General features: G+C 67.3%; 50 protein-coding genes (2 of these 50 only partly in view). 21 read left to right on the forward strand and 29 right to left on the reverse strand.

From position 1 onward, the window contains the following. Positions 1-147: the final stretch of a CBS domain-containing protein gene (locus RTW82_RS03940; protein WP_043243071.1), read on the forward strand. The gene continues 294 nt to the left of window position 1, outside the view; 147 of the gene's 441 nt are visible here — the last part of the coding sequence; the start codon falls outside the window, past its left edge; the stop codon is at positions 145-147. 347 nt (positions 148-494) lie between these two features. Here the strand turns inward: RTW82_RS03940 and RTW82_RS03945 are convergent, their stop codons facing one another. After that, positions 495-1,484, reverse strand: coding sequence for an asparaginase (locus tag RTW82_RS03945; protein WP_316924305.1), 990 nt, complete (start codon positions 1,482-1,484; stop codon positions 495-497). 160 nt (positions 1,485-1,644) lie between these two features. Then, positions 1,645-3,090: an alanine/glycine:cation symporter family protein gene (locus RTW82_RS03950; RefSeq protein ID WP_316924306.1), complete on the reverse strand. Its 1,446-nt coding sequence runs from the start codon at positions 3,088-3,090 to the stop codon at positions 1,645-1,647. A 180-nt stretch (positions 3,091-3,270) separates the two neighbouring features. Here RTW82_RS03950 and RTW82_RS03955 point away from each other — a divergent pair, with 180 nt between their 5' ends. Both RTW82_RS03955 and RTW82_RS03960 read left to right on the forward strand, forming a co-directional pair. Further along, positions 3,271-4,089: a helix-turn-helix domain-containing protein gene (locus tag RTW82_RS03955; protein ID WP_111259165.1), complete on the forward strand. Its 819-nt coding sequence runs from the start codon at positions 3,271-3,273 to the stop codon at positions 4,087-4,089. A 58-nt stretch (positions 4,090-4,147) separates the two neighbouring features. Then, on the forward strand, positions 4,148-4,864 hold the full coding sequence (locus RTW82_RS03960) for a hypothetical protein (RefSeq protein ID WP_271659449.1): 717 nt from the start codon (positions 4,148-4,150) through the stop codon (positions 4,862-4,864). A 383-nt stretch (positions 4,865-5,247) separates the two neighbouring features. Here the strand turns inward: RTW82_RS03960 and RTW82_RS03965 are convergent, their stop codons facing one another. The 4 genes from RTW82_RS03965 to RTW82_RS03980 all read right to left on the reverse strand — a co-directional run bounded on the left by RTW82_RS03965 (position 5,248) and on the right by RTW82_RS03980 (position 10,178). Beyond that, positions 5,248-8,151, reverse strand: a complete 2,904-nt coding sequence (locus RTW82_RS03965) for an autotransporter domain-containing protein (RefSeq protein WP_316924307.1) — start codon at positions 8,149-8,151, stop codon at positions 5,248-5,250. A 232-nt stretch (positions 8,152-8,383) separates the two neighbouring features. After that, the gene (locus RTW82_RS03970; RefSeq protein WP_316924308.1) at positions 8,384-9,067 is read right to left on the reverse strand and encodes a GNAT family protein; all 684 of its coding nucleotides are present in this window, start codon (positions 9,065-9,067) and stop codon (positions 8,384-8,386) included. Positions 9,068-9,080: 13 nt separating this feature from the next. Further along, the gene (locus tag RTW82_RS03975) at positions 9,081-9,524 is read right to left on the reverse strand and encodes a GNAT family N-acetyltransferase (protein ID WP_316924309.1); all 444 of its coding nucleotides are present in this window, start codon (positions 9,522-9,524) and stop codon (positions 9,081-9,083) included. A 21-nt stretch (positions 9,525-9,545) separates the two neighbouring features. Next, positions 9,546-10,178, reverse strand: coding sequence for an FMN-binding negative transcriptional regulator (locus RTW82_RS03980; protein WP_316924310.1), 633 nt, complete (start codon positions 10,176-10,178; stop codon positions 9,546-9,548). Positions 10,179-10,267: 89 nt separating this feature from the next. Between RTW82_RS03980 and RTW82_RS03985 the strand changes: the two genes are divergently transcribed. After that, positions 10,268-11,734, forward strand: coding sequence for a PLP-dependent aminotransferase family protein (locus RTW82_RS03985; RefSeq protein WP_316924311.1), 1,467 nt, complete (start codon positions 10,268-10,270; stop codon positions 11,732-11,734). A gap of 580 nt (positions 11,735-12,314) precedes the next feature. Here the strand turns inward: RTW82_RS03985 and RTW82_RS03990 are convergent. Then, a complete protein-coding gene (locus RTW82_RS03990) occupies positions 12,315-13,739 on the reverse strand; it encodes an aspartate ammonia-lyase (RefSeq protein WP_043243088.1) in 1,425 nt (474 codons plus the stop codon). 175 nt (positions 13,740-13,914) lie between these two features. Here RTW82_RS03990 and RTW82_RS03995 point away from each other — a divergent pair, with 175 nt between their 5' ends. Then, positions 13,915-14,835: a LysR substrate-binding domain-containing protein gene (locus tag RTW82_RS03995; protein WP_316924312.1), complete on the forward strand. Its 921-nt coding sequence runs from the start codon at positions 13,915-13,917 to the stop codon at positions 14,833-14,835. Between the two features lie 20 nt (positions 14,836-14,855). Here RTW82_RS03995 and adhP read toward each other — a convergent pair whose 3' ends face one another. Continuing rightward, positions 14,856-15,878, reverse strand: coding sequence for an alcohol dehydrogenase AdhP (gene adhP / locus RTW82_RS04000; protein ID WP_316924313.1), 1,023 nt, complete (start codon positions 15,876-15,878; stop codon positions 14,856-14,858). Between the two features lie 233 nt (positions 15,879-16,111). On the opposite strand from adhP, the gene purE reads away from it, so the two are divergent. From purE to RTW82_RS04020, 4 genes are all read left to right on the forward strand, one after another. Further along, on the forward strand, positions 16,112-16,603 hold the full coding sequence (gene purE, locus RTW82_RS04005) for a 5-(carboxyamino)imidazole ribonucleotide mutase (RefSeq protein ID WP_021220952.1): 492 nt from the start codon (positions 16,112-16,114) through the stop codon (positions 16,601-16,603). A gap of 3 nt (positions 16,604-16,606) precedes the next feature. Further along, positions 16,607-17,689 (forward strand): 5-(carboxyamino)imidazole ribonucleotide synthase, encoded by a 1,083-nt coding sequence (locus RTW82_RS04010; protein ID WP_316924314.1) that lies wholly within the window; start codon positions 16,607-16,609, stop codon positions 17,687-17,689. Positions 17,690-17,764: 75 nt separating this feature from the next. Then, on the forward strand, positions 17,765-18,010 hold the full coding sequence (locus RTW82_RS04015; RefSeq protein WP_184491996.1) for a GlsB/YeaQ/YmgE family stress response membrane protein: 246 nt from the start codon (positions 17,765-17,767) through the stop codon (positions 18,008-18,010). Positions 18,011-18,077: 67 nt separating this feature from the next. Next, the gene (locus RTW82_RS04020) at positions 18,078-18,623 is read left to right on the forward strand and encodes a DUF3299 domain-containing protein (protein ID WP_263403880.1); all 546 of its coding nucleotides are present in this window, start codon (positions 18,078-18,080) and stop codon (positions 18,621-18,623) included. 137 nt (positions 18,624-18,760) lie between these two features. On the opposite strand, the gene RTW82_RS04025 is transcribed toward RTW82_RS04020, so the two are convergent. Further along, positions 18,761-19,678 carry a D-hexose-6-phosphate mutarotase gene (locus tag RTW82_RS04025; protein WP_316924315.1) on the reverse strand — a complete coding sequence of 306 codons (918 nt, stop codon included), beginning with the start codon at positions 19,676-19,678 and terminating at the stop codon, positions 18,761-18,763. A 144-nt stretch (positions 19,679-19,822) separates the two neighbouring features. Beyond that, a complete protein-coding gene (locus tag RTW82_RS04030; RefSeq protein WP_021222325.1) occupies positions 19,823-20,230 on the reverse strand; it encodes an acyl-CoA thioesterase in 408 nt (135 codons plus the stop codon). Positions 20,231-20,518: 288 nt separating this feature from the next. Here RTW82_RS04030 and RTW82_RS04035 point away from each other — a divergent pair, with 288 nt between their 5' ends. Further along, positions 20,519-21,805, forward strand: coding sequence for an MFS transporter (locus RTW82_RS04035; RefSeq protein ID WP_316924316.1), 1,287 nt, complete (start codon positions 20,519-20,521; stop codon positions 21,803-21,805). Positions 21,806-21,878: 73 nt separating this feature from the next. Here the strand turns inward: RTW82_RS04035 and RTW82_RS04040 are convergent, their stop codons facing one another. Then, a complete protein-coding gene (locus RTW82_RS04040; RefSeq protein ID WP_316924317.1) occupies positions 21,879-23,186 on the reverse strand; it encodes a sorbosone dehydrogenase family protein in 1,308 nt (435 codons plus the stop codon). Between the two features lie 156 nt (positions 23,187-23,342). On the opposite strand from RTW82_RS04040, the gene RTW82_RS04045 reads away from it, so the two are divergent. From RTW82_RS04045 to RTW82_RS04075, 7 genes are all read left to right on the forward strand, one after another. After that, a complete protein-coding gene (locus RTW82_RS04045; RefSeq protein ID WP_021222322.1) occupies positions 23,343-24,314 on the forward strand; it encodes a phosphate ABC transporter substrate-binding protein PstS in 972 nt (323 codons plus the stop codon). Between the two features lie 169 nt (positions 24,315-24,483). Continuing rightward, entirely contained in the window at positions 24,484-26,772 is a 2,289-nt protein-coding gene (locus RTW82_RS04050) for an ABC transporter permease subunit (RefSeq protein ID WP_031288860.1), read from the forward strand. Between the two features lie 67 nt (positions 26,773-26,839). Beyond that, a complete protein-coding gene (gene pstA, locus RTW82_RS04055; RefSeq protein WP_316924345.1) occupies positions 26,840-28,456 on the forward strand; it encodes a phosphate ABC transporter permease PstA in 1,617 nt (538 codons plus the stop codon). An 81-nt stretch (positions 28,457-28,537) separates the two neighbouring features. After that, positions 28,538-29,371, forward strand: coding sequence for a phosphate ABC transporter ATP-binding protein PstB (gene pstB / locus RTW82_RS04060; RefSeq protein ID WP_021222319.1), 834 nt, complete (start codon positions 28,538-28,540; stop codon positions 29,369-29,371). A gap of 113 nt (positions 29,372-29,484) precedes the next feature. Then, a complete protein-coding gene (phoU, locus tag RTW82_RS04065; RefSeq protein ID WP_316924318.1) occupies positions 29,485-30,234 on the forward strand; it encodes a phosphate signaling complex protein PhoU in 750 nt (249 codons plus the stop codon). 494 nt (positions 30,235-30,728) lie between these two features. Beyond that, entirely contained in the window at positions 30,729-31,631 is a 903-nt protein-coding gene (locus tag RTW82_RS04070) for a response regulator (protein ID WP_021222317.1), read from the forward strand. Positions 31,632-31,734: 103 nt separating this feature from the next. After that, complete coding sequence (locus RTW82_RS04075; protein WP_043243052.1) at positions 31,735-32,634, forward strand: peptidoglycan DD-metalloendopeptidase family protein; 900 nt, start codon at positions 31,735-31,737, stop codon at positions 32,632-32,634. Here the strand turns inward: RTW82_RS04075 and RTW82_RS04080 are convergent. After that, on the reverse strand, positions 32,631-33,404 hold the full coding sequence (locus tag RTW82_RS04080) for a helix-turn-helix transcriptional regulator (RefSeq protein ID WP_316924319.1): 774 nt from the start codon (positions 33,402-33,404) through the stop codon (positions 32,631-32,633). The genes RTW82_RS04075 and RTW82_RS04080 overlap by 4 nt on opposite strands. 92 nt (positions 33,405-33,496) lie before the next feature. On the opposite strand from RTW82_RS04080, the gene RTW82_RS04085 reads away from it, so the two are divergent. From RTW82_RS04085 to prfH, 3 genes are all read left to right on the forward strand, one after another. Next, positions 33,497-33,748, forward strand: coding sequence for a hypothetical protein (locus tag RTW82_RS04085; protein WP_316924320.1), 252 nt, complete (start codon positions 33,497-33,499; stop codon positions 33,746-33,748). 229 nt (positions 33,749-33,977) lie between these two features. Next, complete coding sequence (locus tag RTW82_RS04090) at positions 33,978-35,114, forward strand: RNA ligase RtcB family protein (protein WP_316924321.1); 1,137 nt, start codon at positions 33,978-33,980, stop codon at positions 35,112-35,114. Continuing rightward, entirely contained in the window at positions 35,114-35,728 is a 615-nt protein-coding gene (prfH, locus tag RTW82_RS04095; RefSeq protein ID WP_316924322.1) for a peptide chain release factor H, read from the forward strand. Before RTW82_RS04090 ends, prfH begins: the two co-directional genes overlap by 1 nt. Positions 35,729-35,805: 77 nt before the next feature. On the opposite strand, the gene RTW82_RS04100 is transcribed toward prfH, so the two are convergent. From RTW82_RS04100 to RTW82_RS04115, 4 genes are all read right to left on the reverse strand, one after another. Beyond that, the gene (locus tag RTW82_RS04100; protein ID WP_021222311.1) at positions 35,806-36,567 is read right to left on the reverse strand and encodes a TerC family protein; all 762 of its coding nucleotides are present in this window, start codon (positions 36,565-36,567) and stop codon (positions 35,806-35,808) included. 106 nt (positions 36,568-36,673) lie between these two features. After that, entirely contained in the window at positions 36,674-37,981 is a 1,308-nt protein-coding gene (locus RTW82_RS04105) for a CitMHS family transporter (protein ID WP_316924323.1), read from the reverse strand. Positions 37,982-38,250: 269 nt separating this feature from the next. Next, the gene (locus RTW82_RS04110) at positions 38,251-38,592 is read right to left on the reverse strand and encodes a DUF2388 domain-containing protein (RefSeq protein ID WP_265170113.1); all 342 of its coding nucleotides are present in this window, start codon (positions 38,590-38,592) and stop codon (positions 38,251-38,253) included. Continuing rightward, on the reverse strand, positions 38,589-39,539 hold the full coding sequence (locus tag RTW82_RS04115) for an AEC family transporter (RefSeq protein ID WP_316924324.1): 951 nt from the start codon (positions 39,537-39,539) through the stop codon (positions 38,589-38,591). Before RTW82_RS04115 ends, RTW82_RS04110 begins: the two co-directional genes overlap by 4 nt. A 91-nt stretch (positions 39,540-39,630) precedes the next feature. On the opposite strand from RTW82_RS04115, the gene RTW82_RS04120 reads away from it, so the two are divergent. Beyond that, complete coding sequence (locus RTW82_RS04120) at positions 39,631-40,032, forward strand: GFA family protein (RefSeq protein WP_316924325.1); 402 nt, start codon at positions 39,631-39,633, stop codon at positions 40,030-40,032. A 404-nt stretch (positions 40,033-40,436) separates the two neighbouring features. Here the strand turns inward: RTW82_RS04120 and RTW82_RS04125 are convergent, their stop codons facing one another. The 13 genes from RTW82_RS04125 to RTW82_RS04185 form a co-directional block, all read right to left on the reverse strand. After that, positions 40,437-42,395: a DUF4105 domain-containing protein gene (locus RTW82_RS04125; protein WP_316924346.1), complete on the reverse strand. Its 1,959-nt coding sequence runs from the start codon at positions 42,393-42,395 to the stop codon at positions 40,437-40,439. Positions 42,396-42,415: 20 nt separating this feature from the next. After that, positions 42,416-42,736, reverse strand: a complete 321-nt coding sequence (locus tag RTW82_RS04130) for a DUF2388 domain-containing protein (protein ID WP_021222305.1) — start codon at positions 42,734-42,736, stop codon at positions 42,416-42,418. Between the two features lie 182 nt (positions 42,737-42,918). Next, positions 42,919-43,236, reverse strand: coding sequence for a DUF2388 domain-containing protein (locus RTW82_RS04135; protein ID WP_316924326.1), 318 nt, complete (start codon positions 43,234-43,236; stop codon positions 42,919-42,921). Positions 43,237-43,361: 125 nt separating this feature from the next. Further along, entirely contained in the window at positions 43,362-43,571 is a 210-nt protein-coding gene (locus RTW82_RS04140; RefSeq protein ID WP_173178208.1) for a DUF1127 domain-containing protein, read from the reverse strand. A gap of 252 nt (positions 43,572-43,823) precedes the next feature. Beyond that, a complete protein-coding gene (locus RTW82_RS04145) occupies positions 43,824-44,036 on the reverse strand; it encodes a DUF1127 domain-containing protein (protein WP_021222302.1) in 213 nt (70 codons plus the stop codon). A 313-nt stretch (positions 44,037-44,349) separates the two neighbouring features. Further along, positions 44,350-45,843, reverse strand: a complete 1,494-nt coding sequence (locus RTW82_RS04150) for an acetyl-CoA hydrolase/transferase family protein (RefSeq protein ID WP_316924327.1) — start codon at positions 45,841-45,843, stop codon at positions 44,350-44,352. Positions 45,844-46,114: 271 nt separating this feature from the next. After that, positions 46,115-47,551, reverse strand: a complete 1,437-nt coding sequence (locus RTW82_RS04155; protein ID WP_043243046.1) for an NAD(P)(+) transhydrogenase (Re/Si-specific) subunit beta — start codon at positions 47,549-47,551, stop codon at positions 46,115-46,117. A 2-nt stretch (positions 47,552-47,553) separates the two neighbouring features. Then, entirely contained in the window at positions 47,554-47,868 is a 315-nt protein-coding gene (locus RTW82_RS04160) for an NAD(P) transhydrogenase subunit alpha (RefSeq protein WP_021217425.1), read from the reverse strand. A gap of 12 nt (positions 47,869-47,880) precedes the next feature. Next, positions 47,881-49,002, reverse strand: coding sequence for a Re/Si-specific NAD(P)(+) transhydrogenase subunit alpha (locus RTW82_RS04165; RefSeq protein ID WP_111263302.1), 1,122 nt, complete (start codon positions 49,000-49,002; stop codon positions 47,881-47,883). A 520-nt stretch (positions 49,003-49,522) separates the two neighbouring features. Beyond that, positions 49,523-52,078 carry a LuxR C-terminal-related transcriptional regulator gene (locus RTW82_RS04170; protein ID WP_316924328.1) on the reverse strand — a complete coding sequence of 852 codons (2,556 nt, stop codon included), beginning with the start codon at positions 52,076-52,078 and terminating at the stop codon, positions 49,523-49,525. A 177-nt stretch (positions 52,079-52,255) separates the two neighbouring features. Then, positions 52,256-53,626, reverse strand: a complete 1,371-nt coding sequence (locus RTW82_RS04175) for a DUF1329 domain-containing protein (protein ID WP_031287008.1) — start codon at positions 53,624-53,626, stop codon at positions 52,256-52,258. Between the two features lie 25 nt (positions 53,627-53,651). Beyond that, the gene (locus RTW82_RS04180) at positions 53,652-55,418 is read right to left on the reverse strand and encodes a DUF1302 domain-containing protein (RefSeq protein ID WP_316924329.1); all 1,767 of its coding nucleotides are present in this window, start codon (positions 55,416-55,418) and stop codon (positions 53,652-53,654) included. 214 nt (positions 55,419-55,632) lie between these two features. Beyond that, on the reverse strand, positions 55,633-56,007 hold the 3' portion of the coding sequence (locus RTW82_RS04185; RefSeq protein ID WP_021217420.1) for a LysR family transcriptional regulator. The gene runs 534 nt beyond the window's last position; 375 of the gene's 909 nt are visible here — the last part of the coding sequence; its start codon lies off the right edge, out of view; the stop codon is at positions 55,633-55,635.

Genomic DNA, 56,007 nt, shown 5'->3' on the forward strand with positions numbered 1-56,007 from the left:
GACCGCCACCTGCGCCACCTGCCGGTGGTGGAAGACGGCCGACTGGTCGGCTTGCTGTCCATCGGCGACCTGGTCAAGGAAGCCATCGCCGAACAGGACGCGCTGATCCAGCACCTGGAGCAGTACATCCGGGGTGAGGTGACCTGAGTCGGAGGTAGGGCGGACGTCGCTCTTCACGTCCACCGGCGGTGTCGTCTGGAGCTCCGCAATGGTGGACCGGTGAAGCGGGGTCCACCCTACGCACGCCGGTTAGGTCGTGCGGGTGGTGGTTGGGGCCGCTGTGCGGCCCTTGGCGACTGAAGTCGCCCCTACGCGGACTTGCTCGAGATGTAGGGTGGACGTCGCTCTTTACGTCCACCGGCGGTGTCGCCTGGAGCTCCGCCACGGTGGACCGGTGAAGCGGGGTCCACCCTACGCACGCCGGTTAGGTCGTGCGGGCGGTGGTTGGGGCCGCGGCGCGGCCCTTGGCGACTGAAGTCGCCCCTACAGGTCCATCAGGCTACCCGTTCGCCGCACAGGTCCAGGGCGAACCAGCGTTCGACATCGGCGGGGGCGAGGCCGGCGCCGATGAGGGCGAAGAGCTTGGCCAGGGCGGCTTCGCGGGTCATGCCGCCGGCCGAAACCAGGCCGCTGGCCGCCAGTTGGCTGCCGGCGGCGTAGACGCCGAATTCCACATGCCCGGCCGGGCACTGGCTGATGGCGGCCAGCACCACGCCGCGCTGGTGCGCGGCCTTGAGCACAGCCAGCAGCTCGGCGTTGTCGGACGGGCCGGTGCCGCTGCCGTAGCACTCCAGCAACAGACCTTGCACGCCGGAATCCAGCAGCGCCTGCACATGGTTCGCCTGCAGGCCGGGGAACAGCGGCAGCACTGCCAGATTCACCGGTGCGCGACGGGTGTTGAAGCCGAGCAGGGCGGGCAGAACGTCGGCACGTTCGCCGCTGCGCTGGCGTGGCAGCACGGTGAAGGCGTCGAAGGCGTCGCTGCGCAGCTTGCTCACCCGCGCGCCATGCATCAGCTCGCCGTTGAAATACAGGTGCACGCCCGGCTCCACGCCGGTTTGCAGGGCCGCGAGTGCGCCACACAGGTTGGGCCAGGCATCGCTGCCTTCGGCGCCCGCCGGGAGCATGGCGCCGGTGAGCACCACCGGCACGCCGAGGCCCAGCAGCAGGAAGCTCAGGGCGGCGGCGCTGTAGGCCAGGGTGTCGGTGCCGTGCAGCAGCAGCACGGCGTCGTGGCCGCTTTCGACCACTGCATCGACTATGCGGTCGCGCATGGCCAGCCACTGGGCCTGGGTCATGTTGGCGCTGTCCAGCAGCGGCAGCATTTCGTGGAAGGCGAATTGCGGCGCCGGCGCACCGCTGCTGGCCAGGTGCTCGCGCATGCGCGCCTCGAAGCCACCGGCCGGGGCCAGGCCTTGGGCCGTCTGCAGCATGCCGATGGTGCCGCCGGTATAGAGGACGAAGAGGTTGTTGACTGCGCTCATGCCTTGCCCTGCTCACTCGGGAATAAAACGGTGGGCCAGCATAACGCTGAATCAGGCTGCCATCGCGAGCCGATCCCACCAGAAAAACCTTTGCCTGATACGACGATGCCGCTTCCCCGCAGGGCGGAGAAGCGGCATCCGGTGCCGCGCGAAAGGGCGCTTAGCGGTGGCTTTCCGCCAGGTCGGCGGGGGCCTGCTGCGGCGCACTCTCGGACGCCTTGGCGACCGGCCAGGCGGCATGGTCCAGGTCCAGGTCGGCGAACTTGCTGGCGTCGAACACCGGGGTGTCGATGCCGGCCTTGACCTGGGCGTCGTAGTCACGCATCAGGCGCATGCCGACCTTGAACAGCAGGGTGATGGCCACCAGGTTGACCACGGCCAGCAGGCCCATGGTGACGTCGGCGAAACCGAACACGGTGGACAGGTCCTGCATGGAGCCCCACAGCACCAGCGCCATGACCAGTGCGCGGTAGACGATCAGCAAGGCGCGCTTGGAGCTGAAGAAGCTCAGGGCGTTCTCACCCAGGTAGTAGTTGTAGACCAGGGTGGTGAAGACGAAGAGCAGCAGCGCCATGCTCACGAAGATGCGGCCCCACTCGCCCACCTCGGCCGCCAGGGCCGCCTGGGTGAGGACCACGCCGGCCATTTCACTGCCCGGCTGGTAGACGCCGGAGAGCAGGATGATCAGCGCGGTGCTGGTGCAGATCAGCAGGGTGTCGATGAACACGCTGAGGGACTGCACGATGCCCTGGGCAGCGGGGTGCTTGACCTCGGCGACGGCAGCCACGTTGGGCGCGCTGCCCAAGCCGGCTTCGTTGGAGAACAGGCCGCGCTTGACGCCCATGATGATGGCCGCACCGACGCCACCGGCGAAGGCCGGCTCGAGGCCGAAGGCGCTCTTGACGATCAGGGCCAGGGTGGCGGGAACCTCGGACAGGTTCATGCCGATGATCACCAGGGCCATGAGGATGTAGCCGCCGGCCATCACCGGAACCATCACGTCGGCCATGCTGGCGATGCGCTTGATGCCGCCGAAGACGATCATCCCGATCACGCCGACCAGGGCGATGCCGCTGATCCAAGTGGGCAGGCCGAAGGTGTCGTGCAGCGAAGTGGCCACGGTGAAGGACTGCACGGCGTTGAAGCCGAAGCCGAAGGTCACCAGCAGCAGGAACGAGAAGATCACCGCCAGCCAGCGCTGGCCGAGGCCGTGCAGGATGTAGAAGGCCGGGCCGCCACGGTAGGTGCCGTCCGCTTCGCGGCGCTTGTACAGCTGCGCGAGGGAGCACTCGAAGTAGCTGGTTGCCATGCCCAGCAGGGCCACCACCCACATCCAGAACACCGCGCCGGGGCCGCCGAGCATGATGGCCACGGCTACGCCGGCGATGTTGCCGGCGCCGACACGGCCTGCTACGGAAAGCATCAGGGCCTGGAACGAACTGAGCTGGCCTTCCTTGCGCTGCAGCGCCTGGCCGAAGATGCGGAACATGTCGCCGAAGTAGCGCAGCTGGACGAAGCGGGAGGCAAGGGTGAAGAAGAGTCCGAGGCCCACGAGGACCACGATCAGCAGTTTGCCCCAGAGGAAGTCATTGAGCAGATCGAGCATGGCGTTTCACCTGATCCAGTTTGTTGTTGTTCGGAGCGGCAGTGGATACGAACGTCACTGCGCCTGGAGGGTGGGCATGTTTGAGGAAGCAGCCCGCCCGGGGCAATTTCGCAGCTTGTAACCACTTGTTGCGAGTTGACGCTATAATCGCGCCGCTCGCGTCAACTGGAGGGCCGGGACTTGTCGAACAATCTAGGTGCCAACCTGAAGTTGCTGTGCAGCCACTACCGCTCTATCTCCGAGGTTTGCCGCAAGCTTTCGATCAATCGGGCACAGTTCAACAAGTACCTCAACGGCCAGAGCGTACCCACGGCTTACAACCTCAAGCGTATAGGCGATTTCTTCGGCGTCGAGGACTACGAACTCGGTATGCCGCCCGAGCCGTTCGCTCGCCTGATCGGCGCTCGCCGTCCCCACGACAGCAGTGTGCCCAGCGACGACCCGTTGTTGCAGCTGCTGCGCCCGCTGCGCGAGGAGTCCGGCAACCTGTCGCGTTACTGCGGCTACTACTTCGAATACTCCAACTGCATGTCGGTGCCCGGCACCATCCTGCTGTCCCTGGTGCACCTGTGGGAGGAGCGCGGCACCTTCCTCTTCGAGCGCCAGGAACGCCAGGAGCGTTCCAGCAGCACCGACGTGCAGGCCGAGGACTGGGTGCGCTGCCGCTACCTGGGCGCCGCCTTCCAGTTGCAGGACCGGGTGTTCCTGATGGACTACGAGTCGCTCACCGTCAACGAGATGAGCCAGACCATCCTCATCCCCAGCTTCAAGAGCCGCATCACCCGCCTCAACGGTTTGAAGACCGGCGTCTCCAGCGGCGACCGCCGCAACCCCGCCTGCACCCGCGTGGTGTGGGAGTACCTGGGCCCGGAGATCAACCGTGTCAGCGCCTACCGCCAGGTGATGCTCTACCGCCCCGACGACCCGCGCATCGACGCCGACATCCGCCAGCGCCTGGATGTCGCGCCGTTGAAGAACGGGCTGTTCGAGATCGAGTGAGCGGCCTAGCCGCTACCTCGACCACGGACTGCAATCTTCTGATCAAGGAATGAACGCCATGCTTCCTGTTCCACCGGCCCGCACTCGACGCGCGCTGCCGACCTCCCTGCTCATGGGCCTGCTGGGCCTTTCCCTGGCCGGCTGCAGCGGCCTCAACAACCTCAGCAGCCAGGGCTACCTCTACACCCGCGACAGCCAGCCCCTGCAATTGAGCGACGAGGTGCAACTGCGCCAGGGCCATATGGGGCTGGAGTTCAACCCGAAGCCCATGTGGTCCGCCGACATGCGCCTGCACAACGAGCGCAGCGACTTCAGCGTGAGCGTGCCGTCGGAAGCCTATTCCGGCCGCTCCTTCTTCCTCGCCAGCCGGGAGAGCGGGCTGCGCTACGACATCCGCGCCTACTGGCGCGAGTCCAAGGAAGACCGGGCGGAGCGCGACAGCAGCGAGAGCTGTACGGCGCCGGGATTCTGCAGCAAGTCGGTGCGCCGCCTCAAATGCGCCGGCAAGACCTACCGCAGCGGCACCGACCGCTATGAAAAGCACCTGGACGATGAAAACTGCCAGGAAGTGCTGGTGACCGAGAGCGGCAACTTCCCCGACTGCCCCGGCACTCGCCCGGTGCGCAACCGCTACCAGACCTACAAGCTGATGGTCAGCCTCGCCTTCACCAACCCCGCCAGCCACCAACCCCCGATCGCCGAGTTCGACGGCGAAAGCCAGCGCAAGGAACGCCTGCTGGAAACCGTGGCCCTGGGGGCCTGCCGCGCCTATTGAAGGAAGCGCTTCGCGGGTTGTAGGGGCTCGAGCCGCATTCCGAGGCACGCCGCATCCGGCGACCGTAGGGTGGACCCCGCTTCACCGGTCCACCGTCGCGGTACTTCAGGATGCCTCCCTGCTCGGCCAGTGCGCAGTGCCCCCCTGTGGGAGCGGCTTCAGCCGCGAAGAATCTGCCACCCGAACAGCGTGGCAGGTGGCGATTGACTCCATCGCGAATGAATTTCCACGGGTTAGCAGTGGTGCTGGGATGGGCTCCGCTCGGTGGATAAAAGAGCGTTATCCACCCTACCCAGCGGGATGCTCCACAGTGCGGGCGACGCTCGGCGCCACCCGTGGGAGCGGCTTCAGCCGCGAAGGGCCGCGTAGCGGCCCCTTTGCGTTTAGAACCCCATCTGCCACTGGGCGACGATGGCGTGGTTCTGCGCATTGCCACCCAGCTCGCCGCTGTAGCCGAGGCCGATGCTCTGGGTGCTGCTCAGGCCGATGTCGAAGCCGGCGTCCAGCAGCAGGCTGTTGCGGTCCAGGGCGCTGCCTTCGACGCTGAAGGCGCTGCCGCCGCTGAGGAAGGACTGGCGGGTGCTGCTGTCGACGTTGCCGTAGACGTGGCGCCAGGCCACCGAGAGGCGCGGGGTGAAGGCCATGCCGTTGTCCAGGGTGTCGAGGCGGGCGATGCGCACGCCGAAGGTGCTGGTGAGGTTGCCCTGGTCCTGGTCGTCCACGTGCAGGGCGGCGGCGCCGCCTTTCTCGTCGTAGCTGTCGCGGGCGTAGTACTGGTAGCCGATGCCGGCGAAGGGTTCGGCCTGGATGTTGCCGCTGCCCATGGCGTAACCCACCTCGGTGAAGGCCTGGAAGCTTTCGGCGTCGTAGCTGCCGCGCAGGTGGTCGGTGAAGCCGCCGAAGGCCACGTCGCGCTTGCTGTCGCCGTCGTGGCGGCTGTAGGCGGCGCCCAGGCGCAGGGCCACCGGGCCGTCCTGGCGCAGGCCGTAGACGCCCAGGTGCAGGCTGTCGACATCGCCTTCGAAGCCGCTGCCGGCCTCCAGGTCGGTGCGCGAATAACCGCCGAGCACGCCCAGGCGCCAGTCGCTGCCCATGGCCCAGTCGGCGCCGACCACGGCGCCACGGGTGTCGCTGTCCAGGTCATGGCCGCCCTGGCTGCCGTCGAGGTTGCCGTGGCTGCCCAGGGCCTGGACCCAGAGACGGCCGCGGGCGGACGGGTCGTTGAGATTGCGGGCATCCGCCGGCACGCCGGTGGCGGCCAGCAGCGGGCCGTCTTCGACGTTCAGCGAACTCTGCAGGTTGCCGCCGAGGCCACCGCTGAAGGATTGCAGGGCGCCGAGCATGGCGCCGCTGACCTGGCTGGTGCTGCCCAGGGTGCTGCCGGCGAGGCTGGCGTTGTTCGGTGCAGCCAGCTGGTTGAGCGCGTCGCGGGCTTCGCTGGTGCTGCTGGTGACCAGGGCGTTGTACAGCTGAGGGCTGCCCTGGGCGCTGATGCTGTTGGCGACATTGGCGCCGTTGCCGTTGTTGGCCACGTCGGCGAAGGCAACGTCGTTGCGGGTCAGGTCCAGCTCCACGCTGTCGGCTTCGTAGCGCAGGGTCGGGGTGAGGAAGGCGAAGTTGCTGGTGACGCTGGCGAAGCGGCCGCTGACGCCGTCGGCGGCCTGGATCACCTGGTAGTGGCTGGTGTTCGGGTAGGTGCCGGCGCTGGCGCGGACGTCCAGGCGGGCGCCATCGAGGGCGACGTGCCCGTCGGCCAGCAGCGGGCTGTGGCTGCCATCGGCGGCTACGGCGAAGGCCAGAGTGGAGCCGGCGGCCAGGTTGAGGTTATCCACATGGCCGCCGCCGGCGTAGGTGGCGCCCGAGGCGACGCCCAGGGTGCCGCCGATGCGGCCGAGGTTGATCAGCTCGGCGCCGGCCAGCACTTCGCCGCCTTCGCTGAAGTCTTGCGTGTCCAGGGTCCAGCGGCCGGCGCTGACCTTCAGCCACTCGAAGTTGGCGCTGTTGCCGAAGCTGCCGCCGCCGACATCGTCCAGGGTCAGCACATCGCGGCCGGCGCCGCCGTCCACCAGGCCGACGAACTGGCTGCCGCTGCGCAGGGTCAGGCTGTCGGCGCCGCCGCCCAGGTCCAGGGCCACGCCGCCGGTGCTGCTGATCAGGCCACCGTTGATCACGGTGTCGTTCTTGTCGCCGATGATGCGCACGGCATCGCCGCCCAGGCCGAGGATCTGCCCGAAGTTCTCCAGGTAGGTGGCATAGGGGGCGCCGCCGGTGGCGCTGTCGTCGATGAGGATGGCGTTGGCCGCGCCGCTGATGCTGGCGCCGGCGCGGTTGTAGATGGTGCCGCCGCCCATGGCGATGCCTTCGCTGGTGTTGGCCGAGCCGTCCTTGAAGCCGCCGGCACCGGTGCCTTCGATGATGCCGTGGTTGTCGATCCAGCCTTCGCCGTCGATGTCCACGCCGTCACCGTCGCCGTCCGGCACCAGGCCGCTGTAGGCACCGGTGATGCGCCCGTAGTTGGTGACGCGGCCATTGCCGTCGGAGCCGAAGCCCGAGCCGTTGCGGCCGATGACCACGCCATCGGCGTAGTTGATCAGTTCGGCGCCGACATCGGTGGTGATGCCGTGGCGGCCGCCGGAGAGGGTGCCGTGGTTCTCCACCTTGCCGCCGGTGGAGGCGTCGAAGTCGATGCCGTCGAACTTGGCGTCGGCGTTGGTCATGTCGCCGCTGCTGATGGTGCCGTAGTTGGTGATGGTGGCGTTGTTGCCGACGCGCATGGCGTCTTCGCGCACACCGCGGATCAGGCCGGTGGCGCGGTTGGTGATGTCGATCTGCACATTGGTCTTGAGGTCCTTGAGCATGATCGCGCGGTCGGTCTGGGAAATGAGGGTGCCGGCGTTGTCGATGGTCACGTGGGTGCCGGCCAGGTCGCCGCTGATGCGGATGCCCTGCTTGGAGGCGTCGATGGTGGCGCCTTCGCGGTTGATGATCTGGTAGGTGCGCGAGGGGTTGCTGCCCGAGCTGTCGAGGCCGCGATCGCCGGTGGACTTGATCAGGCCGCTGTTGTCGACGATCACCCCGGCGCCGCTGGTGGCGTTTTTCAGTTCCACGCTCTTGCCGCTGGTGGTGATGCTGCCTGCACTGCCTACCTGCAGGGTGGTTTCCCCGGTGAGCACCTGGCCGGTGGTGGTGGCGGTGTTCACGGTGACGGTGGCGGCACCAGCGAAGGTGGAGAAACCGGTCAGGGCGAGGGCGACGCAGCGGGCGAGCGGAGACAGCGTGCGGTTCATGGCGGCAACCTTTGTCGTGATCTTGTTGGCTGGCCGCTGTTTATAAGGAAGAAGTCTTACGGTTTCGTAACAGAAGGGTTACCGGAATAAGGGAGCTTTTTCTTGATGGGCTCCCGTTTACGTGGGGGCTGGGGCGGTGTCCCCGGGCGAAGCGAAACCCATCATTGCGGAGTGACCCATGACCGCATGGGTTTCGCGCTGCTCTACCCATCCTACGAGGCGTGGCCCGCCTTTAGGCTTTCCTGAAATCCTCGAGGCGGCGCTTTTGCTGGCCGTTGGCGTCAAAGTTATCCACAGCCAGCCAGCCCTCGAAGGCGTCGCGCACCGCTGGCCATTCGCTGTCGATGATGGAGAACCAGGCGGTGTCGCGGTTACGGCCCTTGACCACCATGTGCTGGCGGAACAGCCCTTCATAGGTGAAGCCCAGGCGCTCGGCGGCGCGCATGGAGCGGGCGTTGAGGGCGTTGCACTTCCACTCCAGGCGGCGGTAGCCGAGCTCGCTCATGGCCAGGCGCGCCAGCAGGTAGACCGCCTCGGTGGAGGCGGGCGAGCGCTGCATGGGGGCGCCGAAGGCGATGTGGCCGATCTCGATGCAGCCGTCGTTGGGGGCGATGCGCAGGTAGCTGAGCAGGCCCACGGCGCGGCCGCTGGCGCGGTCGATCACGGTGAAGAACAGCGGGTCGATGCTGGCCTGGTTGCCCGCCAGCCAGGCGTCGAAGGCCGCGCGCTCGGCGAAGGGGCCATAGCCGAGGTAGTCCCACAGGCGGGGGTCGCCATCCGGGCTTTGCAGCGCAGGCCAGAGGTCGTCGCCATGGCGGCTGGCATCCACCGGTTCCAGGCGCACGAAGCGACCGTCGAGGGGCGCGTGGGCCGGGACGGGTACGGGTTGCCAGTCGAGTTGTGTTTCGTCGTTCATGGAAGATTCCTGGTCAGAGCAGCTTGCGGTACTGGAGGAAGCCGGAGCGATCGGCGATGCGGTCATAGAGTTGCATGGCGTCGGTGTTGGTTTCATGGGTCAGCCAGTGCACCCGCGAGGCGCCGGCGGCCCGGGCCTGGGCGTAGACGTGCTCGATCAGCGCGCGGCCTACGCCGGCACCGCGCAGGCCGTCCTGCACGTAGAGGTCCTGCAGGTAGCAGTAGTCGCCCACCGTCCAGCAGGAGCGGTGATAGATGAAGTGCACCAGGCCGACGGCGCGGTCGCCCTGCCAGGCGAGGGCGGCGTGCATGGGTTCGGTGCCATCGAGGAAGCGCTGCCAGGTCTGCTCGGTGGTGTCGGCGGCGATCTCGGTCTTGTAGAAACGCTGGTAGCCCTGCCACAGCGGCAGCCAAACGGCGTGGTCGGCGGCGCTGACCGGGCGGATTTCGAGGGACATGCTGCTTCCTTTCAGGGGGGTTCAGAGAGTGGGGGCCATGCGCTGGGCCAGTTCGCGGTCGCGCCCGTCGGCGCTGCCGGCCAGGCCTTCGCGTACGCCGGCCTGGTCGGCCTGGCTGCGGTTCTGGCCGAGCTTCCATTTGCCTTCCAGACGGCGAATGGGCAGGGCGAAGCCGACGATGGCGCGCAGCATGGCGTCGATGTAGTCGCGCGGCGCATCGCTCAGCGCCCAGGGTTGCGGGCGCCCGGCTTCGTGCTGGTCGCTGAGGCGGCCGACCAGCTGCAGCAGGCGCTCGGCGTCGTCGAACACCTCGGCCTGGCCGTAGGCGTGCACGGCGATGTAGTTCCAGGTCGGCACCACCTTGCCGTGCTCGGCCTTGGCCGCGTACCAGGCCGGGCTGACGTAGGCGTCGGGGCCGTTGAACACCACCAGCGCCTCGGCGCCGTCGGCCAGCGCGCGCCACTGCGGGTTGGCCTTGGCGAAGTGACCATAGAGGGTGCCGTACTCGCCTTCGCCGGCTTCCAGCAGCAATGGCAGGTGGCTGGCCACCAGGCCGTCGGCGCCCTGGCAGACCAGCGTGGCCAGGCGGCTCTGGCGCATCTGCAGGTGCAGTTCGGCGAGGTCTTCCTGGCGGAAGGAGGCGGGCAGGTACATGGCGAATCTCCTGGCGTGATGGAAACATCCTAGGCAGGATATTGGCCCGTTGTAAGAGCCATTTCCTTCGACTTCCATAGGGCCAATCCATGCCGATTGCCGTGCCGCTCCCCGTCGATCTTTCCGGCATCCGCCTCGATGCGCGCCAGGGTCTGGCCCGCCAGCTCTACGAGGGGCTGCGCGAACGCATTCTCGATGGCCGCCTGCAAAGCGGCACGCGGCTGCCGGCGAGCCGCGACCTGGCGGCGCTGCTGGGCATCTCGCGCAATACCGTGACCCGCGCCTTCGACCAGCTCTACGCCGAGGGTTACGTGGAGGGCCGCATCGGCGATGGCACCTATGTGGCGGAGTTATCCACAGCCTCGCGGCCGGCGCCCGCCGTGCAGGCCAAGGCCGCGACGAGCGAGGCGCTGCAGCGCCTGCAAGCCCATCACCTGAGCCGGCCGCTGATCGGGCCACCCCGTGCCTTCCGCGTTGGCGTGCCAGCCTTCGACCTGTTCCCCTTCGAGACCTGGGCGCGGCTCTCGGCGCGCTTCTGGCGCAAACCCTCGCCGGCGCGCCTGGGCTATGGCGACCCGGCCGGCGACTGGCAGCTGCGCGAGCTGATCGCCGCCTACCTGCGCAACGGCCGGGGGCTGCACTGCGACCCGGCGCAGGTGATCGTCACCTGTGGCGCCCAGCAGGCCATCAGCCTCTGTGCACAACTGCTGGTGGAGCCGGGGGACCGGGTGGCCATCGAGAACCCCGGCTACCGCGCCGCCGGCCATGCCTTCTCCGTGGCCGGTGCGCAGCTCGCCGGCATCCCGGTGGACGCGGATGGGCTGGATACCGCCGCCCTGGAGCGAGCCGGGGATTGCCGCCTCACCTATGTCACGCCGTCCCACCAGTACCCCACCGGGGTGACCCTGAGCCTGGCGCGGCGCCTGGAGCTGCTGGACTGGGCCGAGCGCCACGACGGCTGGATAGTCGAGGACGACTACGACGGCGAGTACCGCTACAGCGGCACGCCCCTGGCCCCTCTGGCGGCGCTGGACCGGCAGGGCCGGGTGCTCTACGTCGGCACCTTCTGCAAGATCGCCTTCCCGGCGCTGCGCCTGGGCTACCTGGTGCTGCCGCCGGCCCTGGTGGAGCCCTTCGCCCGGCGCCGTGCCCTGGACATGCGCCATTCGGAGATCGGTACCCAGGCGGTGATGGCCGAGTTCATCGCCGCCGGGCACTTCCAGCGGCACATCCGCCGCATGCGCGCCGCCGCCCGCAGCCGACGCGACGCGCTGCTGGCCGGTTGGCCTGTGGATATCCCCGGCTGCGCGCCGATGCCGGCGGTGGAGGCCGGGCTGCACCTGTGCGTGCGGGTCGACAGCCTCGCTCGCGAGCGCGAGTTGATCGCGGCGGCCGAACAAGCAGGCGTGGAGTTGAACGGCCTGAGCAGCTACTGGCTGCCGGGGGAGGAACCGCCTGTGGATAACCGCGCCGGGCTGGTGCTGGGCTTCGCCGCCGTGCCCGAGGCGGAGATCGCCAAGGCCCTGGCGGCGTTGCGCAAGGCGTGGAGGCTGTAACCGGCAGATGTTGGGGGCACTTGTAGGAGCGGCTTCAGCCGCGAAGAGGTCTGCAGCCAGCTGGATAGTCTCAGGTGGCTGCGGCCCGATCGCGAATGAATTCGCTCCCACGGGGTGAGCAGAGGTGCCGGGATCGGCTCCGCTTGGTGGATAAAAAGAGCGTTATCCACCCTACCCAGCGGGAGGGTCCGTGTGGGCACGGCGTGTCGGTCGATGTAGGGTGGACCCCGCTCCATCGGTCCACCGTTTCGGCGTTGAGGTTGGCTCCGATTCACCGGCGCTTGCGGTGCTTGTCGTGGGAGCGGCTTCAGCCGCGAAAAGGCTTGTCGCCCGCTGGATAGCCCCGGGTGGCTGCGGCTCCATCGCGAATGAATTCGCTCCTACCGGGCAGTGGGCATCGTTGCTGGGATCGGCTCTGCTCGGTGGATAAGAAGAGCGTTATCCACCCTACATCCCGGGAGGCTCCGTGCCGGTAAAGGGCTGTGGATAACCCCTTTTCCACAGGCGAAAAAAAAGGATGGCTGGCGCCATCCTTGAAGGATGAAGGGGCAGGGCCCCTCCTGGTGAGTCAGGTGTCGCGTCAGGCCTTCAGGGGCACCAGGCGCGGGGCGATCATGTTTTCCGGGCGGAGGATGTCGGCGAGCATGGACTCGTCCAGCAGCTTCTCCTCGCGCACCAGTTCCAGCACGCCGCGGCCGCTGATCAGCGCTTCCTTGGCGATGCGGGTGGAGTTCTCGTAGCCGATGTAGGGGTTCAGTGCGGTGATCAGGCCGATGGAGTTCTCCATCAGCGCGCGGCAGTGGGCTTCGTTGGCGGTGATGCCGACGATGCAGTGCTCGCGCAGCATGTCCATGGCGCGTTGCAGCAGGCGGATCGAGTCGAAGATCTTGTAGGCGATCAGCGGCTCCATCACGTTCAGCTGCAGCTGGCCGCCTTCGGCTGCCAGGGTCAGGGCGAGGTCGTTGCCGATCACTTCGAAGGCGACCTGGTTGACCGCTTCCGGGATTACCGGGTTGACCTTGCCGGGCATGATCGAGCTGCCCGGCTGGCGAGCCGGCAGGTTGATCTCGTTGATGCCGGTACGCGGGCCGCTGGAGAGCAGGCGCAGGTCGTTGCAGATCTTCGACAGCTTGACCGCGGTGCGCTTGAGCATCCCGGAGAAGAGCACGAAGGCGCCCATGTCCGAGGTGGCTTCGATCAGGTCGGCGGCGGGCTTGAGCGGCTGGCCGCTGATGGTGGCGAGGCGCTCGACGGCCAGGTGCTGGTAGCCCGGGTCGGCGTTGATGCCGGTGCCGATGGCGGTGCCGCCGAGGTTCACTTCGGTGAGCAGTTCCGGCGCCAGGCTGCGCAGGCGGCCGAGGTCTTCACCCAGGGTGGTGGCGAAGGCGTGGAACTCCTGGCCCAGGGTCATGGGCACGGCGTCCTGCAACTGGGTACGGCCCATCTTGAGGATGTGCGAGAACTCTTCGCCCTTGGCGGCGACGGCCTGGATCAGGCTGTCGAGGCTGGCCAGCAGAGCATCGTGGCCAAGCAGCAGGCCCAGGCGGATGGCGGTGGGGTAGGCGTCGTTGGTGGACTGCGCCATGTTCACGTCGTTGTTCGGGTGCAGGTAGGCGTACTCGCCCTTGTTGCGGCCCATGGCCTCGAGGGCGATGTTGGCGATCACCTCGTTGGCGTTCATGTTGGTAGAGGTGCCGGCGCCGCCCTGGATCATGTCGACCACGAACTGGTCGTGGAAATCACCGCGGATCAGGCGGGCACAGGCCTCGCTGATGGCGGCGTGCTTTTCCGCGTTGAGGTGCCCCAGCTGCTTGTTGGCATCGGCGGCGGCCTGCTTGACCATTGCCAGGGCGATCACCAGCTTCGGGTAGTGCGACAGGGGCACGCCCGACAGGCGGAAGTTCTGCACGGCGCGCAGGGTCTGGATGCCGTAGTAGGCATCAGCGGGGACTTCGAGGGTGCCGAGCAGGTCTTTTTCTACACGAAAGGATGCAGCGGAGGACATGATGTAATACATCTCAGGGAAGACACGGGCAGTGCCGCGATGCCCAATAGACTAAGCTTGCAGCCATTCGTCGACCAATGCTGTTATCCGCTGGGTCATGCACAAACGGCATAATGTGGCCGTGACCCGCTTCGTTCGGGAAGCGTGTGCACCAAAATCGGGCAAGGGGGCCGAGATGAACCTGGAAACCAAATGGCTGGAGGACTTCGTCGCCCTGGCCGCCACCCGCAGCTTTTCCCAGGCGGCGGAGAAACGCTTCGTCACCCAGCCGGCCTTCAGCCGGCGCATCCGCAGCCTGGAGGCCGCCCTGGGGCTGACCCTGGTGAACCGTTCGCGCACGCCGGTAGAACTCACCGAGTCGGGCCAGCTGTTCCTGGTCACCGCGCGCAGCATGGTCGAGCAGGTGGGCGAGGTGGTGCGCCACCTGCATCACCTGGAAGGGCAGCAGGGCGAGGTGCTGCAGTTCGCCGCCGCCCACTCCCTGGCGCTGGGCTTCTTCCCGCAATGGATCGCGCGGCTGCGCGGCGAGGGCTTGAACATCGCCAGCCGCCTGATCGCCACCAACGTCGGCGATGCCGTGCATTCCCTGCGCGAGGGCAGCTGCGACCTGATCCTGGCGTTCTATGATCCGGACGCCTCCCTGCAGATGGACCCGGAAATCTTCCCCTCCATGCACCTGGGCAGCACCGAGATGCTGCCGGTGTGCGCGGTGGACGCGAATGGCGAGCCGCTCTACAGCCTGGAGAACGGGCAGAGCGTGCCGCTGCTGGCCTACACCGCCGGGGCCTTCCTCGGGCGTTCGGTGAACCTGCTGCTGCGCCAGCGGGCGCTGCGCTCCACCACTGTCTATGAGACGGCCATGGCCGACAGCCTCAAGAGCATGGCGTTGCAGGGCATGGGCGTGGCCTGGGTGCCGCGCTTCAGTGCCCAGGCGGAGCTGGCGCGGGGTGAGCTGGCGGTGTGTGGCGGGTCGCAGTGGCATGTGCCGCTGGAAATCCGCCTGTACCGCTGCGCGCTGGTGCGCAAGGCGGCGATCCGCCTGCTGTGGCGCAAGCTGGAAGGCGGGGCGGGCAGCGAGGGGGCGACCCCGGCCTGAGCCGGGGCCGGTTGGCGGGGCTACATCTGCAGGACCACGCGGCCTTCGATCTGCCCGGCGCGCATGCGGTCGAGGATGGCGTTGATGTTGTCCAGGCTGTCGGTGCTGAAGGTGGAGTGCACCAGGCCTTCGCCGGCGAAATCCAGGGCTTCCTGCAGGTCCGCACGGGTGCCGACGATGGAGCCGGTGATGCTGATGGCCTTGAGCACCACGTCGAAGATCGGCGTGGGGAAGTCGCCCGGCGGCAGGCCGACCAGGGCCACGGTGCCGCCGCGACGGGCCATGCCGATGGCCTGGCCGAAGGCACTGTTGGACACCGCGGTGACCAACACGCCGTGGGCGCCGCCGATGTCGCGCTGGATCACCTCGGCCGGGTTCTCGTTGCGGGCGTTGACCGTGAGGCTGGCGCCGAGCTTGCGGGCCAGTTCCAGCTTGGCGTCGTCGACGTCGATGGCCGCCACATGCAGGCCCATGGCGCGGGCGTACTGCACGGCCACATGGCCCAGGCCGCCGATACCGGAGATGGCCACCCACTGGCCGGGGCGCGCGCCGGTGACCTTGAGGCCTTTATAGGCAGTGACACCCGCGCAGAGGATCGGCGCGATCTCGGCGAAGCCGACGTTCTTCGGCAGCACGCCCACGTAGTTGGGGTCGGCGAGCACGTACTCGGCATAGCCGCCGTTCACCGAGTAGCCGGTGTTCTGCTGGCCCTCGCAGAGGGTTTCCCAGCCGGTCAGGCAGTGTTCGCAGCAGCCGCAGGCGGTGTACAGCCAGGGCACGCCGACGCGGTCGCCTTCCTTGACCCGGGTGACCCCGGCGCCCACCGCCGCCACGTAGCCGACGCCTTCGTGGCCGGGGATGAAGGGCAGGGCGGGCTTCACCGGCCAGTCGCCCTCGGCGGCGTGCAGGTCGGTGTGGCAGACGCCCGAGGCTTCGATCTTCACCAGGATCTGGCCGGGGCCGGGCAGCGGCACCTTCACCTCTTCGATCCGCAGCGGTTCGCCGAAGGCATGGACGACGGCGGCTTTCATGGTCTGGTTCATGGCATGCACCTCCTGAAAAAGGAGCCTGGAGTGTGCACCCGTACGCCCGCCCGACCCTTGCTCCAGGGCAATTTCCGGGCGCCTTGGCAAGCCGCTGGACGGACGGTAGGCAAGGCCGGGCTTTGCGTTATACTGCGCGGCCTTCGGCCGGCAGCGCACGCCGGCCCACATCGCAGACAAGCCACGCCATATGCGTGGCTTGTTGGTTTTTCGACTCTTGATGAGGCACGACGATGAGCGCACTGGTAGGCGTGATCATGGGCTCCAAATCCGATTGGAGCACCCTCAGCCACACCGCCGAGATGCTGGAAAAGCTGGGCATCCCCTTCGAGGTGAAGGTGGTTTCCGCGCACCGCACTCCGGACCTGCTGTTCCAGTACGCCGATGAGGCCGAGGCCCGTGGCATCCAGGTGATCATCGCCGGTGCCGGCGGCGCCGCCCACCTGCCGGGCATGTGCGCGGCCAAGACCCACCTGCCGGTGCTCGGCGTGCCGGTGCAGTCGTCCATGCTCTCGGGCGTCGACTCGCTGCTCTCCATCGTGCAGATGCCGGCGGGCATCCCGGTCGCCACCCTGGCCATCGGCAAGGCCGGTGCGGTGAATGCCGCCCTGCTGGCCGCCAGCATCCTCGGCCACCAGCACCCGCAGTACCACGCGGCGCTGAAGGCCTTCCGCGACGAGCAGACCCGCTCGGTGCTCGACAACCCGGACCCGCGTGAGGCCTGACAGATGAAGATCGGCGTGATCGGCGGCGGCCAGCTCGGCCGCATGATGGCCCTGGCGGGCACCCCGCTGGGCATGGACTTCGCCTTCCTCGACCCGGCCCCGGACGCATGCGCCCAGGCCCTTGGTGAACACATCCGCGCCGACTACGGCGACCAGGACCACCTGCGCCAGCTGGCCGATGAAGTGGACCTGGTGACCTTCGAGTTCGAGAGCGTGCCGGCCGAGACCGTGGCCTTCCTCTCCCAGTTCGTGCCGGTCTATCCCTCGGCCGATGCCCTGCGCATCGCCCGTGACCGCTGGTTCGAGAAGTCGATGTTCAAGGAGCTGGGCATCCCCACCCCCGAGTTCGCCGACATCCAGTCCCAGGCCGACCTGGACGCCGCGGTGGCCGCCATCGGCCTGCCGGCGGTAATGAAGACCCGCACCCTGGGCTATGACGGCAAGGGCCAGAAGGTCCTGCGCAAGCCCGAGGACGTGACCGGCGCCTTCGCCGAGCTGGGCAGCGTGCCCTGCATCCTCGAAGGCTTCGTGCCCTTCACCGGCGAAGTGTCCCTGGTGGCGGTGCGCGCCCGTGACGGCGAGACGCGCTTCTACCCGCTGGTGCACAACACCCACGACAACGGCATCCTGCGCCTGTCCATCGCCAGCACCGACCACCCGCTGCAGGCCCTGGCCGAGGATTACGTCGGTCGCGTGCTGCAGAAGCTGGACTACGTCGGCGTGCTGGCCTTCGAGTTCTTCGAGGTGGACGGCGGCCTGAAGGCCAACGAAATCGCCCCGCGCGTGCACAACTCCGGGCACTGGACCATCGAAGGCGCCGAGTGCAGCCAGTTCGAGAACCACCTGCGTGCCGTCGCCGGCCTGCCCCTGGGCTCCACCGCCAAGCTGGGGGAGAGCGCCATGCTCAACTTCATCGGCGAGGTGCCGGCCGTGGACCAGGTGATCGCCGTCGCCGACTGCCACCTGCACCACTACGGCAAGGCCTTCAAGGCCGGGCGCAAGGTCGGCCATGCCACCCTGCGCTGCGCTGATCGCGCCACCCTCGATCGGCAGATCGCCGCGGTCGAGGCACTGATCGCCGGCTGAACCCCTGCCGCTGCGCTCAGTCTGAAAAAGGGCGTGTCCACGGACACGCCCTTTTTTCATTCAGGAGTAAATGCCATGGGGCTCATCGGAACCATCTTCATCGGCCTGATCGTCGGTCTGGTCGCGCGCTTCCTCAAACCCGGCGACGACAGCATGGGCTGGATCTGGACCATCCTGCTGGGCATCGGCGGCTCCGTCGCCGCGACCTATGGCGGTCAGGCCCTGGGCATCTACCAGGCTGGCGAAGGCGCGGGCTTCATCGGTGCGGTGGTGGGTGCCGTCATCCTTCTGGTGATCTACGGCGCCATCAAGAAGAACTGAGGGGCTGGGAACCGGGAACGGGCGCCGCTAGTCTTAGCGCCTGTTTCTATCCCTCGAGTTCTCCCTGATGCGTCGTGCCCTGCTTCTCTCCCTGCTGCTGTGCAGCACCCTGGCCCATGCCCGGCTGGACATGCCGGAAACCGATTGGCTGGAACTGATGCCCGCCGAGGACCGCAAGGCCCTGGAGGAGATGCCGGAAATCAGCCACGACACCCCGGAAGCGGACGGCACCTTCAACAACAAGGGCGGCCTCAAGCAGCAGGACAAGGACCTGCCGGCGGTGATGTATTCGGCGAAGACGGTGGCCAAGCTCAATGGCCAGAAGATCCGCATCGGCGGCTACCCGGTACCGCTGGAGACCGACGCCAAGGGGCGTGGCACGCTGTTCTTTCTGGTTCCCTACCCGGGCGCCTGCATCCACGTACCGCCGCCGCCGCCGAACCAGATCGTGCTGGTGCGCTACCCCAAGGGCATCGCCCTCGACGATATCTACACCCCGCTCTGGGTCACCGGCACCCTCAAGGTGGAGCAGGTCAGCAACGACCTGGCCGACGCCGCCTACGCGCTGGATGCGGGCGAGGTGCGGGTCGTGGAGGACGAGGACATCCAGTAAGGCGGCGTTCGGGCGGCGCGCCCCGCCAATGCCGAGTCGCGGCATCGCAATGTGCCGCGTTTGGCTCCGCCTGGTGGAGGTAGAAAGCGACCTCCACCCTACACAGCGGTCATGTCCGAGCCTCGGTAGGGGCGACTTTAGTCGCCAAGCGCTTCGCTCCACAGGCTGACGCCCATGCTGTGGCTGGCACCCGGTTGCAGCAGCAGGCTGTCGTCGAGCACTCGAGCGGTTTCGATGCAGAGCATGCGCTGCCAGGCGTCGTCGGCGAACTGGGAGAGGCGGGCGGCCTTGTCGATCCAGGGGTTCCACACCACCGCCGAGGCCGAGTCGCTGGCTTCGATCAGCACCCGGCGGCGCCAGGCGTCATCGCGGATGGCCAGGCGCGCCGGGGTGCCGAGGTAGATGCGGTCGGTCTCGCCGCCGAAGGTCACCTCGCCCACCTGCTGGCGGCGCTCCCAGCCTTCCAGGGTTTCGATGTAGTCGCAGCCGTCCAGGCCCTCCACCCGCACCTGGCGGATGTCGCTGACGGCGAAGTAGCTGTGCAGCGCCTGGCTCAGGGCCAGGGGCGCGTCGCCGCGATTGCGGGTTTCCAGGGTCAGTTGCAGGCGCTGGCCCAGGCGGATTTCCAGGCGCAGCTCGGCATCGCCCTTCCAGCCGGGCAGTGGCGTGCGGCGGCTGTCCCAGGACAGCACCAGGCGCGCTACGCCATCCAGGGCTTCCACCCCTTCCAGTTCCCAGTCGAGGCTGCGTACGCCGCCATGGGCCGGCGCTGCGCCATCGCCCTGGTAGTGGGCCTGGATCGCCTCGGGGTTGCGTTGCAGGTCACCGAACCAGGGCCAGCACACCGGTACACCGCCGCGCACCGATTGGCCGCGCTGGAAGGCCGCCTGCTCGCTGAGCCAGATCAGCGGCTCCTCGCCGTTGCGCTGGTAGCTGAGCACCTGGGCGCCCTGCTGTGCCACCAGCAGTTCCGCATCGGCGGTGCGCAGGCGCCAGCAGGGCAGTTGATCCATGTCGATCCGCTCGATCTGCGGAACCTTGCTTTCGCTGTTCATCCGGGTGCTCCTGGGCCTTTGGCTGCTTGCCGTCTGCATTGGGCAGGGGCGGGCCGGCGGGGTTCCCCCGAAACCGGCGAATGCATGAAGGGTATCAATGGGGGAGGGGGCGTTCGCGCGTGCGCTCGCCCCTCGGGACGGGGCTCAGCCGCGGCGCGGCGGAACCGGGCGGGTGCGACCGCTGCCGTCGATGGCGACGAAGACGAAGACCGCCTCGGTGACCTTGCGCCATTCGCTGGAGAGCGGGTCGTCGCTCCATACCTCGACCAGCATCTGGATCGAGCTGCGGCCGATTTCCAGTGCCTGGGTATAGAAGGAGAGCTGGGCGCCCACGGCGACCGGGACGAGGAACGCCATGCGGTCGATGGCGACGGTGGCGACGCGGCCCCCGGCGACCTTGTTGGCCATGGCGGTGCCGGCGAGGTCCATCTGCGAGACCAGCCAGCCGCCGTAGATGTCGCCGAAGCCGTTGGTTTCGCGGGGAAGTGCGGTGATCTGCAAGGCCAGGTCGCCTTGGGGAGTCAGGTTTTCTTCTTCTTCGATCTCGATCATGCCTGGGGTGCCTCTGCCCCTGTGCTGCTCTGGATGGCTTCAATGGACGGGGAAGGGCAAGGTGCCCTGCAAAATTCCCCTGCGCCCGCCGACCCACTGCATGTCGCCCGCGCGCAACAGCGCGCAGTATATAGCTCGCCGCGACGGGCGACGACCGCCGGGTTCCGCTTTTGACCACCCATACGTCAGAGATTGTGTGCGCCCGGCGGCTTTTTGCTATTTTGCGGACCGGCCCGCCGCCAACGCAGCGGCGGGGCATGCCCTGCCTGCACTGACAAGAGACCTTCCATGTCCACCGTTACCGCCTCCGAGGCCCCCGCGCGGCCGTTGACCCGCAGCGACTACAAGACCCTGTCCCTGTCCGCCCTGGGCGGTGCCCTCGAGTTCTACGACTTCATCATCTTCGTGTTCTTCGCGGCGGTGGTCGGCAAGCTGTTCTTCCCCGCCGAGATGCCCGAGTGGCTGCGCCAGTTGCAGACCTTCGGCATCTTCGCGGCCGGTTACCTGGCGCGGCCCCTGGGCGGCATCGTCATGGCGCACTTCGGCGACCTGCTGGGGCGCAAGCGCATGTTCACCCTGAGCATCTTCCTCATGGCGGTGCCGACGCTGATCATGGGCCTGCTGCCCACCTACGCGCAGATCGGCATCCTGGCGCCCCTGGCCCTGCTGCTGTTGCGGGTGATCCAGGGCGCGGCCATCGGTGGCGAGGTGCCCGGCGCCTGGGTGTTCGTCGCCGAGCACGTGCCGGAGCGGCACATTGGCTACGCCTGCGGCACCCTGACCTCGGGCCTGACCTTCGGCATCCTGCTGGGCTCGCTGATGGCGACCCTGATCAACAGCATCTATACCCCGGCCGAAGTGCAGGACTGGGCCTGGCGTATTCCCTTCCTGGTGGGCGGCGTGTTCGGCCTGTTCTCCGTCTACCTGCGCCGCTGGCTGCACGAGACGCCGGTGTTCGCCGAGCTGCAGCAGCGCAAGGCGCTGGCCGAGGAAGTGCCGCTCAAGGCGGTGCTGCGCGAGCACCGGGGTGCCATCGCCATCAGCATGCTGCTGACCTGGGTGCTGTCGGCCGGCATCGTGGTCGTCATCCTGATGACCCCCACCGTGCTGCAGACCGTTTACGGCTTCGCGGCGGCCACGGCGCTCAAGGCCAACAGCCTGGCCATCGTCTGCCTGACGGTCGGCTGCATCGCTTCGGGCGCCATCGCCGACCGCTTCGGCGCGGGCCGTACCTTCCTGGTCGGTGGGCTGCTGCTGGCAGCCAGCTCCTGGACCTTCTACACCAGCCTCCAGGCGCACCCGGACTGGCTGTTCCCGCTCTACGCGCTGACCGGTCTGTTCGTCGGCACCATCGGTGCCGTGCCCTATGTGATGGTCAAGGCCTTCCCGCCGGTGGTGCGTTTCTCCGGCCTGTCGTTCTCCTACAACCTGGCCTACGCCATCTTCGGCGGGCTGACGCCGATGATCGTGTCGCTGCTGATGAAGTGGGACCCGCTGGGCCCGGCTTACTACGTGGCGGCCCTGTGCGGGTTGGCGGTGTTCATTGGTCTGTACCTGATCGGCAAGAAGCGCTGATCGGCTCCATCCCAGTGGGGAGCTCCGCAGTGATGGGTTTCGCGGAGCTCTACCCATCCTACGGTGCTTTTGCTCACTTGATGGTCGAGGTCACGCGCCAGACCTTGTTGCCGACGTCGTCGGTCACCAGCAGGGCGCCGCGGGCGTCGAGCATCACGTCCACCGGGCGGCCCAGGGCGTTGCCGTCCTCGTCGAGGAAGCCGGTGAGCACGTCCACCGGTTCGCCATTGGGCTTGCCGCCCTTGAAGGGCACGAAGATCACCTTGTAGCCGCTGTGCGGTTTGCGGTTCCACGAGCCGTGCTGGCCGACGAACAGGCCGTTCTGGAAGTCCGGCAGGGCGCCGCCCTTGCCGAAGGCGATGCCGAGGGAGGCGGTGTGCGGGCCCAGGGCGTAGTCGGGCACCAGGGCCTTGGCGACCATGTCCGGGTTGGCCGGCTGCACGCGCTCGTCGACGTGCTGGCCGTAGTAGCTCCAGGGCCAGCCGTAGAAGCCGCCGTCCTTCACCGAGGTGATGTAGTCGGGCACCAGGTCGCTGCCGATCTCGTCGCGCTCGTTCACCGCCGTCCACAGCGTGCCGGTCTCGGGCTCCCAGGCCAGGCCGTTGGGGTTGCGCAGGCCGCTGGCGAACAGGCGCTTGCTGCCGCTGGCGCGGTCCACTTCCCAGATCGCCGCGCGGCCTTCTTCCATCTCCAGGCCGTTCTCGCCGACGTTGCTGTTGGAGCCGACGGTGACATACAGCTTGCTGCCGTCGCGGTTGGCGACGACGTTCTTGGTCCAGTGGTGGTTGATGCCCGCCGGCAGGTCGGTGACCTTCTGCGGCGTGGCCTCGATGCGCGTCTGGCCTTCCTCGTAGGGCACGCGCACCAGGGCGTCGGCGTTGGCGATATAGAAGTCGCCACCCACCAGGGCCATGCCGAAGGGCGAGTGGAGGTTCTCCAGGAAGGGCGTCTTCAGGTCGGCCACGCCGTCGCCGTCGGTGTCGCGCAGCAGGGTGATGCGGTCGGCGCTGGGGGTGCGGGCGCCGGCCTTCTCCATGACCTTGCCGGCGATCCAGCCCTTGAGGCTGAAGCCTTCACCGGACGCCGGGGCGTTGCTCTCGGCCACCAGCACATCGCCATTGGGCAGCAGGTAGAGCCAGCGCGGGTGGTCCAGACCAGCGGCGAAGGCCTTCACCTCGGTGCCGGCGGTGGCGGTGGGCTGGCCGCCTTCGGCCCAGCCCTTGGCCGGGGCCACGTTCACCGTGGGCAGCAGAGTCTTGTTCGGCGGCGGCAGCGTCGGGTTGGCGCCGGTGCCGTCGCTCACCTCCAGGCTGGCCTTGTCGCCGCAGGCCGAGCAGGCGGCGACGAGGACCGCCAGGGGCATCAGTCGTAGGGGGTGCATGGGCGTTCTCCTGAGGGGTGCGGGCTCATTCAAGCAGAGTTGGACAGCCATGATGGCCATTCATCCAATTGTCATATTCGGTTCATAGAGTGTTCATACGGCCTGCAGATACTGGCCCCCGATTCATCCAACCCGATCCTTTGCTAGGAGCAAGGCATGAAACTGAAGCGTTTGATGGCGGCCCTGACTTTCGTCGCCGCCGGCGTTGCGACCGCCAGCGCGGTTGCCGCTGTCGACCCGTCCATCCCGTCCTACACCAAGACCACTGGCGTATCCGGCAACCTCTCCAGCGTTGGTTCGGACACCCTGGCCAACCTGATGACTCTGTGGGCTGAAGCCTACAAGCGTGAATACCCGAACGTGAACATCCAGATCCAGGCCGCCGGTTCTTCCACCGCGCCGCCGGCTCTGACCGAAGGCACCGCCAACCTGGGCCCGATGAGCCGCAAGATGAAGGACGTCGAGCTGCAGGCCTTCGAACAGAAGTACGGCTACAAGCCGACCGCCGTTCCGGTTGCCGTCGACGCCCTGGCGATCTTCGTGCACAAGGACAACCCCATCAAAGGCCTGACCATGCAGCAGGTTGACGCCATCTTCTCCGCCAACCGCCTGTGCGGTGGCAAGAGCGACGTCAAGACCTGGGGCGACCTGGGCGTGACCGGTGACCTGGCTGCCAAGCCGGTTCAGCTGTTCGGCCGCAACTCGGTATCCGGCACCTACGGCTACTTCAAGGAAGAAGCCCTGTGCAAAGGCGACTTCAAGGCCAACGTCAACGAGCAGCCGGGTTCGGCTTCCGTCGTCCAGTCCATCAGCCAGTCCCTCAACGGCATCGGCTACTCGGGCATCGGCTACAAGACTTCCAGCGTGAAGACCGTAGCCCTGGCCAAGAAAGAAGGCGGCGAGTTCGTTGAAGACAACGAGCAGAACGCCCTGAACGGCACCTACCCGCTGTCCCGCTTCCTCTACGTTTACGTCAACAAGGCCCCGAACAAGCCTCTGGCCCCGCTGGAAGCCGAGTTCGTGAAGCTGGTCCTGTCGCAACAAGGCCAGCAGGTCGTGGTGAAGGATGGCTACATCCCGCTGCCGGCCAAGGTCGCTGAAAAAGCACTGAAGGATCTGGGCCTGTAATCCAGGACAGATGAAGGGGGCGGTCGCTTAGCAGACCGCCCCGCAAGGACGCGACGATGGCGGGAGACCCCCGCCATGGAGGCCCGCCCCCGGCACCATGCCCAGGGTGGGCCTCGTTGCGTCACCTCGCTGTAATCTTTCTGTCATACGAAGGCTTTAGGGTGTGCCCATGAATGATCTGGCCAGTTCCCCCATGACCTCGACGAATCCCCCCGCGCGCATCGATTTCAACACGCCGGCGCTGCAGCGCAAGCGCCGCATCCGTGCGTTGAAAGACAACCTGACCCGCTGGTACGTACTGGTGGGCGGCCTGGCCGTTCTCGCGGCCATTACCCTGATCTTCTTCTACCTCGCCTACGTGGTGCTGCCCCTGTTCCAGGGTGCCGAGCTGACCGCGAAGAAGGTGCAGAGCCCTGCCTGGCTCCAGCAGGACGCCGGCAAGCCGCTGCTGCTGACCATCGAGGAGCAGAACCAGGTCGGCATGCGTGTTTCCGACAAGGGTGAAGCGGTCTTCTTCTCCACCAAGGACGGCGCCGAACTCAAGCGCAGCCAACTGCCCCTGCCGGCTGGCGTCAGCGTCGCCTCCATCGGCCAGGACCAGCCCGGCAGCCCGCTGGTGGCCCTGGGCCTGAGCAACGGCCAGGCGCTGCTGTTCAAGCACAGCTACGTGGTGACCTACCCGGACAACAAACGGGTGATCACCCCGCAGATCGACTTCCCCTACGGCGACAAGCCCCTGGTGCTGAACCAGGCCGGCGGCGCCCTGGAGCATGTGGCGGTCAGCCACAACGACGAGACCCTTTTGCTGGCCGGTTCCACCGGTAACCAGCTGCACGTGCAGGAGCTGGTCAGCGAAGAGAACATGATGACCGGCGAGACCACCGTCGAGCAGAACGCCATCGACCTGCCGCAGATGACCGAGCCGATCAAGGCGATCTACGTCGACCCGCGCCTGCAATGGCTTTACGTGGTCAACGGCCGCGCCCAGGTAGACGTCTTCAGCCTGCACGAGAAGAGCCTCAACGGCCGTTACAAGCTGTTCGAGGAAGGCGATCGCGAAGTCTCCGCCAGCGGCCTGCTGCTGGGCGGCATCTCGCTGATGATCGGTGACTCCAAGGGCGACGTGAGCCAGTGGTTCATGGTCCGTGGCGCCGACGGCGAAGCCCGCCTGACCCACATCCGCAGCTTCCAGCTGGGCAAGGCACCGGTGGTGCAGATCGCCCCCGAAGAGCGCCGCAAGGGCTTCCTGGCTCTGGATGCCAGCGGCAAGCTCGGCGTCTTCCACAGCACCGCCGAGCGCACCCTGCTGATCGAACAGGTCACCGACGGCGCCGGCCTGATGGCCTTCTCGCCCCGCGCCAACCGCGTGATAGTCGAGGAGGGCGGCCAGCTGCTGCCCTTCAGCCTGCGCAACCCGCACCCGGAAGTCTCCTGGAGCGCGCTGTGGGGCAAGGTCTGGTACGAAAGCTACGACGCACCCAAGTACGTCTGGCAATCCACCGCCGCCAACACTGATTTCGAACCCAAGCTGAGCCTGGCACCGCTGACCTTCGGCACCCTCAAGGCCGCCTTCTACGCCATGCTGCTGGCCGCTCCGCTGGCCATCGCCGCCGCCATCTACACCGCGTACTTCATGGCCCCGACCATGCGCCGCAAGGTGAAGCCGGTGATCGAGCTGATGGAAGCGCTGCCGACGGTGATCCTCGGTTTCTTCGCCGGCCTGTTCCTGGCGCCCTACGTCGAAGGCCACCTGCCGGGCATCTTCAGCCTGCTGTTGCTGACGCCGATCGGCATCCTGCTCGCCGGCTTCCTCTGGAGCCGCCTGCCGGAGTCGATCCGCCTGCGCGTGCCGGACGGTTTCGAAGCGGCGATCCTGATCCCCGTGGTGCTGCTGGTGGGCTGGTTCGCCCTGGGTATGAGCCCGCTGCTGGAAGCCTGGTTCTTCGGTGGCGACATGCGCCTTTGGATCAGCAATGACCTGGGCATCACCTACGACCAGCGCAACGCCCTGATCGTCGGCCTGGCCATGGGCTTCGCGGTGATCCCGAACATCTTCTCCATCGCCGAAGACGCCATCTTCAGCGTGCCGCGCAGCCTCACCTACGGTTCCCTGGCCTTGGGCGCCACGCCCTGGCAGACCCTGACCCGCGTAGTGATCCTCACCGCCAGCCCGGGCATCTTCTCGGCGCTGATGATCGGCCTCGGCCGTGCAGTGGGCGAGACCATGATCGTGCTGATGGCCACCGGCAACACCCCGGTGATGGAAGTGAACATCTTCGAAGGCATGCGCACCCTGGCAGCCAACGTCGCGGTGGAAATGCCGGAGTCCGAAGTGGGTGGCTCGCACTACCGCGTGCTGTTCCTCGCGGCCCTGGTGCTGCTGATGTTCACCTTCGTGATGAACACCCTGGCAGAGCTGATCCGTCAGCGCCTGCGCAAGAAATACGCCTCGCTTTAAGGTGGAGAATTCCGTGAAACAGGTTTCCCTCAAATACTGGTTCAAGAGCGGCGCGCCAGGTGTGTGGATGAGCGGTGGCGCCGTGTCCATCGCCGTCATCATGACCATCGGCCTGCTGTCGGTGATCGCCGTACGCGGTCTCGGCCACTTCTGGCCGGCCGACCTGATCGAAGCCCAGTACAGCGTGCCGGGCCAGGCGCCCAAGGCGCTGATCGGCGAAGCGGTGCAGATCGAGGAAGTGTCCCGTGCGCGCCTCAAGGGTGCCGGCCTGCCGGTGCCCGAAGAAGGCCCCGAGTTCATGACCCGCGAGCTGCTCAAGGTGGGCAACCGCGAGGTCTACGGCAGCGACTTCACCTGGGTGGTGGGCGAATGGTTGCAAGACCAGAAGAAGCCCGCCGAGCTGATCGCCATGGAGCGCCGCGAGTGGGGCAACTTCTACGGCCGCCTGGTGAGCGTCAAGGAGAACGGCCAGGTCGTCGCCGAGGGCGAGGCCGCCATGGCCGAGCTGCAGAAGCGCCTGAAGCGTGTCGATGACCTCTACGCCCAGCTCTACAAGCTGGAGAAGAAGGACATCGGCGCCATCAACCATGGCCTCGAACGCCTGCGCCTGGATGGCCGCAAGCTGGAGCTGGACGGCAAGCTCGACGCCGCCGCCCAGGCCGACCTGGCTGCCGCGCGTGCCGAGCTGGACGCCCGCTACAAGGGCCTCGAAGCCCAGTTGGGCGGCTTGCACGAAGCCTTCAACCGCGACAGCGTGGTGGTTCGCGAAGCCGGTGGCCAGGAGCAGGAAATCACCCTGGGCAAGATCGTGCATGCCTACCAGCCCAACGCCATGGGTGTGTTCCAGAAGATCAACTTCTACTTCGCCAAGCTGTGGGAGTTCCTCGCCGACGACCCGCGTGAGGCCAACACCGAGGGCGGCATCTTCCCGGCCATCTTCGGCACCGTGATGATGACCCTGATCATGGCCGTGATCGTCACCCCCTTCGGCGTGGTGGCGGCCATCTACCTGCGCGAATACGCCAAGCAGGGCGTGCTCACCCGTATCATCCGCATCGCCGTGAACAACCTGGCCGGCGTCCCGGCCATCGTCTACGGTGTGTTCGGCCTGGGCTTCTTCGTCTACGTGCTGGGTGGTTCCATCGACCGCCTGTTCTTCCCCGAAGCCGCCCCGGCGCCGACCTTCGGCACCCCGGGCCTGCTCTGGGCCTCGCTGACCCTGGCCATCCTCGCGGTGCCGGTGGTGATCGTGGCCACCGAGGAAGGCCTGGCGCGGATTCCCCGTGCGGTGCGTGAGGGCTCCCTGGCCCTGGGCGCGACCAAGGCCGAGACCCTGTGGAAGATCGTCCTGCCTATGGCCAGCCCGGCCATGATGACCGGCCTGATCCTCGCCGTGGCCCGCGCCGCCGGTGAAGTGGCGCCGCTGATGCTGGTGGGCGTGGTCAAGCTGGCCCCGAGCCTGCCGGTGGATGGCAACTACCCCTACCTGCACCTCGACCAGAAGATCATGCACCTGGGCTTCCACATCTACGACGTCGGCTTCCAGAGCCCCAACGTAGAGGCCGCCCGCCCGCTGGTGTACGCCACCGCGCTGCTGCTGGTGCTGGTGATCGCGCTGCTGAACCTCTCGGCCGTCGCCATCCGCAACCACCTGCGCGAGAAGTACAAGGCGCTGGACAACTGAGTTAGCCCCGAGCGGCGTGCCACACGCCGCTCCGCTTGAAACTTGAAGCTTGTAGCCAGGCGCTACGAACGGAGTGAAATCATGCAACACGAAAGCCATAGCCACGGCGTCAACATTTCCGCCCTCGGCCGCAGCAAGCAGAGCCTGAGCCTGGCCGAGGAAACCGTTGCCCTCGAAGTGCCCGGCCTCAACCTGTACTACGGCGAGAAGCAGGCCCTGTACGACGTGCAGATGAACATCCCGAAACAGCGCGTGACCGCCTTCATCGGCCCGTCCGGCTGCGGCAAGTCCACGCTGCTGCGCTGCTTCAACCGCATGAACGACCTGGTGGATGGCTGCCGCGTCGATGGCGAGATCCGCCTCGACGGCAACAACATCTACCGCAAGGGCGAGGAAGTGGCCGAGCTGCGCCGCCGCGTCGGCATGGTGTTCCAGAAGCCGAACCCCTTCCCCAAGAGCATCTACGAGAACGTCGTCTACGGCCTGCGCATCCAGGGCATCAACAAGAAGCGCGTGCTCGACGAAGCCGTTGAATGGGCCCTCAAGGGCGCGGCGCTGTGGGAGGAGGTCAAGGACCGCCTGCACGAATCCGCCCTCGGCCTCTCCGGCGGCCAGCAGCAGCGTCTGGTCATCGCCCGCACCATCGCGGTCGAGCCCGAAGTGCTGCTGCTCGACGAACCCTGCTCGGCCCTGGACCCGATCTCCACCCTCAAGGTGGAAGAGCTGATCTACGAGCTGAAGAGCAAGTACACCATCGTCATCGTCACCCACAACATGCAGCAGGCCGCACGCGTCTCCGACTACACGGCGTTCATGTACATGGGCAAGCTGATCGAATTCGGCGATACCGATACCCTGTTCACCAACCCGGCCAAGAAGCAGACCGAGGACTACATCACCGGTCGCTATGGCTAGTCGCACAGGCGCCAGCTTGAAGCGGGAAGCTTGAAGCTGGAGGTTGTAAGACGGGCACCGATTAACAGGCTTCAAGCTTCTGGCTTCAAGCTTCCAGCTTTCGCGGAGCGAACATGATCGACAAAGACAGCCTCACCCATCACATCTCCCAGCAGTTCAACGCCGAACTGGAGGACGTGCGCAGCCACCTCCTGGCGATGGGCGGCCTGGTGGAGAAACAGGTCAACGACGCCGTCACCGCGCTGATCGACGCCGACTCGGGCCTGGCCCAGCAGGTGCGCGAGATCGACGACCAGATCAACCAGATGGAGCGCAACATCGACGAGGAGTGCGTACGCATCCTCGCCCGTCGCCAGCCGGCGGCCTCCGACCTGCGCCTGATCATCAGCATCTCCAAGTCGGTGATCGACCTGGAGCGCATCGGCGACGAGTCCTCGAAGATCGCCCGCCGCGCCATCCAGCTCTGCGAGGAAGGCGTGTCGCCGCGCGGCTACGTCGAAGTCCGCCACATCGGCGACCAGGTGCGCCGCATGGTGCAGGAGGCGCTGGATGCCTTCGCCCGCTTCGATGCCGACCTGGCCCTGTCCGTGGCCCAGTACGACAAGACCATCGACCGCGAGTACAAGACCGCCCTGCGCGAGCTGGTCACCTACATGATGGAAGACCCGCGCGCCATCAGCCGCGTGCTCAACATCATCTGGGCCCTGCGTTCCCTGGAGCGCATCGGCGACCACGCACGCAACATCGCCGAACTGGTGATCTACCTGGTGCGCGGTACCGACGTCCGCCACATGGGCCTGGCGCGCATGCAGGAAGAAGTGAAGGGCACCGCCAACAAGGCTGGCGACACCCCCGCCAGCTGATCCGCCCCGCTTCAGGAAAACGCCCGGCCATGCCGGGCGTTTTCGTGGGTGGCCCCACCACCTTCCCCGCCTGCTCCATCTCCACCGTAGGAGCGAGCTCTGCTCGCGAAGCGTCGCCCGCTCGGTGGCGCCCCATGCCTCACCTTTGTGGGCACGAATTCATTTGAACGTGGGAAGCCAAGTCCTTGGGACGGTGGTCATGAATCATCGACTCTGCCTGTGGCGATTCGAACTGAGCACTCGACAGGATGAATGCGTGTCGTAGGGTGCATCACCGACGGGGGCCCAACCACAGCTCATTGGCACGGCCTCGCGTAGGGTGGAGTGCGCGACGTCTTCGTGCTCCGCGAGCCTCACGAAACCCGTGCCTTTCAATGCCCCGGCACCATCCCGGAAAGCGCCTTTCACCCGAAAGGGTGCGCGATGTCGCATTCAGTTTGGCAAAGCGCTATCAGCCGAGGCTATGCTTACGCCCGTTCTCTGAGGAGTGGTCGATGAGCAAGGTGACAGTGCTGGTAGTGGACGATGCGTCCTTCATTCGCGATCTGGTGAAGAAGGGGCTGCGCGATCACTTCCCCGGCATCCAGATCGAAGAAGCGATCAACGGGCGCAAGGCCCAGCAGATGCTGGCGCGTTCGGCCGTCGACCTGATCCTCTGCGATTGGGAGATGCCGGAGATGTCCGGCCTCGAGCTGCTCACCTGGTGCCGCTCCCAGGACACGCTGAAGACCACGCCCTTCGTCATGGTCACCAGCCGTGGCGACAAGGAGAACGTGGTGCAGGCCATCCAGGCCGGCGTCTCCGACTACATCGGCAAACCCTTCTCCAACGACCAGCTGGTGACCAAGGTGAAGAAGCAGCTGGCCCGCGCCGGCAAGCTCGAAGCCCTGGCCGCCGGCGCGCCGCCGAAGATGCTCAGCAGCGGCGGCTTCGCCAATGATTCCCTGGCCGCCCTCACCGGCGGCAAGGCCGAGGTGGTCAAGCCCGCCGCGGCACCCAAGGCTGCTGCCAAGCCGGCTGCACCGACCCCGTCGGCCAAGGCCGCCGGCCAGGCGCCGGGTGGTCGTGGCCAGGCGCAGCTGCGCCTGCCCAGCGGCGTGCTCTCCTGCGTGATCAAGACCATCAGCCTCAAGGACGCCCACCTGGTGGTGAAGCGTGGCGAGCCGCTGCCCCAGGTGCTGGAAAGCGCCGTGCTCGACCTGGAGCAGGGCGAAGGCGGCGAGGTGGCGCGCCTCAACGGCTACCTGCACTCGGTGGCGGCCCTGGAGCCCAAGCCCGATAGCGAGTGGCTGCAGCTGACCTTCCGCTTCGTCGACCGCGACCCGCAGAAGCTCGACTACCTCTCGCGCCTGATCGCCCGTGGCTCGGCGCAGAAACATTTCGTACCCGGCGCCTGAGCCAACCCCGTCACAGCCCGACGGCCGGCGCCTCGCGTGGTGCCGGCGGCGCTGCTAGGCTTGCCAGCTCCGGGATACCCATAACCACTAGATCCATGCAGTCATGCTAGGGCGCATTCTTCTTCTCTGCGGTTCGCTGGCGGCAGCCCTGCCGGCGTGCGCGCTGACCATCTACAAGTACACCGATGCCAACGGCGTGGTCACCTACACCGACAAGGCCGTCGCGGGCGCGCAGGTGTTCGTTTTCCGTGATCGCATGGTCGAGCGCCTGGACCTCTCGGTGAAGCTGGAAACCCAGAAGCACGATGCCGGCGAAACCCTGCTGGTGCGCAACGACCTCTACGCGCCGGTGGAAGTGGAGCTGAGCCTGAGCAACGTCAGCAACGCCGTGGGCGCGCCGGACAAGCCCATCCGCTGGGTGCTGCCGCCGCGCAGCAAGATCCGCCTCGCCACCCTGGCCCCGGCCGACTCCAGCAAGGCCATGCGCTACAAGCCGCGCCTGCGCTACGCCCTGGGCGACCCGCGGCAGCAGCCTTCGCTCTACAACTACCCGCTGCCCTGGCTGGGTGGCCCGTTCCGCCTCACCCAGGGTGCCAACGGCCAGTACAGCCACTTCACCCCCAAGGGCCGCTACGCCCAGGACGTGGCCATGCCCGAAGGCACGCCCATCGTCGCCGCCCGCCCAGGGATGGTGGTGAAGATCGAAAACCAGCAGAGCGGCCGGGGCAACAACCCCTCCGGCAACTTCGTGCGCATCCTCCACAACGACGGCACCATGGGCGTCTACCTGCACCTGATGCGTGGCTCGGTGAAGGTCCAGGAGGGCCAGCGCGTGGCCATCGGCGAGCAGATCGGCCGTTCCGGCAACACCGGCAACAGCACCGGCCCGCACCTGCACTTCGTCATCCAGCGCAACGTCGGCCTGGCGCTGGAATCCATCCCCTTCAAGTTCGCCCAGCCGGTGGACAGCCTGCCCAACTTCGCCGTGGGCGGCGACGACTAGCGCGCGAAGTAGCGACCCGGCGTCACCCCGAAGTGGCGCCGGAACATGGCGATGAACGCACTGACGTTGTCATAGCCCAGCTCCAGCGCCACCCGCGTCACCGTATCGCCCGCCGCCAGGCGCTCCAGGGCCCGCAGCAGGCGTGCGCGCTGGCGCCACTGGCCGAAGGCGAAGCCCGTCTCCTCGACGAAGCGCCGGGCCAGGGTCCGGGGCGACATCCCCGCCCATTGCGCCCAGGCTTCCAGGCTGCGGTTGTCCGCCAGCTCATCGACCAGTGCCTGGCAGATGCGCCGCAGGCGCGGGTCCGTCGGCAGCGGCAGGCCGAAGGGTTCTTCCGGCAGGCCCTGCAGCTCGTCGAGGATCACCCCGGCGATGCGCAGCTGCCGCTCATCCAACGGCCCCTCGCCCCAGTCCGTCGCACGCCGCACCGCCTCCCGCAGCAGGCCCGAGGTGGCGATGATCCGGGGCGTCTGCGGTAATTCCCGGCACGCCTGCGGCGCCACATAGACGCTCCAGCCATCGAAGGGCCCGTGGGAACGCAGGGCATGCTCGCAACCCGGCGGCACCCACACCGCATGGGTGGCCGGCACCACCCAATGGCTGTCGGCCGCCGTCACCGACAGCAGGCCCTGCCCAGCGCCGAGCAGCTGGCCACGGGCGTGGGAGTGGAGGGCGGTCTGGCGCTCGAGGGGGCTGTGCTGCCACGCCGCGACCAGCAGCGGGCCGCCGTCTGCCTGGGCGAGAGTGGGTGAAACCAGGGGCTGCGACATTGGCAATTTCACGTTATCGATCGGCATGGATAAGGCAGTTTAGCCAAGCCACCGGCCGCAGAATGGGCCCTCATCCACAGGAGGACACCGCCATGCGTGCCGAAGACCTGCTTCCCGATCATCTCGACCACCGTGACTTCAACGGCACCCGCGTGCGCAAGGGCACGGTGGGCGCCTTCCTGATCAATGCCCGGTGCTGGTGCGACCCGGCCACCCCGGCGCAGCAGCGCGCCGCCGCCGAGCAGGAGGTGCTGGCCGCCCTGCCGGCGCTGCAGGCGCTGGGGCTGTTCGAGGTTCTGCAGGTGCGCGACCCGGCCCTGCGGGCTTTGTGCGGGCAATCATGAGTCGTGCATGACGGGGATTGCGCAGCGGCGCGGATCGGCCTAGGATTCGCGCCTTCTTCTCCCCTCAACCGACAGCAAAAGGAGGTCCATCATGCAAACACTGATCACCCTTTGCAGGTCGCGCCTGGCTTAATCGCTTCTTCCGTCCTTCTTCGCGACGGTTCCGCACTGCCCGACCCAGACCTGCCAAATCCAAGCATTTTTCGTTTCAACCCATTTGGATTGGACTATGGGCACTTGCATTCGCAATTTGTCCGACGGCATCACCCTGATCGCCGCGGACGACACCTGGATCGAAGGAAAGGCGATCCAGCAACTTGAAACCACCGCCCGCCTGCCGGGCATGCAACGGGTGGCCGGCATGCCGGACCTGCACCCGGGACGTGGCTACCCGGTGGGCGCCGCGTTCTTCTCCAGCGGCCGCTTCTACCCGGCGCTGGTGGGCAACGACATCGGCTGCGGCATGGCCTTCTGGCGCACCGATATCCCGGTCGCCAAGCTGCACCTGGACAAGCTGGAGAAGCGCCTGGGCTCCCTCGACGCACCGCTGGACGACAACTGGCAGGAGGCGATCGCCGCCTTCGGCCTGCCGCCCTGCGGGCACGAGCGTTCCCTGGGCACCATCGGCGGTGGCAACCACTTCGCCGAGCTGCAGCAGCTCGACGAAGCCTATGACGACGCGGCCCTGGCGGCCCTGGGCGTCGACCGCAAGCACCTGCTCCTGCTGGTGCACAGCGGCTCCCGTGGCCTGGGCGAAGCCATCCTGCGCGAGCAGGTGGACCGCTTCAGCCACGCCGGCCTGCAAGCCGGCAGCGTCGAGGCCGAGCACTACCTGGCCCGCCACGACGGCGCCCTGCGCTTCGCCGAGGCCAACCGGCAACTGATCGCCCGACGCATGCTGGAACGCCTGCGTGCCGACGGCGAGCAACTGCTGGACGTGAACCACAACCTCGTCTCCGCCGCGACCATCGGCGGCGTCGACGGCTGGCTGCACCGCAAGGGCGCCACGCCGGCGGACCAGGGCGTGATGGTCATCCCCGGTTCCCGGGGCGACTACAGCTACCTGGTGGCACCGGTGGCCGACGAGCGCAGCCTGCTCTCGCTGGCCCACGGCGCTGAGCGCAAGTGGATGCGCAGCGAGTGCAAGGACCGCCTCGCCAAGCGCTACAGCGTCGAGCAACTGGAACGCACCGCCCTCGGCAGCCGGGTGATCTGCGCCGACCGCGCGCTGATCTACGAGGAAGCGCCGGAAGCCTACAAGGCCATCGATTCGGTGGTCGGCGCCCTGCGCGAGGCCGGTCTGGTGCGGGTGCTGGCGCGGCTCAAGCCGGTGCTGACCTACAAGACCAAGGGAGGCTGCTGCTGATGATCCTTCTGCAACTCTCGGCGGCCCAGGGGCCGGACGAATGCGCCCTGGCGGTGGCCAAGGCGCTGCACCGGCTGCTGGACGAAGCTGCCACGCTGGATGTGCAGGCCCAGGTGCTGGAGCGGGAGGAGGGCGCCCGTCGCGGCACGCTCGCCTCCGTGCTCCTGGCCCTGGACGGCGCGCGTGCGGACGAGCTGGCCGGGCACTGGGAAGGCTCCCTGCAATGGACCTGCCCCAGCCCCTACCGGCCCAACCATGGGCGCAAGAACTGGTTCTTCGGCGGTGCGCAGTTCGCCGCGCCACCGGCCAGCCTGGAAGGTGAGATCCGCTTCGAAGCCCTGCGCTCCTCGGGCCCGGGCGGCCAGCACGTCAACACCACCGACTCGGCGGTGCGCGCCACCCACCTGGCCAGCGGCATCAGCGTCAAGGTGCAGAGCGAGCGCAGCCAGCACGCCAACAAGCGCCTGGCCACGCTGCTCATCGGCCAGCGCCTGGCACAACGCGCCGAACAGGCCGACGACGCCCTGCGCGCCGAGCGGCGCCTGTTCCACCACCGCGTGGAGCGGGGCAACCCGGTGCGTTGCTTCCGAGGCGAGCGCTTCGAGCCGGTGTGAGCCGGCTTTCACCCACCCACAAAAAAACGGGGCCATTCGGCCCCGTTCTTCATTTCAGCTGGCGATGACGCCCGGGCTTATTCCCCGGGGATGTCCTTGCGCAGCTTGACCGGGTCTTCCTTGCGCTTGCGCGCGGTGCGCATGCGGATGTTCAGGGCTTCCACGGCCAGGGAGAAGGCCATGGCGAAGTAGACGTAGCCCTTCGGCACGTGGACTTCGAACGACTCGGCGATGAGCACGGTACCGACCACCACGAGGAAGGACAGGGCCAGCATCTTCAGGCTCGGGTGCTTGTCGATGAAGTCGCTGATGGTGCCGGCGGCGGCCATCATCACCAGCACGGCGACGACGATGGCGGCGACCATCACCGGCACGTGGGAAACCATGCCCACGGCGGTGATCACCGAGTCCAGGGAGAACACGATGTCGATGATGGCGATCTGGATGATGGTGCCGATGAAGTTGCGCGCGGCGCCACCGGCCTGCGGCTGCTCGGTTTCATCCTCGCCTTCGAGGCTGTGGTACATCTCGGTGCTGCTCTTCCACAACAGGAACAGGCCGCCGAAGAACAGGATCAGGTCGCGCCCCGAGATGCCCTGGTCGAAGACGTGGAACAGGTCGGCGGTGAGCCGCATGATCCAGGTGATCGACAGCAACAGCAGGATGCGGGTGACCATCGCCAGCGCCAGGCCGAAGAAGCGGGTGCGTGCCTGCATGTGGGGCGGCATGCGGCCCACGAGGATGGCGATCATGATGATGTTGTCGATGCCCAGGACGATCTCCAGGGCAGTCAGGGTGAAGAAGGCGACCCAGATTTCCGGGCTGGTCAGCCATTCCATGATGCGGTTTCCTCGTGCGTTGCTGCGTTCAGGGGGTTGGAGCACGACGAAGCCGGAATCTGCGCGAGGGCATTTCCGGCTTCGGCGAGGGCGCGTCGCCTGCGGTTCAGTGTGTACCGAACAGCGGGAACACGCCGAGTAATAGTGCGGCGAGCAGGATACACAGACAGATCATCACCGCCCACTTCAATGTGAAGCGCTGGTGGTCGCCGAATTCGATCTTCGCCAGGCCCACCAGCAGGTAGGTGGAGGGCACCAGCGGACTGAGCAGGTGCACCGGCTGGCCTACGATGGAGGCCCGCGCCATCTCCACCGGGCTGATGCCGTAATGGCCCGCCGCTTCGGTGAGAACCGGCAACACGCCGTAATAAAAAGCGTCGTTGGACATGAAGAAGGTGAAGGGCATGCTCACCAGCGCGGTGATCACCGCCATGTACGGCCCGAGGGACGGCGGGATCACCGCCAGCAGGCTCTTGGACATCGCCTCCACCATGCCGGTGCCGGAGAGGATGCCGGTGAAGATGCCCGCGGCGAAGATCAGCCCCACCACCGCCAGCACGTTGCCGGCATGGGCCGCGACGCGCTCCTTCTGCTGCTGCAGACAGGGGTAGTTGATGATCATGGCGATGCTGAAGGCGATCATGAACAGCACCGGCAGCGGCAGCAGGCCGGCGATCAGCGTCACCATCAGCGTGGCCGTCAGCGCCGCATTCACCCACAGCAGTTTCGGCCGGCGCGCTTCCGGGTACTGGGAAACGCTGATCTCGTCGTGGCTGATCTGTTCGTCCGGCAGGTGCAGCACGCCGAGGCGGGCCCGCTCACGCTTGCCATAGACCCAGGCCAGGGCGAACAGCGCTACGGCGCCGGCGACCATGGCCGGGATCATCGGCACGAAGATGTCCGACGGGTCCACGTGCAGGGCGCTGGCGGCGCGGGCGGTGGGGCCGCCCCAGGGGGTCATGTTCATGATGCCGCCGGCGAGGATGATCAGCCCCGCCATGATCAGCGGGCTCATGCCCAGGCGGCTGTAGAGCGGCAGCAGGGCGGCCACGCAGATCATGTAGGTGGTGGCGCCGTCACCGTCGAGGGAGACGATCAGCGCCAGGGCGGCGGTGCCCACCGAGACCTTCAGCGGGTCGCCCTTGACCACCCGCAGGATGGCGCGCACGGCGGGGTCGAACAGCCCGGAGTCGATCATCAGGGCGAAGTAGAGGATGGCGAACATCAGCATCACGCCGGTGGGGGCGAGCTTGCCGATGCCCTCCAGCATCATCGGGCCGATGCCGGCCGCGAAGCCGCCGAGCAGGGCGAAGACGATGGGGACGATGATCAGCGCGATCAGCGCGGACAGGCGCTTGGTCATGATCAGGTACATGAAGGTCATGACCATGGCGAAGCCAAGGAAGGTCAGCATGGGAATCTCCGGACGAGGGGCGACGAGGGCGGGGCGGGTTCAGCGCGCGGGTCGGGTACGGAGAGGGGGCGGAACGAGGCCGTGAAGGCGGCAGGAGCGGAGCATGGCAATCACCCATCTTGTTGTTGTCGGGGTTGCCGGGCGGAGCGGATGCAGCGCCCGGCGGCCGGTCTTTGCCGGCAGTGGGGCGATGCTAAGGGGCGAAGCTTTCAACCAGCTTTCGCGGCGAACGAGCGGTGAACGTGCGGCCAATTCCGGACGGGCGGCGCTCAGAGCGGTTGGGCGAGTATCGCCTCGGCCAATTCCTGGTCGCTGTACCGGGCCAGCTCCTCGCGCTGGCGCAGCACCTGAAGCGCACCTTCCAGCTGGGCGCCACGGATGGCCCCGTCACTGGCGAGAAAGCTCGCCGCATCGTCGCGCACCAGCACCAACCGGGGCTCGCCGCCGCCCATGGAGCGCAGGCTGAAGGTGAGGGTGAAAAACGGCGACAGGGTGATGACCCCGGCGTACACGGCGCCCTGGACGAACGGGTTCTGTTCCTCAATTGGCGCAGCCAGGGCCGGCTGAAGCGCCAGGCAGGGCAGCAGCCCGTAAAGCCAGCGGGCGTTCATGCAACCCCCTGCAACAAGGCCAGCACCAGCAGCAGGGTCACCCCGGAGAGCAGCGTCTGCAGGGTGATGATGCCCGCCATCAGATGGCCGTCGCCGCCCAGCTGGCGGGTCAGCACGTAGGCGGTGGGGGCGGTGGGCAGGGCGAAGAACAGCACCAGGATGCTGCTCTCCATCGCCGGCAGGCCGAGCAGGCGCGCCACGGCGAAGGCCAGGGCGGGCATGGCCAGCAGGCGCACTGCGCAGTTCCAGCCCAGGGCCGGCAGCTCGCCGCTCAGCTCGCGGGGTTGCAGGGCCGCGCCGACGCAGAGCAGGCCCAGGGGCAGGCTGGCCACGGCGAACAGGTTGAGCAGGCGGTCGATGCCGCCACCCAGGCCGAAGCCGGCGAGGTTGTAAGCGGCGCCGGCGAGGCAGGCGAGGATCAGCGGGTTCCTGGCGATCGGCAGCAGCAGGCCCTTGGCGCTGACCCCGCGCTCGGCGGTGAGCGACCATACCGACAGCAGGTTCACCGTGGGCACCATCAACGCCAGCATCAGCGCGGCGATGGCCAGGCCCTCCTTGCCGAACAGGCTGCCGATGGCCGCCAGCCCCAGGTAGGTGTTGAAGCGCAGTACGCCCTGGGTGATGGCGCCGAAGCGCGCCGCCGGCCAGCCCAGCACCCGCTTGGTCACCAGCAAGGCCGCCCAGGCAATGCCTAGGCCCAGCAGTACCGCCAGGGCCAGGCGCGGCAGCGCGGGGTTGTCCAGCGGCGCCGTGGCCAGGCTGCTGAACAGCAGCGCGGGGAAGAGGATGAAGTAATTGAGGCGTTCGGCGGCAGGCCAGAAGGCATCGCCGGGGAAGCCCTTCAGGCGCAGCACGTAGCCGCCGACTATCAGGGCGAACAGGGGCCAGAGGGCCTCTAGCAATGGGATCACAGCGACGTCCGGTGGTCCGGTTGGAGAGGCGGCCATCTTGTGCAAGGCTGCGCCCGTGCGCAAGCCGACCATTGGCCGAGGTGCATTTCAGCGTCTAGGTTTTCTCACTGCACAGGAGGATGTACCCATGACCCACGTCCATATGGGCGGCTGCCATTGCGGACGGCTGCGCTACCGCTTCGACGCCCCGCTCAGCGATATCGCCCACTGCCATTGCTCGGACTGCCGGCGCACCAGCGGCGGCATCGTCACCACCTGGATCACCGTGCCCCTGGCGTCCTTCACCTGGACCCGTGGCGAACCAGCGGAATACCACTCCTCCCCCGGCTGCTCGCGGTACTTCTGCAGCTGCTGTGGCTGCCTGCTCGGCCTCTTCACCCAGCAGGCCCCGGACACCATGGATGTGACCACCGCGACGATGGACGACGTGGCCCAGGCCCTGCCGGACCGGCACATCTGGGTGCGCAGCCGCCTGCCCTGGCTGCACCTGGACCCGAGCCTGCCGGAGGAGCAGGAGGAGACCCTGTAGCCGGCCCATGCCGCCCCTGTGGCTAAACAATGGGATCACAGAACAGTCGGGCTGAGCGGATACAAAGCCGCCGTAGACGCTTTGCGCTCGGTGTGAAGTCCCTCATCGCATTCACCATCGCGGTGATGGGTATCGCTTCGCTCAACCCATCCTACGGTGCTGCAATCCGTCACGGCAGCGCCTGCGTAGGGCGGGTGAAACCCGCGAAGGTTCTGTGTGCGGGACGCCGGGTTGCACCCGACCTACGGGGCTCATGCCACGGCGTGGCGGCAATACGTAGGGTGGGTAGAGCGCAGCGAAACCCACGCGGATGGTTTCCGGCAGCATTCATTCCTTATCGGCCTGCGCCTTGATCGTAGGGTGGGCTTCAGCCCACCGCTGGGGCTGTCTGTAGGGCGAGGCCGTCAGGGCAGCTCGATGCCGCCAGCGTCCTTGTGCAGCTGGCGCAGGTGGGCGCTGAGCTGGTCGAGGTTGAGCTGCACGGCGTCCAGCTCGGCGAGGATGCGCGGGTCGATGAGCTGGTGCAGCTCGCGGTCGAGATCATCGGTGAGGCCACGCAGCTTCAGCTGGCGGCTGCTGCTCTCGGCTTCCAGGCGCTGCCATTCGCTGGTCTGGGGCAGGCCGTAGCCACCTTCGAGCATGTCCGCCGGGCGGCTGAGGAAGCCGCTGTTGGCGAGGATCTGCTCCAGGGTGCCGCCAGCCTTGGAGAACTCGGCGTTGCCGAGCGTCTCGCGGCTGTCGAGGTAGCGCCGCTTGAGCTCGTCCTGGGCCAGCAGCATCTGCTTGCGCATGGCGGCCTGCTCCAGCAGCAGCAGGGCGGCGCTGGCGCGCAGGTCGGCGTTGGCGATCCAGGGGCGGCGCTGGTCGCCGGGCAGGTCGAGCCAGGTTTCCACGTCGGCTTGCGGCAGCTTCAGGCGTTCACGGGCGATGCTGAACATGGCCTGGTAGCGGTCGCGGAAGGAGTCGAAGCGGTAGCCCAGACGCAGGGCTTCCCTGGGGTCGCGCAGCGGTTCCGGGTCGGCCACGCCGCGCCCTTCCAGCAGGGCCAGCAGGCCGTTGGGCATGATGCTGTCGAGGTCGCTCAGGCGCGGGTCGCCGGTGCCGCTGCGCAGCAGCTTGAGGGTTTCCACCGCGCAGTTGTTGGAGAGGAACCAGTAGTCGCCGTCGTAGCTCCAGTGCATCTCGGCGGCGCGCTCCACCAGTTGCTCCACCTGCTCGCGGTCGAGCTTGAGCGGCACCGAGGCGAGGCTGCGCATTTCCACCTTGGTGTATTCGTCGATCACCTGGGACAGCGGTAGCACGAAGAGGCGCGAGGGGTAGGCGCCGGTGAGGCCGTCCCAGCTGGAAAGCTGCACGTCGCCGACGAAGGCGCGGTAGGACAGCACCAGGTGCTGGTCGAGGTCGAGGCGGCAGTCGGGTCCACGGGGCCGGCCGGGGGCGCAGATGACCAGGCGCAGCATGCTGTGGCCCCAGCGGCTGACCCAGTTGTCGTTGGCCTCGGCGAACAGGTAATCCACCTCATAGACCCGCTCGGGGTCGAGGCGCCCCAGGGGCTGGCGGCCGAAGTCGCGCCCGGCGTTGAGGTAGGCCAGGTCCTTGCCGCACTCGGCCTGCTGCGCCGGGGCCCAGCCGAAGTGCTGGCGCAGGTAGCGGTACAGCGCAGGGCGGCGGCAGGCGAAGGCGGGGTCGAGGAGGAAGTACTCCATGTTCACCGCGACGAATTCGCGCGGGTTGCTCAGTTCGTAGAGATCCGGGCTGCGCGCGGCCTGGTGGTTCTCCGCTTCGCGTGCGCCCCGGCGACCGACCTGTTGCGGCCAGCCGGCGAGGTCGAGCAGGCGCGGGTCGTCGCTGAGGCTGAAGCGGCGCGCCACCTGTCCCCGGCATTCGCCACGCTGGCCCACCAGGCCGGTGCTGCTGGCCGCCAGGCCGCAGCGGAACTGCTGGCTGCGCTCGGCCGCGGTGCGCCAGCGGGCGCGGTCATAGAGGTGGGTGAGTTCGTGGAGCACGGTGGCCAGCAGTTCGCGGCGCACGGTGCCGTGGGGGCGGTTGGTTTTCTCGGTGGCGGCGCTGCCATCGGCCAGGGCCGGCAGCAGGGCGCGGTTGAGGTCGAGGGCGTCGATACGGGTGGCGCGGCCGTAGGCGTTGTCGGGCAGGTCATCGGCCCAGGTGACCTCGACGCGGCGGTCGAGGCGCTGGATGAGGCTCGGCGGCAGGGCGGCGAGGGCTTCATCCAGCAACTGTTGGCTGGCCTGGCGCTGGGGCGCGCTCAGGCCGTCACTGTTCAGGTCCAGTTGCAGGTCGGCCCGAACTGTTGCGCTCGCCACTATCCCCGCGAGGCAAAGCCAGCGCAGGACAGTGGGCAGGCGCGGGTTCAAGGCGCTGATCAGAGGGCGAGGATGGCCTGGGCCAGGGCTTCGTCGCTGGCGTCGCGGGCCTCCGGCAGGCGCTCGCGCAGGGTGCTGAAGGCGGCTTCCAGCTGCACGCCACGGATGTTGCCGGAGCTGGCGACGAAGCTGGCGGCGTCGTCACGGGCCTCGCGGACCACCTTCATGTCACGCACCGAGGTGGTGGTGTCGGAGGTGAAGTCGATGCTGCGGCCGAAGGCGCGGACGATGATATTGCTGGTGGCAACCAGGGTCTGTGCCTGGACGGCGCCGGCAACGAGGGTGAGGGCGGTGGCGGCGGCGATCAGCGTGCGGCGCATGGGGTCTCTCCGAAGGTGAAAACTGTACGGGTCATTGGACGAAAAACCCCGGGCGCAGTTCCAACCGAGCGAAGCGGCGCAAAGGGCTGCCGGGCCGGGGGCGCGGCGGGCGCCAAGGCTAGCGGAATGCGGGGTTCAGGGCCAGGGCCGGCAGGCGCGGGGCGCGCCTGCCGGGAGGGGCGTCACAGGGCGAGGATGGCCTGGGCCAGTTGCAGGTCGCTGGCCAGCAGCTGCGGCTGGGCGCTGCGGATGTGCACGAGGGCGGCTTCCAGGCGCGCGCCACGGATGTCGCCGGAGCTGGCGACGAAGCTGGCGGCGTCGTCGCGGGCGGCCAGCACGAGCTTGTCGTCACGCAGGGAGGACGTGACATCCGAGGTGGCATCCATGGTGGCGCCGACGGCACCGACGACGGCATCAGTGGTGACCACGAAGCTGGTGGCCGAGGCGCTGGTGGCCAGGGCCAGCAGGGTGGCCGCGCCAAGCAGGCGGGAAAGGGGCATGGGGATAACTCCTGTACGGGACGAAGGGCACCGCACGCGCGGCGCCCCATGGCGTGAAGCCTAGCGAAGCGGCAGGGGCCCTTCCAGTACTGGCGAAAAGCCCCCGTGCCCGACGGCTTGCTTGCCTAGCGCCAGAAGGGCTTGTCCAGCTCCTGGCTGCGGTCGCACTCGCTGAGCCCGATGTCCGCCAGTTGCTGCGCGTTCAACTGTGCCAGCTGGTGGCGGGTGCGCATGTTGCGCTGCCATTCGGCCACGCGGGCGAACAGGCGGATGGCCAGCGGGGTGCGTTGCAGGGACGGGGCGGCGGGGGCAGGGGAAACGAAGCTGCGTTCCATGGCGGTCTTCCTTCCCGCTCCAGGGCGGGTTCGGGTTATGGGAGACCATATTGGCGTGCGGGTGCGCCGCGCGGCAGAGACAGCAAGGCGTAATTGTATTGGGTCAGTGGTTGCGGGGCGGCAACTGTATCGGCCTTATTGCGCCGGGCTGTTCCGTTCGCGTTTCGAGGCCCTGAAAAAACGAAACCCGCCGGCAATACCTCTGCGGCGGGTTCTGTCAGGTGTTGCAGTGCGGCTGGCGCCGCTTCGGGCTTAGCGCCAGAAGGGCTTGTTCAGCTCCAGTTCGCGCTGCGCCTCGCTGATGCCGGCGTCGGCCAGCAGGCGGGAGTCGAGCATCGCGAGCTGATGGCGGCTGGAGATACGACGTTGCCACATCAGCAGGGTGGAGATGACGCGCAGCGGCCAGGCGGCTTTGACGGTCGATTCGGTGTTGAAGATCAGGTCGGAACTGAGGGTACGTTCCATGGTGGCGCTTCCTTCCCGCTTGTGGCGGGGCTAGAGGGGTTTGTCTGGTGCCTATTTTCTGTCCAGAACAAACGACCCTGTAGTCACAGCTGATTGAAATTGTACGGGTAGTACTGAGCAAGCTAACTAACTGTGCCGGCAATATTTCGATCAGCTGTAATGGTGCCCCGTTGAAACCCTCGGCAAAAGACTAGAAACCGCAGTTTTACCTGCCGAAGTGAACTTCGGCAGGGTTTGTCAGCAGTACAGTTGGCTTTTCACCGCAAGCTGTTTTTTGACCTGTATGTCAGTAAAAAGCCTGCTGTACCGGTGTTCAACTGGCGAGCATGCGCCCGGTTTCTTCCAGGTTGATGTGCCAGTCCATGGCTTCGCGCAGCAGGTGGGGGGTGTGGCCGCCCTTGGCGCAGGCGCGCTCGAAGTAGTCCCCCAGCGCGGCGCGGAAATCGGGGTGCACACAGTTGTCGATGATCACCCGGGCGCGCTCGCGGGGCGCCAGGCCGCGCAGGTCGGCCAGGCCCTGTTCGGTGACGAGGATGTCGACGTCGTGCTCGGTGTGGTCCACGTGGCTGACCATGGGCACCACGCTGGAGATGGCGCCGCCCTTGGCGATGGACTTGGTGACGAAGATCGCCAGGTGGGCGTTGCGGGCGAAGTCCCCCGAGCCGCCGATCCCGTTCATCATCTTCGTGCCGCCGACGTGGGTGGAGTTGACGTTGCCGTAGAGGTCGAACTCCAGGGCAGTGTTGATGCCGATGATGCCCAGGCGGCGCACCACTTCGGGGTGGTTGGAGATCTCCTGCGGGCGCAGCACGAGCTTGTCCTTGTAGCGCTCGAGGTTGCCGAAGACGTCGGCGTTGCGGCGCGCGGAGAGGGTGATGGAGCTGCCGGAGGCGAAGCTGAGCTTGCCGGCGTCGATCAGGTCGAAGGTGGAGTCCTGCAGCACCTCGGAGTACATGCTGAGGTCCTGGAAGGGTGAGTCGATCAGCCCGCACATCACGGCGTTGGCGATGCTGCCGATGCCGGCCTGCAGGGGCGCCAGGCTGTTGGACAGGCGCCCGGCCTCGACCTCGCGGCCGAAGAAGGCGATCAGGTGGTCGGCGATGGCCTGGGTCTCGGCATCCGGCGGCAGCACGGTGGAGAGCGAGTCCGGCTGTTCGGTGAAGACGATGGCGGCGATCTTCTCCGGGGGGATCGGGATGGCGGTGGTGCCGATGCGGTCGTCCACGCGGGTCAGGGGGATGGGCGTGCGGGTCGGCCGGTAGGTGGGGATGTAGACGTCGTGCAGGCCTTCGAGGTTGGTGTCGTGCGCCAGGTTGATCTCGACGATCACGCGCTTGGCGAAGATGGCGAAGCTGGCGGAGTTGCCCACGGAGGTGGTGGGCACGATGTGGCCTTCCTCGGTGATGGCCACGGCCTCGATGACGGCGATGTCCGGCAGCTTGAGCTGGTGGTTGCGCAGCTGTTCGACGGTTTCCGACAGGTGCTGGTCGATGAACATGACGCTGCCGTCGTTGATCGCCTTGCGCAGGGTGCTGTCCACCTGGAAGGGCATGCGCCGGGCCAGTACGCCGGCTTCGGTGAGTTGCTTGTCGAGGTCGTTGCCCAGGCTCGCCCCGGTCATCAGGGTGATCTGCAGCGGCTGCTGCCTGGCGCGCTCGGCCAGCGCCCGGGGCACGGCCTTGGCCTCGCCGGCGCGGGTGAAGCCGCTCATGCCGATGGTCATGCCGTCTTCGATGAGGGACGCGGCATCGGCCGCACTCATTACCTTGCCCAGCAGCGAGGGCAGGCGTACGCGATCAGGGTGCATGGGGGAACCTCGGGCAACGGGGGAAACGAGCCGCGCAGTCTAGGGGCTCCGAGGGCCGCCGCCTTCTATACCAAGGTCGAAGAGCGCGCGCATGAATGAAGGGCAGGACGGAGGGGGTAGGCGCGCATTCATTCGCGAAGCGCTTCTCAGGGGGTGGGATTTCCAGGCAGCCCTGCGGTCTGCTTCGCGGATGGATTCGCTCCCACAGAAATCCCCCCATAAAAGAAAACCCCGGCGCGTGGCCGGGGTTTTCGGTGGTGCGGGGCAGGGGTCAGTCGACCGCCTTGACCATGTCTTCGATGACCTTCTTGGCGTCGCCGAAGACCATCATGGTCTTGTCGAGGTAGAACAGTTCGTTGTCCAGGCCGGCGTAGCCGCTGGCCATCGAGCGCTTGTTGACGATCACGGTCTTGGCCTTGTAGGCCTCGAGGATCGGCATGCCGGCGATCGGCGACTTCGGGTCGTTCTTCGCGGCGGGGTTGACCACGTCGTTGGCGCCGAGCACCAGGACCACGTCGGCCTGGCCGAACTCGGAGTTGATGTCTTCCATCTCGAACACCTGCTCGTAAGGCACTTCGGCCTCGGCCAGCAGGACGTTCATGTGGCCCGGCATACGGCCGGCAACCGGGTGGATCGCGTACTTCACGGTCACGCCGCGGTGGGTCAGCTTCTCGGCCAGTTCCATCAGCGCGTGCTGGGCACGGGCCACCGCCAGGCCGTAGCCGGGGACGATGATGACGGTGTCGGCGTTGGTCAGCAGGAAGGCGGCGTCGTCGCTCGAACCGGATTTCACCGGGCGGGCTTCCTGGGCGCCAGCCGGGCCGGCCGCTTCTGCCGCACCGCCGAAACCACCGAGGATGACGTTGAAGAACGAGCGGTTCATCGCCTTGCACATGATGTACGAGAGGATTGCGCCGGACGAACCCACCAGCGAGCCGGCGATGATCAGCATCGAGTTGTTCAGCGAGAAGCCGATACCGGCCGCCGCCCAGCCCGAGTAGCTGTTGAGCATCGACACCACGACCGGCATGTCGGCACCGCCGATCGGGATGATGATCAGCACGCCGATGACGAAGGACAGGGCCACCAGCAGGGCGAAGGCACGGATGTCACCGGTGAGGGTGAAGTACAGGCCCAGGCCGATGATGGCCAGGCCGACTACCAGGTTGACCAGGTGCTGGCCCTTGAACTGGACCGGGGCACCCTGGAACAGGCGGAACTTGTACTTGCCCGAGAGCTTGCCGAAGGCGATCACCGAGCCGGAGAAGGTGATGGCGCCGATGGCTGCACCGAGGAACAGCTCCAGGCGGTTACCGGCCGGGATCGCATCACCCAGGGCGGCAACGATGCCCAGGGATTGCGGCTCGATGACGGCGGCGATGGCGATGAACACGGCGGCCAGGCCGATCATGCTGTGCATGAAGGCGACCAGCTCCGGCATCTTGGTCATTTCAACGCGTTTGGCCATGATCGAGCCGGCGGTGCCGCCGACCAGCAGGCCGACGATGACGTAGCCGATGCCCTGGGTGGCCAGCTCGGCGCCCAGCTTCCAGATCAGGCCGATGGTGGTGAGCACGGCGATGGCCATGCCGATCATGCCGAACAGGTTGCCGCGACGGGACGTAGTCGGGTGCGACAGGCCTTTGAGTGCCTGGATGAAGCACACCGAGGCGACGAGGTAGAGAACAGTGATCAGGTTCATGCTCATGGTCAGTGCTTCTCCGCCGACGCCTTGGGCGCTTTCTTCTTGAACATTTCCAGCATGCGTCGGGTGACCAGGAAGCCACCGAAGACGTTGACCGCGGCCAGGGCCACGGCCAGGGTGCCCATTGCCTTGCCCAGCGGGGTGACGGTGAGGGCGGCAGCCAGCATGGCGCCGACGATCACGATCGCCGAGATGGCGTTGGTCACGGCCATCAGCGGGGTGTGCAGGGCGGGGGTGACGTTCCAGACCACGTGGTAGCCGACGTAGATCGCCAGCACGAAGATGATCAGGTTGTAGATGCCGTCAGAAATCATATCCATGTCCGCTGCCCCTTAGCCGTTGGTGCGGACGACTTGCCCGTCGCGGCACATCAGGCACGCGGCGACGATGTCGTCTTCGAGGTTGACGTGGAACTGGCCGTCCTTGTCGAGGACCAGCTTGAGGAAGTCCAGCAGGTTGCGCGCATAGAGGGCCGAAGCGTCCGCCGGCACCAGGGCCGCGAGGTTGCTGTAGCCGACGATGGTGACGCCGTGCTTGACCACGACCTGCTCGGCCTCGGTCAGCGGGCAGTTGCCGCCTTGGGCCGCTGCCAGGTCGATGACCACGGAGCCCGGCTTCATTTCGGCGACGGTCGCCTCGTGCAGCAGGGTCGGTGCCTTGCGGCCCGGGATCAGTGCGGTGGTGATGACGATGTCGGCCTGCTTGGCGCGCTCGTGCACCGCCTTGGCCTGGCGCTCCATCCAGGAGGCCGGCATCGGGCGGGCGTAACCGCCAACGCCCTGGGCGCATTCGCGCTCTTCGTCGGTCTCGAAGGGAACGTCGACGAACTTGGCGCCGAGGGATTCGATCTGCTCTTTCACCGCGGGGCGTACGTCGGACGCCTCGATCACCGCACCCAGGCGCTTGGCCGTGGCGATGGCCTGCAGGCCGGCAACGCCGGCACCGAGGATGAGGATGCGCGCGGCCTTAACGGTACCGGCGGCGGTCATCAGCATCGGCATGAAGCGCGGGTAGTGGTGCGCGGCCAGCAGCACGGACTTGTAGCCGGCGATGTTGGCCTGGGACGACAGCACGTCGAGGCTCTGGGCGCGGGAGGTGCGCGGCGCCGCTTCGAGGGCGAAGGCGGTGATGCCGCGGGCATTCATGCGCGCGATGGTCTCGTTGCTGAACGGGTTGAGCATGCCGACCAGCACGGCACCGGCCTTCATGAGGGCCAGTTCGGCGTCGGACGGGGCCACGACCTTCAGCACCAGGTCGGCGCCGAAGGCGGCGGCGTCGCTGCCGATGGTGGCGCCGACGGCTTCATAGGCCGCGTCGGTGATGCTGGCGCTGACGCCGGCACCGCTCTGGACGGTGACCTGATGGCCTTGGCCGATCAGTTTCTTGATGGTCTCGGGAGTCGCGGCTACCCGCGTTTCACCGGCCAGGGTTTCGAGAGGAACACCGATGTGCACGTAAATTCTCCTGCGTGATCGTTGTGATTGACCAGCGCACTACGTTGGCGCTCTGGCGGGGGCGGATCAGCACAAAACCGCTGGTGCACAGGGTGCGAACCGGCGGGCGCGGCATTTTGCAGGCGAACCGCGAGTGCTTCAAGGAGTTCTGAAGCTAAACGCGGCAGTAACTACAAGTCACCAATTGACCGGTGAAACGGCCATTTGATTCAAAGCACCGCCCGGACTGGCTGCGAAGCCTATCCGGAGGCCCTGTGGGCGGGAAATGACATCCCTGACATGAATGGCTGTCCATCAGGCCATGCCGGACCCACTGGGGAGGCCGCGACATCCTGCCGTTATTGGCGGCGCGACTGTTAGTCAGCGTTTTTTATAGTTGCCATAAGTGTCTGGAAAACGGGGCTTCTGTAGCTTTGATGAATAGTTGACTACAGGGTCAAATGCCCTCGAAAGGCCCATTCCAGAGGGGTATGTACAGGCAGGGCGGACGCGCCCTGTGGTGGATTGTCGCGGGTGGGCCTCAAACCAGCAGGCCGAGGCTCTTGGCGCGCATCACCGCTTGGGTGCGGCGCTTCACGCCGAGCTTGCTGTTGATCTTCTTGGTGTGGGTTTTCACCGTGTTCACCGAGATGAACAGGTAGCTGCCGATCTCCTGGTTGGAGAAGCCTTCGGCGAGCAGTTGCAGCACCGAGCGTTCGCGCTGGCTGAGCAGGTTGCTGTTGTCGGTCTCGCCCGCCACGCCGGGGCGCCCGGTGGCACTGCCGGCGGCCGGCCATTCCTGCAGCAGGCCCTGCATGCCGAGGCTCGCGGCCTGTTGCCGGGCATCGCGCTCCAGGTTGGCGGCGTCTTCGAGGCCGAGCCAGCGCGCCGCTTCGGCCAGGGCCAGGCCCACTTCACAGGCCAGCGGCCGGAACTGGAGGAATTCGCAGCGCTGCAGCAGCGGGCGCAGCATGGCCTCGGCCTGTTCGGCGCGCCCTTCTGCGAGGTGCACACGGGCCAGCAGGAGTAGGTTGCGCAGCGGCAGGGTGGGGTAGTCCAGCGGTGGCATCCAGGGGCTGTCGCCTTCGAAGTAGCGCTGGATGCGCAGGCCCACGGGTTCGACGCGGTCCCAGCGTTGCTGGCGGCCGAGCACGCGCATGCTCTGCAGGCTGAGCACGCCGTTGAAGGACAGCCGCCAGACCTGGCGGCAATGCATCTCCCGCTCGGCATCACGCAGGTGGACGAAGGCCTGGTCGAACTCGCCGCGCCGCGAGCAGAGCTCGGCCAGCCCGAGGTAGCCGTGCAGGGCGAAGGGGTCGGCGCATTCCAGGGCTTGTGCCAGGCCGATGCGCAGTTCGGCTTCGCCTTCGTCGAGGCGGCCGTGGATCAGGTGCAGTTCGCCCTGGATCAGGTGCAGTCGGCCGAGCAGCAGGCCGTCCACCGCCTTGCGCTGGCCGATCAGGGCGAAGCTCTGGGTGACCAGCCCCTGGGCGCGGGCGAACTCGCCGCGCAGCAGCAGCAGGCGGGTGCGGTCGAGGTTGATCAGGGTTTCGAACAGCAGGCTGCCCTGGCGCCGGGCGATCTCCAGGGCGTCGTGCAGGCGCACCGGGGCGAGGTCGGGCTGGCCGCTGGCCATGGCGATGCGGGCGAGGGCGGAGTGGCACAGCAGGATCGGCATCCAGTCCCGCTCGGGCAGGTGCTCCAGGGCTTGCTGGCAGTGCAGCGCGGCGTCCTGCCCGGGGCGGCCGCGCAGGGCGCCGAGCACGCCGTGCAGGGCCTGCCAGTTGGCCAGCAGCTTGCGGTTGCGGCGGGCATCGGCCTGGGGCAGGAAGCGGCCGAGCTTGTGGATGCAGTCTTCGGCTTCGTCCAGGCGCCAGGCCAGCAGCAGGGCCCAGGCGTTGAGGGTGAGCAGGCGCGGCGTGCTTTCCAGCAGCAGGGCGGGGAGGCGGCCGCGCCAGGCCAGCAGGTGGGCGAGGTGTTGCTCACCGGTGAGCCATTCCTGGCCCAGGTGCTCCAGGTAGTTGGCGGCGACTTCCGGTTGCCCGGCGCAGAGCGCTTGCTCGATGGCGTCTTCCACCTGGCCGGCGGCGATGAATACGCGGCAGGTGGCCAGGTGCAGGTGCGCGGCGGCGGTGGCGGAGATGCGGTTGCGCAGGACCTTGGCCACGGCCGGGAGTACCCGGTACCAGTGGCCGTCGTCGTCCAGCGGCATGAAGAAGGCCTGGCGGGCGAGCAGGCGCGAGAACAGGTCGGCGCCGTCGCTTTCTTCCCAGAGCTGGCGGCACAGGTCGGCAGAGACCTTGGGCAGGTGGACCAGGGCGAACAGGCAGCGGGCTTCCTCCTCACCCAGGCGGGCGAGGAGTTCGTGGTCGAGGTATTCCTTGAGCCAGCAGTGGGTGGTGGCTGCCGCGTTGCCGGCGTGGGGATGGTTGCGGCTGGACAGTTGCAGGCGGGTGCCGGCGCACCAGCCTTCGCTTTCTTCCCAGAGCTCCTGGCGCTGGGCTTCGCTGGCCTGGGGGGCGAGCTGGTCGACCAGGCGCTCCAGCTCGTCACGGGTGAGGGCGAGCTGGGTGGCGTCGAGCTCCTGCAGCTCGCCGGCCAGCAACAGCCGCGGCAGGTTCCAGTCCGGCCGCTGGCGGGCGCTGACCAGCAGCTGCAGGTTGGGCAGGGCGCGGGCGAGGAGCTGGTCGATGCAGGCGTCGAGCTCGGCGGGCGGCTGGCTGGGGTAGTCGTCGAGCACCAGCCAGAGGGGTTGGTTGCCGCCGTCCAGCAGTTGCAGCAGGGCCAGTGGCGCAGGCAGGTCGGGCACCGGGCGCTGCAGGGCGGTGGCGATCTGCGCGACCAGTTGCTGGGGTTGCAGCGCCTGGCCGGCGAGGTTGAGCCAGAGCACCTGGCCCGAGTCGCGCAGGCCCAGCAGCAGTTCGCTGAACAGCACGCTCTTGCCGAAGCCGGCGGGGGCGCAGAGCAGGCGCAGGCGGCTCTGTTCGGCGAGCAGGCGTTCGGTGAGCCGGGGGCGCGGCACGTGGGCCGGCGGCAGGCGCGGAATGCTGGGGTGGGGGGCGCGAACGGACGGAACGCCGGAGCTGCTGCGGGGCATGGCGGTTCTCGCGGGTGTTGTTGTTATGGGATGAACCGTGGTCGTTGAGACTAGACCCAAGGCGGCTACAGTTGAAGCGCTATGGCCGGGAATGATTGTGCGCCATAACGCAACCCCGGAACGCACGCGCCCCGGACAGGCCGGGGCGCGTTTGCAGCGGTTGGAGCTGTGGTTGGATCAGCGGATGCCGGCGTTGCGCAGGGCGGCCGGGGTGTAGTCGGCGCCGCTGGCCTTGAAGCCGAATTCGGTGCCGTGCTTCTCCTCGTTCTTCAGGCCCAGGGCGATGTAGCGGCCGGCGATGATGTCGTACAGGGCTTCCAGGGTGTAGCCGGACACCTGCTGGCCATAGTGGTACTCGGCATGGCCTTCGCCGACGCGCCAGAGCTGGCCGCGACCGTCGTAGTGGTCCACCAGGGCCACCTGCCAGCTGTCTTCATCGATGTACATGTGGCGCTTGGCGTAGATGTGCCGCTCGCCGGATTTCAGCGTGGCTTCGACTTCCCAGACGCGGTGCAGCTCGTAGCGGGTCAGGTCCTGGTTGATGTGGCCGGCCTGGACGATGTCCTTGTACTTGAGGGAGGTGGAGTCGAGCTTGTAGCTGTTGTAGGGGATGTACATCTCCTTCTTGCCGATGAGCTTCCAGTCGTAGCGATCGGGCGCGCCGGAGAACATGTCGAAGTTGTCGGCGGTGCGCATGCCGTCGGCGGCGGTGCCGGGGCCGTCGTAGGCGACCTGGGGCGCGCGGCGCACGCGGCGCTGGCCGGCGTTGTAGATCCACGCCAGGCGCGGCTCCTTGACCTGGTCGATGGTCTCGTGGACGAGCAGCACGTTGCCCGCCAGGCGCGAGGGCGCGAGGACCCGTTGCTTGAAGTAGAGGAGGATGTTGGCGGCCTTGTCCTGGTCGAGGTCGGTCATGTCGCCGGGGAAGGCGACTTCGTCCTGGAACTGCACCGGGGAGAAGGAGCCGTTGGTTTGCGGGGTGACCTGCACCACCAGGCGCCGGGCGTTGCCGCCGCGGTAGCGGGTGATGTGGTTCCACAGCACCTGGACGCCGTCCTTGGGAATGGGGAAGGCGTAGTAGTGGCTGGCGGCGAAGTTGGAGAGGCCGTTGCCGCCATCCACCGGCTGGGTGTTGACCGCGCTCTGCTTGGCGGCGGCGTAGATGGCCTCCGGCGCGGCGGCGGTGCGGTGGGTGGTGTAGACCGGGATCTTGTAGGTCTCGGGGTAGCGCTTGAACATCGCCAGTTGGCCTTCGGAGAGCTTGTCCTTGTACTGCGCGGCGTTGGCGGCGGTGATGGTGAAGAGCGGCTTCTCGCTGGCGAAGGGGTCGGCGAGGAAGCCATTGGCGTCGATCGGCGCGGCGTTCCTGGGCAGGCCACCGGTCCACTCGGGGATGCTGCCGTCAGCGTTGCCGGCCTTCTCGGCGCCCAGCGGGGTGAGGCTGGTGCCGAGCTTGGCCGCTTCGTCGGGCGATACCGCGGCCATCACGGTGGCGGCCAGCAGGCTGAGGGCCAGCACACCGCCTTGCAGGATTCTTGTGGTTCTCATTGTGCGAGTCCTATGCGGTCGTTGATCAGAAGTTCAGGCCGAAACTGAGGGCGATGAAGTCGCGGTCAGTGGTGGTGTTGTAGTGGCCGCCGAAGAAGTCGGTGTAGCTGAGGCTGGCGGTGTAGGTGTTCTGGTATTCGGCGTTGAGGCCGAGGCTGATGGCCTTGCTGCCTTCGTTGAAGTTGGGGCCGTAACCGTCGACGTCATGGGACCAGGCGACGCTGGGGGTGAGGTTGATGCCGGCGAAGACGTTGCTGTAGTCCAGGGCGGCGCGGGCGCGGTAGCCCCAGGAGCTGCTGGTGTAGAAGCCCTTGTCGTTGCACTCGCGTTGCGCCGGGCTGGTGGCGGTGAGCGCCAGGCAGGTGGCTGCCGAGGAGAGCTGGCCGGGGCCGTAGATGGGGTCGCGGCCGTAGCGCAGTTCGCCCATGTCGTCGTCGAGGCCGCCGATGTGGTTGTAGCCGACCTCGGCCACCAGGGTGAGGCGGCTGGCGCCCATGACCTGGTCGACGAACTGGGTGGCGGTGACCTGGGCCTGGGTGACGGGCTTGCGCTCGTAGCCGTGGAGGATGGCGCCGGCGGTGTTGCTGCCATGGCCGCTTTCGAAGATCGGCGAGGAGGGCACGGCCAGGGCGGCGAAGGACAGGTCGGTGCTGTTGAGCTGCAGCGGCATGTTGGGGCGGAAGCTCAGCTCACCGGCGACCGAGGTGCCTTCGATGTTGGTCTGGAAGCTGACGCCGTAGAGGCGGATGTCCTCGGGGTATTCGATGAAGTAGCGGGCGCCCGGGGCGCCGGGGATCACTGCCAGGCTCGGGGTGGTGGTGCGGATGGTGCTGAAGATCGGGCCACGGCTGTGGTAGTTCATCGCATAGGCGCCGAACTCGGTGTCGTTGAACTCCGGGACGAACCAGCGCATGGCGACGCCGAACTGGCCGCTGTCGCGGGCGTCCTTGTCGCCGGCGCGGGGGATGTAGAGGGTGGCGCCGCTGTTGGGCGAGACGCCGGGCGGCAGGTCCGGGCCGTTGACGATCAGGCGGTCGGTGCAGCCATCGGCGACCACGTCGGCGGTGGAGAAGAAGGTGCCGCAGTTGTCGGCCACCGTCTGGTCCCATTCCAGCTGGTAGAAGGCTTCCAGCGAGAGGCTGTCGGTCAGGCTCTGGGACAGGTAGATCATGTTGACCGGGATGAGGCCTTCCTTGATCTCGGCGCCGGGACGGCGGAAGGCGGCGGCGTCGATGGGGTTGATGCTGTTGATCGAGTTGCCGATGAAGGTGCTCTCGCCCCAGCTGACCACCTGCTTGCCCACGCGCACGCTGCCGGGCAGGTCGCCCAGGTTGTAGTTGTGGTAGATGAAGGCGTCGAGGATCTGCGCGCCGGAGGATTTGGCGCCCTCTTTGCGGTTGTGGTCGTCGATGTCGTAGAACTCGCGGTGCTCGTCCTTCAGCTCGAAGTCGTACCAGTACTTGCCGCGGATGAAGACGCCGGTGTCGCCGTACTTCAGCTCGAGGTCGTGGATGCCCTTGAATATCTTCGAGAAGGTTTCGCCCTTCTTGAAGTTCAGGCGGCCGTCATCGGAGGTGCGCGACAGCGCTTCGCCCCCGCTGGCGACGGAGATGAATTCCGGGTCCGGCGCGCGGGTGCCCCAGCTCGCGCCGACGGACAGCGACGAGTCGAACTGCGCTTCTATTTCCCCGATGTTGAAGGTGATGGCGAAGGCGGGGGCGGTGCACCCCAGTGCCACGGCGGCGGCCAGCGCGTGCGGCCGGAAGATTCCGCGCATTGTTCTTGTTGTCATGCGGCTCTCCAGTGAAGGATGAAGGAGGCCTCATGCTAATCAGCCGAAAGTCTGCCCATAACTGCCTGAACGGGCGATTTCGCCTATCACCCGGGTGGGTGATGCCATCGCCCGGGCGGGGCTTTGCGGGGGCTTTTCAGGGTGCGGGCGCCGGCGTGGGATGACCTGGCGGGGTGCGCTGCTACTTTGCGTGACAGTGCCGGGGGCTGGCGTCTCAGTCCTGCCCGGCCTGCTGGCGATAGAGGCGCGCGGCTTCCACCAGCCAGTCGCGGAAGGCGCCAAGGGCGGCGGACTCGACCTTGCGCTCGGGGATGATCAGGTAATAGGCCTTGTCGCTGCGGAAGCTGTGGTCCAGGGCGGTGACCAGGCTGCCGTCGGCCAGCTCGCGCTGGATCAGGAAGGGCGGGATGAGGGCGATGCCCATCTCGTGGGTGGCCGCCTGGGCGAGCATGGAGAACAGCTCGTAGCGCGGGCCGCTCATGTCGCGAGCGACGTTGAGGCCGAGGGAGCCGAACCATTGGCGCCACGCATAGGGGCGGGTGGTTTGCTGCAGCAGCGGCAGCCGGGCGATCTCGCTGGCGCTGAGCCG

The organism is Pseudomonas sp. zfem005 (genome assembly GCF_032621735.1).
GTDB classification, from domain to species: domain Bacteria; phylum Pseudomonadota; class Gammaproteobacteria; order Pseudomonadales; family Pseudomonadaceae; genus Metapseudomonas; species Metapseudomonas solani.

Bases quoted from the DNA above. Each gene is read 5' to 3' on its own strand.
- RTW82_RS04075 (WP_043243052.1), top strand. From the start codon at position 31,735: ATGCTAGGGCGCATTCTTCTTCTCTGCGGTTCGCTGGCGGCAGCCCTG.
- RTW82_RS04180 (WP_316924329.1), bottom strand. From the start codon at position 55,418: ATGACAACAAGAACAATGCGCGGAATCTTCCGGCCGCACGCGCTGGCC.
- adhP (WP_316924313.1), bottom strand. From the start codon at position 15,878: ATGAACCAGACCATGAAAGCCGCCGTCGTCCATGCCTTCGGCGAACCG.
- RTW82_RS04030 (WP_021222325.1), bottom strand. From the start codon at position 20,230: ATGATCGAGATCGAAGAAGAAGAAAACCTGACTCCCCAAGGCGACCTG.
- phoU (WP_316924318.1), top strand. From the start codon at position 29,485: ATGATCGACAAAGACAGCCTCACCCATCACATCTCCCAGCAGTTCAAC.
- RTW82_RS03980 (WP_316924310.1), bottom strand. From the start codon at position 10,178: ATGTACCTGCCCGCCTCCTTCCGCCAGGAAGACCTCGCCGAACTGCAC.
- RTW82_RS04025 (WP_316924315.1), bottom strand. From the start codon at position 19,678: ATGAACAGCGAAAGCAAGGTTCCGCAGATCGAGCGGATCGACATGGAT.
- RTW82_RS04010 (WP_316924314.1), top strand. From the start codon at position 16,607: ATGAAGATCGGCGTGATCGGCGGCGGCCAGCTCGGCCGCATGATGGCC.
- RTW82_RS04170 (WP_316924328.1), bottom strand. From the start codon at position 52,078: ATGCCCCGCAGCAGCTCCGGCGTTCCGTCCGTTCGCGCCCCCCACCCC.
- RTW82_RS04080 (WP_316924319.1), bottom strand. From the start codon at position 33,404: ATGTCGCAGCCCCTGGTTTCACCCACTCTCGCCCAGGCAGACGGCGGC.
- RTW82_RS04040 (WP_316924317.1), bottom strand. From the start codon at position 23,186: ATGCACCCCCTACGACTGATGCCCCTGGCGGTCCTCGTCGCCGCCTGC.
- RTW82_RS04175 (WP_031287008.1), bottom strand. From the start codon at position 53,626: ATGAGAACCACAAGAATCCTGCAAGGCGGTGTGCTGGCCCTCAGCCTG.
- RTW82_RS03960 (WP_271659449.1), top strand. From the start codon at position 4,148: ATGCTTCCTGTTCCACCGGCCCGCACTCGACGCGCGCTGCCGACCTCC.
- RTW82_RS04100 (WP_021222311.1), bottom strand. From the start codon at position 36,567: ATGGAATGGCTGACCAGCCCGGAAATCTGGGTCGCCTTCTTCACCCTG.
- RTW82_RS04085 (WP_316924320.1), top strand. From the start codon at position 33,497: ATGCGTGCCGAAGACCTGCTTCCCGATCATCTCGACCACCGTGACTTC.
- RTW82_RS03995 (WP_316924312.1), top strand. From the start codon at position 13,915: ATGAACCTGGAAACCAAATGGCTGGAGGACTTCGTCGCCCTGGCCGCC.
- RTW82_RS04070 (WP_021222317.1), top strand. From the start codon at position 30,729: ATGAGCAAGGTGACAGTGCTGGTAGTGGACGATGCGTCCTTCATTCGC.
- RTW82_RS04130 (WP_021222305.1), bottom strand. From the start codon at position 42,736: ATGCGCCGCACGCTGATCGCCGCCGCCACCGCCCTCACCCTCGTTGCC.
- RTW82_RS04155 (WP_043243046.1), bottom strand. From the start codon at position 47,551: ATGAGCATGAACCTGATCACTGTTCTCTACCTCGTCGCCTCGGTGTGC.
- RTW82_RS03990 (WP_043243088.1), bottom strand. From the start codon at position 13,739: ATGTCCTCCGCTGCATCCTTTCGTGTAGAAAAAGACCTGCTCGGCACC.
- RTW82_RS03965 (WP_316924307.1), bottom strand. From the start codon at position 8,151: ATGAACCGCACGCTGTCTCCGCTCGCCCGCTGCGTCGCCCTCGCCCTG.
- RTW82_RS03945 (WP_316924305.1), bottom strand. From the start codon at position 1,484: ATGAGCGCAGTCAACAACCTCTTCGTCCTCTATACCGGCGGCACCATC.
- RTW82_RS04120 (WP_316924325.1), top strand. From the start codon at position 39,631: ATGACCCACGTCCATATGGGCGGCTGCCATTGCGGACGGCTGCGCTAC.
- RTW82_RS04015 (WP_184491996.1), top strand. From the start codon at position 17,765: ATGGGGCTCATCGGAACCATCTTCATCGGCCTGATCGTCGGTCTGGTC.
- pstA (WP_316924345.1), top strand. From the start codon at position 26,840: ATGAGCGGTGGCGCCGTGTCCATCGCCGTCATCATGACCATCGGCCTG.
- RTW82_RS04135 (WP_316924326.1), bottom strand. From the start codon at position 43,236: ATGCCCCTTTCCCGCCTGCTTGGCGCGGCCACCCTGCTGGCCCTGGCC.
- RTW82_RS03950 (WP_316924306.1), bottom strand. From the start codon at position 3,090: ATGCTCGATCTGCTCAATGACTTCCTCTGGGGCAAACTGCTGATCGTG.
- RTW82_RS04140 (WP_173178208.1), bottom strand. From the start codon at position 43,571: ATGGAACGCAGCTTCGTTTCCCCTGCCCCCGCCGCCCCGTCCCTGCAA.
- RTW82_RS04145 (WP_021222302.1), bottom strand. From the start codon at position 44,036: ATGGAACGTACCCTCAGTTCCGACCTGATCTTCAACACCGAATCGACC.
- RTW82_RS03970 (WP_316924308.1), bottom strand. From the start codon at position 9,067: ATGAACGACGAAACACAACTCGACTGGCAACCCGTACCCGTCCCGGCC.
- pstB (WP_021222319.1), top strand. From the start codon at position 28,538: ATGCAACACGAAAGCCATAGCCACGGCGTCAACATTTCCGCCCTCGGC.
- RTW82_RS04105 (WP_316924323.1), bottom strand. From the start codon at position 37,981: ATGCTGACCTTCCTTGGCTTCGCCATGGTCATGACCTTCATGTACCTG.
- RTW82_RS04115 (WP_316924324.1), bottom strand. From the start codon at position 39,539: ATGGCCGCCTCTCCAACCGGACCACCGGACGTCGCTGTGATCCCATTG.
- prfH (WP_316924322.1), top strand. From the start codon at position 35,114: ATGATCCTTCTGCAACTCTCGGCGGCCCAGGGGCCGGACGAATGCGCC.
- RTW82_RS04020 (WP_263403880.1), top strand. From the start codon at position 18,078: ATGCGTCGTGCCCTGCTTCTCTCCCTGCTGCTGTGCAGCACCCTGGCC.
- RTW82_RS04110 (WP_265170113.1), bottom strand. From the start codon at position 38,592: ATGAACGCCCGCTGGCTTTACGGGCTGCTGCCCTGCCTGGCGCTTCAG.
- RTW82_RS04035 (WP_316924316.1), top strand. From the start codon at position 20,519: ATGTCCACCGTTACCGCCTCCGAGGCCCCCGCGCGGCCGTTGACCCGC.
- RTW82_RS03975 (WP_316924309.1), bottom strand. From the start codon at position 9,524: ATGTCCCTCGAAATCCGCCCGGTCAGCGCCGCCGACCACGCCGTTTGG.
- RTW82_RS04150 (WP_316924327.1), bottom strand. From the start codon at position 45,843: ATGCACCCTGATCGCGTACGCCTGCCCTCGCTGCTGGGCAAGGTAATG.
- RTW82_RS04045 (WP_021222322.1), top strand. From the start codon at position 23,343: ATGAAACTGAAGCGTTTGATGGCGGCCCTGACTTTCGTCGCCGCCGGC.
- purE (WP_021220952.1), top strand. From the start codon at position 16,112: ATGAGCGCACTGGTAGGCGTGATCATGGGCTCCAAATCCGATTGGAGC.
- RTW82_RS04050 (WP_031288860.1), top strand. From the start codon at position 24,484: ATGAATGATCTGGCCAGTTCCCCCATGACCTCGACGAATCCCCCCGCG.
- RTW82_RS03985 (WP_316924311.1), top strand. From the start codon at position 10,268: ATGCCGATTGCCGTGCCGCTCCCCGTCGATCTTTCCGGCATCCGCCTC.
- RTW82_RS04090 (WP_316924321.1), top strand. From the start codon at position 33,978: ATGGGCACTTGCATTCGCAATTTGTCCGACGGCATCACCCTGATCGCC.
- RTW82_RS04160 (WP_021217425.1), bottom strand. From the start codon at position 47,868: ATGGATATGATTTCTGACGGCATCTACAACCTGATCATCTTCGTGCTG.